The sequence below is a fragment of the Leclercia sp. W6 genome (assembly GCF_003336345.1).
Classification (GTDB): Bacteria; Pseudomonadota; Gammaproteobacteria; order Enterobacterales; family Enterobacteriaceae; genus Enterobacter.
Genome location: NZ_CP031104.1, coordinates 574,957 through 632,105, shown reverse-complemented (window position 1 = coordinate 632,105; position 57,149 = coordinate 574,957). Strand labels below are relative to the sequence as shown.

54 protein-coding genes, 5 tRNA genes and 1 other annotated feature (2 of these 60 only partly in view) are annotated in these 57,149 nt (G+C 51.8%); of the genes, 19 read left to right on the top strand and 40 right to left on the bottom strand.

Annotated features, from left to right (window positions below; translation table 11 throughout):
• The 4 genes in view from DVA43_RS03065 to drpB are tightly spaced (at most 49 nt apart) and all read right to left on the bottom strand, a layout consistent with a single transcriptional unit that may run on beyond the window.
• A protein-coding gene (locus tag DVA43_RS03065) for a very short patch repair endonuclease (RefSeq protein ID WP_114314549.1) crosses the window boundary here: on the bottom strand, positions 1-317 show its 5' portion. It extends 175 nt beyond the left edge of the window; 317 of the gene's 492 nt are visible here — the first part of the coding sequence; the start codon lies at positions 315-317; the stop codon falls past the left edge of the window.
• Entirely contained in the window at positions 298-1,731 is a 1,434-nt protein-coding gene (locus DVA43_RS03060; protein WP_168194638.1) for a DNA cytosine methyltransferase, read from the bottom strand. The genes DVA43_RS03065 and DVA43_RS03060 overlap by 20 nt, the downstream gene beginning before the upstream one ends.
• A gap of 49 nt (positions 1,732-1,780) precedes the next feature.
• A complete protein-coding gene (locus tag DVA43_RS03055; protein ID WP_114314548.1) occupies positions 1,781-2,476 on the bottom strand; it encodes a phosphohydrolase in 696 nt (231 codons plus the stop codon).
• A gap of 41 nt (positions 2,477-2,517) precedes the next feature.
• A complete protein-coding gene (drpB, locus tag DVA43_RS03050) occupies positions 2,518-2,790 on the bottom strand; it encodes a cell division protein DrpB (protein ID WP_114314547.1) in 273 nt (90 codons plus the stop codon).
• A 640-nt stretch (positions 2,791-3,430) separates the two neighbouring features.
• Here drpB and DVA43_RS03045 point away from each other — a divergent pair.
• The 3 genes from DVA43_RS03045 (at position 3,431) to dcuR (ending at position 6,974) form a co-directional block, all read left to right on the top strand.
• Positions 3,431-4,504: a porin gene (locus tag DVA43_RS03045; protein WP_114314546.1), complete on the top strand. Its 1,074-nt coding sequence runs from the start codon at positions 3,431-3,433 to the stop codon at positions 4,502-4,504.
• Positions 4,505-4,638: 134 nt separating this feature from the next.
• Positions 4,639-6,252: a sensor histidine kinase gene (locus DVA43_RS03040; protein ID WP_114314545.1), complete on the top strand. Its 1,614-nt coding sequence runs from the start codon at positions 4,639-4,641 to the stop codon at positions 6,250-6,252.
• Entirely contained in the window at positions 6,249-6,974 is a 726-nt protein-coding gene (gene dcuR, locus DVA43_RS03035) for a two-component system response regulator DcuR (protein WP_103822466.1), read from the top strand. Before DVA43_RS03040 ends, dcuR begins: the two co-directional genes overlap by 4 nt.
• 163 nt (positions 6,975-7,137) lie before the next feature.
• Here dcuR and DVA43_RS03030 read toward each other — a convergent pair.
• A tRNA-Ser gene (locus tag DVA43_RS03030) sits at positions 7,138-7,227 on the bottom strand.
• A gap of 92 nt (positions 7,228-7,319) precedes the next feature.
• Here DVA43_RS03030 and mtfA point away from each other — a divergent pair.
• Positions 7,320-8,117, top strand: a complete 798-nt coding sequence (gene mtfA / locus DVA43_RS03025) for a DgsA anti-repressor MtfA (protein ID WP_103822467.1) — start codon at positions 7,320-7,322, stop codon at positions 8,115-8,117.
• Between the two features lie 100 nt (positions 8,118-8,217).
• Positions 8,218-8,293 (top strand) — tRNA-Asn (locus DVA43_RS03020).
• 85 nt (positions 8,294-8,378) lie between these two features.
• On the opposite strand, the gene cbl is transcribed toward DVA43_RS03020, so the two are convergent.
• Together cbl and nac are read right to left on the bottom strand one after the other, a co-directional pair.
• On the bottom strand, positions 8,379-9,329 hold the full coding sequence (gene cbl, locus DVA43_RS03015; RefSeq protein ID WP_103180169.1) for an HTH-type transcriptional regulator Cbl: 951 nt from the start codon (positions 9,327-9,329) through the stop codon (positions 8,379-8,381).
• A gap of 96 nt (positions 9,330-9,425) precedes the next feature.
• Entirely contained in the window at positions 9,426-10,343 is a 918-nt protein-coding gene (nac, locus tag DVA43_RS03010; RefSeq protein WP_103180170.1) for a nitrogen assimilation transcriptional regulator NAC, read from the bottom strand.
• A 319-nt stretch (positions 10,344-10,662) separates the two neighbouring features.
• On the opposite strand from nac, the gene DVA43_RS03005 reads away from it, so the two are divergent.
• Positions 10,663-10,738: transfer RNA gene (locus DVA43_RS03005), tRNA-Asn, on the top strand.
• 81 nt (positions 10,739-10,819) lie between these two features.
• On the opposite strand, the gene DVA43_RS03000 is transcribed toward DVA43_RS03005, so the two are convergent.
• The 3 genes from DVA43_RS03000 to shiA all read right to left on the bottom strand — a co-directional run bounded on the left by DVA43_RS03000 (position 10,820) and on the right by shiA (position 15,463).
• Positions 10,820-12,607, bottom strand: a complete 1,788-nt coding sequence (locus tag DVA43_RS03000; protein WP_114314544.1) for an aminopeptidase P family protein — start codon at positions 12,605-12,607, stop codon at positions 10,820-10,822.
• Between the two features lie 18 nt (positions 12,608-12,625).
• A complete protein-coding gene (locus tag DVA43_RS02995) occupies positions 12,626-14,080 on the bottom strand; it encodes an AMP nucleosidase (protein ID WP_114314543.1) in 1,455 nt (484 codons plus the stop codon).
• A gap of 72 nt (positions 14,081-14,152) precedes the next feature.
• A complete protein-coding gene (gene shiA / locus DVA43_RS02990; RefSeq protein WP_114314542.1) occupies positions 14,153-15,463 on the bottom strand; it encodes a shikimate transporter in 1,311 nt (436 codons plus the stop codon).
• A 239-nt stretch (positions 15,464-15,702) separates the two neighbouring features.
• Between shiA and ldtA the strand changes: the two genes are divergently transcribed.
• On the top strand, positions 15,703-16,650 hold the full coding sequence (gene ldtA / locus DVA43_RS02985; RefSeq protein WP_114314541.1) for a L,D-transpeptidase: 948 nt from the start codon (positions 15,703-15,705) through the stop codon (positions 16,648-16,650).
• A gap of 48 nt (positions 16,651-16,698) precedes the next feature.
• Here ldtA and DVA43_RS02980 read toward each other — a convergent pair.
• Together DVA43_RS02980 and DVA43_RS02975 are read right to left on the bottom strand one after the other, a co-directional pair.
• A tRNA-Asn gene (locus DVA43_RS02980) sits at positions 16,699-16,774 on the bottom strand.
• Positions 16,775-16,854: 80 nt separating this feature from the next.
• A complete protein-coding gene (locus tag DVA43_RS02975; protein ID WP_231736657.1) occupies positions 16,855-18,297 on the bottom strand; it encodes an EmmdR/YeeO family multidrug/toxin efflux MATE transporter in 1,443 nt (480 codons plus the stop codon).
• Positions 18,298-18,523: 226 nt separating this feature from the next.
• Between DVA43_RS02975 and DVA43_RS02970 the strand changes: the two genes are divergently transcribed.
• Positions 18,524-18,599: transfer RNA gene (locus DVA43_RS02970), tRNA-Asn, on the top strand.
• Positions 18,600-18,710: 111 nt separating this feature from the next.
• Here the strand turns inward: DVA43_RS02970 and DVA43_RS02965 are convergent.
• The 4 genes from DVA43_RS02965 to dacD all read right to left on the bottom strand — a co-directional run bounded on the left by DVA43_RS02965 (position 18,711) and on the right by dacD (position 22,142).
• Entirely contained in the window at positions 18,711-19,046 is a 336-nt protein-coding gene (locus DVA43_RS02965) for a DUF496 family protein (protein ID WP_103180181.1), read from the bottom strand.
• A 167-nt stretch (positions 19,047-19,213) separates the two neighbouring features.
• A complete protein-coding gene (locus tag DVA43_RS02960) occupies positions 19,214-20,272 on the bottom strand; it encodes an FUSC family protein (protein ID WP_114314539.1) in 1,059 nt (352 codons plus the stop codon).
• Positions 20,273-20,374: 102 nt separating this feature from the next.
• Complete coding sequence (gene sbmC, locus DVA43_RS02955) at positions 20,375-20,848, bottom strand: DNA gyrase inhibitor SbmC (RefSeq protein WP_103822474.1); 474 nt, start codon at positions 20,846-20,848, stop codon at positions 20,375-20,377.
• 121 nt (positions 20,849-20,969) lie between these two features.
• On the bottom strand, positions 20,970-22,142 hold the full coding sequence (gene dacD / locus DVA43_RS02950) for a serine-type D-Ala-D-Ala carboxypeptidase DacD (RefSeq protein WP_103822475.1): 1,173 nt from the start codon (positions 22,140-22,142) through the stop codon (positions 20,970-20,972).
• A 192-nt stretch (positions 22,143-22,334) separates the two neighbouring features.
• Here dacD and sbcB point away from each other — a divergent pair, with 192 nt between their 5' ends.
• Positions 22,335-23,771, top strand: coding sequence for an exodeoxyribonuclease I (gene sbcB, locus DVA43_RS02940; RefSeq protein WP_371413845.1), 1,437 nt, complete (start codon positions 22,335-22,337; stop codon positions 23,769-23,771).
• A gap of 87 nt (positions 23,772-23,858) precedes the next feature.
• Here sbcB and DVA43_RS02935 read toward each other — a convergent pair whose 3' ends face one another.
• The 4 genes from DVA43_RS02935 to DVA43_RS02920 form a co-directional block, all read right to left on the bottom strand.
• Entirely contained in the window at positions 23,859-25,217 is a 1,359-nt protein-coding gene (locus DVA43_RS02935) for an APC family permease (protein WP_168194464.1), read from the bottom strand.
• Positions 25,207-25,269: a membrane protein YoeI gene (gene yoeI, locus DVA43_RS25295; RefSeq protein ID WP_138370007.1), complete on the bottom strand. Its 63-nt coding sequence runs from the start codon at positions 25,267-25,269 to the stop codon at positions 25,207-25,209. The genes DVA43_RS02935 and yoeI overlap by 11 nt, the downstream gene beginning before the upstream one ends.
• 218 nt (positions 25,270-25,487) lie before the next feature.
• Positions 25,488-26,417: a LysR family transcriptional regulator gene (locus DVA43_RS02925; RefSeq protein WP_114314537.1), complete on the bottom strand. Its 930-nt coding sequence runs from the start codon at positions 26,415-26,417 to the stop codon at positions 25,488-25,490.
• Positions 26,418-26,457: 40 nt separating this feature from the next.
• On the bottom strand, positions 26,458-27,282 hold the full coding sequence (locus DVA43_RS02920; RefSeq protein WP_114314536.1) for an SDR family oxidoreductase: 825 nt from the start codon (positions 27,280-27,282) through the stop codon (positions 26,458-26,460).
• Positions 27,283-27,456: 174 nt separating this feature from the next.
• On the opposite strand from DVA43_RS02920, the gene hisL reads away from it, so the two are divergent.
• From hisL to hisIE, 9 genes are all read left to right on the top strand, one after another.
• Positions 27,457-27,507 (top strand): his operon leader peptide, encoded by a 51-nt coding sequence (gene hisL, locus DVA43_RS02915; RefSeq protein WP_001364200.1) that lies wholly within the window; start codon positions 27,457-27,459, stop codon positions 27,505-27,507.
• Positions 27,483-27,606: a sequence feature (His leader region), on the top strand. (Overlaps the previous gene by 25 nt.)
• Before the next feature lie 45 nt (positions 27,607-27,651).
• Positions 27,652-28,551, top strand: a complete 900-nt coding sequence (gene hisG, locus DVA43_RS02910) for an ATP phosphoribosyltransferase (protein ID WP_103180189.1) — start codon at positions 27,652-27,654, stop codon at positions 28,549-28,551.
• Between the two features lie 5 nt (positions 28,552-28,556).
• Positions 28,557-29,861, top strand: a complete 1,305-nt coding sequence (gene hisD, locus DVA43_RS02905; RefSeq protein WP_114314535.1) for a histidinol dehydrogenase — start codon at positions 28,557-28,559, stop codon at positions 29,859-29,861.
• Positions 29,858-30,919 carry a histidinol-phosphate transaminase gene (gene hisC / locus DVA43_RS02900; RefSeq protein ID WP_114314534.1) on the top strand — a complete coding sequence of 354 codons (1,062 nt, stop codon included), beginning with the start codon at positions 29,858-29,860 and terminating at the stop codon, positions 30,917-30,919. The genes hisD and hisC overlap by 4 nt, the downstream gene beginning before the upstream one ends.
• Positions 30,916-31,983, top strand: a complete 1,068-nt coding sequence (hisB, locus tag DVA43_RS02895; RefSeq protein WP_114314533.1) for a bifunctional histidinol-phosphatase/imidazoleglycerol-phosphate dehydratase HisB — start codon at positions 30,916-30,918, stop codon at positions 31,981-31,983. Before hisC ends, hisB begins: the two co-directional genes overlap by 4 nt.
• Positions 31,983-32,573 (top strand): imidazole glycerol phosphate synthase subunit HisH, encoded by a 591-nt coding sequence (gene hisH / locus DVA43_RS02890; RefSeq protein ID WP_103180193.1) that lies wholly within the window; start codon positions 31,983-31,985, stop codon positions 32,571-32,573. The genes hisB and hisH overlap by 1 nt, the downstream gene beginning before the upstream one ends.
• Positions 32,573-33,310 carry a 1-(5-phosphoribosyl)-5-[(5-phosphoribosylamino)methylideneamino]imidazole-4-carboxamide isomerase gene (gene hisA / locus DVA43_RS02885; protein WP_114314532.1) on the top strand — a complete coding sequence of 246 codons (738 nt, stop codon included), beginning with the start codon at positions 32,573-32,575 and terminating at the stop codon, positions 33,308-33,310. Before hisH ends, hisA begins: the two co-directional genes overlap by 1 nt.
• Positions 33,292-34,068 carry an imidazole glycerol phosphate synthase subunit HisF gene (gene hisF / locus DVA43_RS02880; RefSeq protein ID WP_114314531.1) on the top strand — a complete coding sequence of 259 codons (777 nt, stop codon included), beginning with the start codon at positions 33,292-33,294 and terminating at the stop codon, positions 34,066-34,068. Before hisA ends, hisF begins: the two co-directional genes overlap by 19 nt.
• Positions 34,062-34,673, top strand: coding sequence for a bifunctional phosphoribosyl-AMP cyclohydrolase/phosphoribosyl-ATP diphosphatase HisIE (gene hisIE, locus DVA43_RS02875; RefSeq protein WP_114314530.1), 612 nt, complete (start codon positions 34,062-34,064; stop codon positions 34,671-34,673). Before hisF ends, hisIE begins: the two co-directional genes overlap by 7 nt.
• Positions 34,674-34,716: 43 nt before the next feature.
• Here hisIE and wzzB read toward each other — a convergent pair whose 3' ends face one another.
• Positions 34,717-35,694 (bottom strand): LPS O-antigen chain length determinant protein WzzB, encoded by a 978-nt coding sequence (gene wzzB, locus DVA43_RS02870; protein WP_114314529.1) that lies wholly within the window; start codon positions 35,692-35,694, stop codon positions 34,717-34,719.
• Positions 35,695-35,888: 194 nt separating this feature from the next.
• On the opposite strand from wzzB, the gene DVA43_RS02865 reads away from it, so the two are divergent.
• The gene (locus tag DVA43_RS02865; RefSeq protein WP_114314528.1) at positions 35,889-36,893 is read left to right on the top strand and encodes an NAD-dependent epimerase; all 1,005 of its coding nucleotides are present in this window, start codon (positions 35,889-35,891) and stop codon (positions 36,891-36,893) included.
• A 45-nt stretch (positions 36,894-36,938) separates the two neighbouring features.
• Here DVA43_RS02865 and ugd read toward each other — a convergent pair whose 3' ends face one another.
• The 19 genes from ugd to wzxC form a co-directional block, all read right to left on the bottom strand.
• On the bottom strand, positions 36,939-38,105 hold the full coding sequence (gene ugd / locus DVA43_RS02860; RefSeq protein ID WP_103822486.1) for a UDP-glucose 6-dehydrogenase: 1,167 nt from the start codon (positions 38,103-38,105) through the stop codon (positions 36,939-36,941).
• Between the two features lie 252 nt (positions 38,106-38,357).
• Positions 38,358-39,764 carry an NADP-dependent phosphogluconate dehydrogenase gene (gene gndA, locus DVA43_RS02855; protein ID WP_114314527.1) on the bottom strand — a complete coding sequence of 469 codons (1,407 nt, stop codon included), beginning with the start codon at positions 39,762-39,764 and terminating at the stop codon, positions 38,358-38,360.
• Positions 39,765-39,885: 121 nt separating this feature from the next.
• Positions 39,886-40,905, bottom strand: coding sequence for a UDP-glucose 4-epimerase GalE (galE, locus tag DVA43_RS02850; RefSeq protein WP_114314526.1), 1,020 nt, complete (start codon positions 40,903-40,905; stop codon positions 39,886-39,888).
• 97 nt (positions 40,906-41,002) lie between these two features.
• On the bottom strand, positions 41,003-42,130 hold the full coding sequence (locus DVA43_RS02845; RefSeq protein WP_114314525.1) for a glycosyltransferase family 4 protein: 1,128 nt from the start codon (positions 42,128-42,130) through the stop codon (positions 41,003-41,005).
• On the bottom strand, positions 42,127-43,233 hold the full coding sequence (locus tag DVA43_RS02840; RefSeq protein ID WP_114314524.1) for a glycosyltransferase: 1,107 nt from the start codon (positions 43,231-43,233) through the stop codon (positions 42,127-42,129). The genes DVA43_RS02845 and DVA43_RS02840 overlap by 4 nt, the downstream gene beginning before the upstream one ends.
• Complete coding sequence (locus DVA43_RS02835; protein ID WP_114314523.1) at positions 43,223-44,380, bottom strand: EpsG family protein; 1,158 nt, start codon at positions 44,378-44,380, stop codon at positions 43,223-43,225. The genes DVA43_RS02840 and DVA43_RS02835 overlap by 11 nt, the downstream gene beginning before the upstream one ends.
• Entirely contained in the window at positions 44,380-45,267 is an 888-nt protein-coding gene (locus DVA43_RS02830; RefSeq protein WP_114314522.1) for a glycosyltransferase, read from the bottom strand. The genes DVA43_RS02835 and DVA43_RS02830 overlap by 1 nt, the downstream gene beginning before the upstream one ends.
• A gap of 1 nt (position 45,268) precedes the next feature.
• Positions 45,269-46,255: a glycosyltransferase family 2 protein gene (locus DVA43_RS02825; protein WP_114314521.1), complete on the bottom strand. Its 987-nt coding sequence runs from the start codon at positions 46,253-46,255 to the stop codon at positions 45,269-45,271.
• Positions 46,242-47,525: an O-antigen translocase gene (locus DVA43_RS02820; RefSeq protein ID WP_114314520.1), complete on the bottom strand. Its 1,284-nt coding sequence runs from the start codon at positions 47,523-47,525 to the stop codon at positions 46,242-46,244. Before DVA43_RS02820 ends, DVA43_RS02825 begins: the two co-directional genes overlap by 14 nt.
• Entirely contained in the window at positions 47,513-48,622 is a 1,110-nt protein-coding gene (locus DVA43_RS02815; protein WP_114314519.1) for a DegT/DnrJ/EryC1/StrS aminotransferase family protein, read from the bottom strand. Before DVA43_RS02815 ends, DVA43_RS02820 begins: the two co-directional genes overlap by 13 nt.
• A 2-nt stretch (positions 48,623-48,624) precedes the next feature.
• Complete coding sequence (locus DVA43_RS02810) at positions 48,625-49,080, bottom strand: acyltransferase (protein WP_114314518.1); 456 nt, start codon at positions 49,078-49,080, stop codon at positions 48,625-48,627.
• On the bottom strand, positions 49,067-49,474 hold the full coding sequence (locus DVA43_RS02805; protein WP_114314517.1) for an FdtA/QdtA family cupin domain-containing protein: 408 nt from the start codon (positions 49,472-49,474) through the stop codon (positions 49,067-49,069). Before DVA43_RS02805 ends, DVA43_RS02810 begins: the two co-directional genes overlap by 14 nt.
• On the bottom strand, positions 49,464-50,339 hold the full coding sequence (gene rfbA / locus DVA43_RS02800; protein ID WP_114314516.1) for a glucose-1-phosphate thymidylyltransferase RfbA: 876 nt from the start codon (positions 50,337-50,339) through the stop codon (positions 49,464-49,466). Before rfbA ends, DVA43_RS02805 begins: the two co-directional genes overlap by 11 nt.
• A 1-nt stretch (position 50,340) precedes the next feature.
• Positions 50,341-51,414 carry a dTDP-glucose 4,6-dehydratase gene (rfbB, locus tag DVA43_RS02795; protein ID WP_114317060.1) on the bottom strand — a complete coding sequence of 358 codons (1,074 nt, stop codon included), beginning with the start codon at positions 51,412-51,414 and terminating at the stop codon, positions 50,341-50,343.
• A gap of 366 nt (positions 51,415-51,780) precedes the next feature.
• Positions 51,781-52,677, bottom strand: a complete 897-nt coding sequence (gene galF, locus DVA43_RS02790) for a GalU regulator GalF (RefSeq protein ID WP_103826470.1) — start codon at positions 52,675-52,677, stop codon at positions 51,781-51,783.
• 178 nt (positions 52,678-52,855) lie between these two features.
• The gene (gene wcaM, locus DVA43_RS02785) at positions 52,856-54,241 is read right to left on the bottom strand and encodes a colanic acid biosynthesis protein WcaM (RefSeq protein WP_114314515.1); all 1,386 of its coding nucleotides are present in this window, start codon (positions 54,239-54,241) and stop codon (positions 52,856-52,858) included.
• Positions 54,242-54,254: 13 nt separating this feature from the next.
• Positions 54,255-55,475, bottom strand: a complete 1,221-nt coding sequence (gene wcaL, locus DVA43_RS02780; RefSeq protein WP_114314514.1) for a colanic acid biosynthesis glycosyltransferase WcaL — start codon at positions 55,473-55,475, stop codon at positions 54,255-54,257.
• Positions 55,472-56,752, bottom strand: a complete 1,281-nt coding sequence (gene wcaK, locus DVA43_RS02775; protein WP_114314513.1) for a colanic acid biosynthesis pyruvyl transferase WcaK — start codon at positions 56,750-56,752, stop codon at positions 55,472-55,474. Before wcaK ends, wcaL begins: the two co-directional genes overlap by 4 nt.
• 50 nt (positions 56,753-56,802) lie before the next feature.
• A protein-coding gene (wzxC, locus tag DVA43_RS02770; RefSeq protein WP_114314512.1) for a colanic acid undecaprenyl disphosphate flippase WzxC crosses the window boundary here: on the bottom strand, positions 56,803-57,149 show its final stretch. It continues 1,132 nt past the right edge of the window; only the last 347 of its 1,479 coding nucleotides appear in the window; the start codon falls outside the window, past its right edge; its stop codon occupies positions 56,803-56,805.

The following is a 57,149-nucleotide window of genomic DNA, read 5'->3' as shown; positions in this document are numbered from 1 at the left end:
TCCTGCAGCAGGGTGATATCACGCGCGTCGCGCACGACGTTTTTGCCAATTTTGTCCAGCCAGAAATCGGTGCGGGTCGCCGGGACTTTAAACAGATAGCAGTCGTGACGATGCCAGAAACAGCCGTGGGTAAAGATCACACACTTATGGCTGTCGATGACAAAATCAGGCCGTCCGGCAAGGGCAGCATCCTGCACGCGAAACTCAAAACCGACTTCCGTAAGCAGGCCGGCCAGCCGTTTTTCGATAGCCGTATCCCGCGTGCCGATGGCGCGCATATTTTTACTGCGGGTGGCCTTATTGTGAACGTCCGCCATTCGCGGCCTCAGCCTTGCGTTTCTCAACTGCCTGCAAAATGCGCGACTCCAGCAACCGGGCGACGGCTGCAAAAGCTGGCACGACCACCGAATTACCAAACTGGCGATAGGCCTGAGTATCCGATACCGGAATGCGGAAGCCGTAGCCCTGAGGGGGTTCAAATCCCATCAGTCGCGCGCACTCCCGCGGCGTCAAACGGCGCGGACGGTGGCGCTGGTTTTCGGCATCATCGAAATCGCGCTCGCCAAGGGCCTTATCCCAGCCTCTGTCAATGAGGATCTCGGCGCCATCTTTGTAATAGCGTGCCGACAGCGTGCGGGCGACGCTGTGCGGGTTGGTGGGATCGACCATGCCAAAACCAAAACCGTTGCCCTTCGCCTGATGCTTTTTGGCATAACGATACAGATATTTCCACAGCACCGGGGTGAGAATGAATTTGGCGTCCACCATGGGCTCAAGCAGATCGGCAATGGTCGGGCGGCGGGTCGGCCACAGCCCCGGGAGATCCCGCAGCGTAAAATTACCGCGCAGGTTGAGATCGCGACGAAAGCCCACCAGCACTATGCGCTCGCGGTGCTGCGGCAGAAAATGTTTACCGTCAACGATCTTAGGATCGTCCGGACCGCTGTCAGCGGCATCTGCCACGTCATACCCCAGCTCATCCAGGGTCTGCATGATGATGCGGAACGTTTTGCCCCCGTCGTGGCTCTTCAGGTTTTTGACATTTTCCAGCACGAAGATGGCCGGGCGACGGGCATCGATAATGCGCGCCACGTCGAAGAAGAGCGTTCCCTGGGTATCACAGGCAAAACCGTGTGCACGGCCCAGCGCGTTCTTTTTCGACACCCCCGCCAGAGAAAACGGCTGGCACGGGAAGCCCGCGAGCAGCACGTCATGGGCGGGAATGTTGTCACGAATGTGCTGCGCCGCCTCTTCGTCCGTCACACCGCTCTGGTTGCTAAGCGTCACTTCACGAATATCTTCGTTGAACTGATGCGTGTCAGGATCGCAATACCAGTTGGCTTTATAGGTACGCACCGCGTGTTTGTTCCATTCGCTGGTAAACACGCACTGACCGCCAATCGCCTCAAAGCCGTGGCGAATACCGCCGATACCGGCGAAGAGATCGACAAAGCGGAAAGCATAGTGAGGATGACAGGCAGGCGGACGAGGCAGCAGGTTTCGCAACACGCTATATTCGCCGTCGCTGAGACGCCGCCCTGCCCGCTCACTGGTCACCAGCCGTTTAATGATTGCCGGGCTCCAGTGACTCTCGCCCTGAGCATTCAGCAGATGTGCCAGCGTTCTGGCATCGTAAATTTCCAGCAGCTGGCACAATAACGCCTGAACTGACGCCGTTGATTTTTCTGCCAGCAAAAGCGCGGACTCCATCACTGATACATTTTCCTGCATACATTTAACCGGGCCAAAAGGGGTTAACAGAGAGTAACACAGAAAGACTTTACAGACTTTCCCGGAAACGCTGTAACACCGCGCTGTCGGTGCCTTCGTAATCACCGCGTAGTTCGGCACTCAGCCGTGCCATAAACTGGATTAAAAAGTCAGCGCTCTGGCGCGCCAGCGCACGCCCGGCGGCGGTTTGCATCGTCTGCGGCAGGCGCAGCAATTTGGTCTGAAAATGGTCAAGCGCAAAGGCGCGGTCGTTCAGCTCGCGCTCATCGGCAAAGGGATCTTCCGGGTCGAAAAGAGGCACACCCAGCGCGCCAGAGACGGCAAACACACGTGCCAGGCCAATCGCACCCAGGGCTTCCAGCCTGTCAGCATCCTGCACGATTTTCGCTTCCAGCGTGTGCGGCGCAATGCCGGCACTGAAGCTGTGCGCTTCGATAGCATGGTGAACGGCGGCGTAATGCGCGGCAGGAAAATCGGCAAAGTCTTCACGCAGGATGGCGATCGTTTTGTCCGCTGCCAACTGCGACGAGCGGCCTCGCTGCGGATGATTTTTCGGCAGGCTGACAATATCGTGAAAATAACAGGCGGCCAGGATCGTCAGCGCATCGACCGGCTGGTCTGCCATGAGGCGTTTTGCGGTGTTCCAGACACGACGGAAATGGGAGATATCATGGGCAGTATCATCGCTGGCGTGATGCGCCGTCAGCCAGTTTTCAAAACGTTGCTGCCACTGCACAAGTTCCATAGCGCTTTCCATAAAGTGAAAAGCTGTACAATAGCAATTCTTTACCGATCTGACATTTCACGCGGCCGGGTATACCAGGCAATGCTACCGAGGATCGCCCCCACAACACTCAGCACCAGAAAGCCGCACAGGCCTCCCAGCCACTTGCCGGCTGTTGAGCCGGGATCGCATTGAATCATCGAACCTGATACCGAACTGACTTTACTGACGACCCACACATAGCGCGCCATCGCCCAGAGGAAGTAGCCGCAAAAGGCATAAAAGACCCACAGGGCAAGTTTGCCTCCCAGGCTGCGAACGTATTTCTTTGCCATGTTGTCCTCTCAGCGCAGCAAGACCACTACATTCACACCAATAATATAAAATGTGAAATAAATCACATTTTTCTATCTAATGCACTCTCCTGCACAGATTTTATGCTTTTAATTTGCGTTAAGTTGATCTTACGCAATTTTTAAGCCTGCCTGTTTATTGCGCTGCTTCGCTTATGCGCGAATGAGAGGATTCAGGAAAGCAATTATATTGCGCTATTTTTTCACTCTCTTTATCCAGATAAACCTGTTTTCTCACGCTTATAATTGTGCAATGATAAGGACGTTATGAGCTTTTTTGTCGTTTCATGATTAAACACCCTTAAATTACCCTTATCTTAGCCCGATAATATTATCGGGCTTTTTTTATTCCCTTCTCTCCTCCGCGCAAACATAAATCAATCCAATAAGTTTATACAACCAATAACTCACTGATATAAATATCAATAATCATCGCCTATATTTATTTAAAATTAATAAAATAAACATATAAAGACATTCATATTAATATTTTGAAATAATCTAAATAATTTAGTTACATTTATTTTTAAACAGCAAAAACCCGCCCTGAAATAGTATTACCCCTGTAACCCGGAGGGGGTTACGTATATTCATGAAGAAAATACATACAAAAGAATATATAATGAAAAGAAAAGTTCTGGCAGTTCTTGTCCCTGTTTTATTATGCGCTGGCGCGGCTAATGCGGCAGAGATCTACAACAAGGACGGCAATAAATTCGACCTGTACGGAAAAATGGTCGGCGAGCGTATCTGGGACAAGACCGATGATAGCAACAGCGAGAATGCCGATACCTCCTATGCCCGTTTCGGTATCAAAGGCGAAACGCAGATTAGCAACCAGCTGACCGGTTACGGCCAGTTTGAATACAACCTGAACGCCAGCACCCCGGAAGGCGAGCAGGATGAGAGCAGCCGTCTGGCGTTTGCAGGCCTGAAATTCGGTGACTATGGTTCGTTCGACTATGGCCGTAACTACGGCGTAGCGTACGATGCAGGTGCGTACACCGATATGCTGGTGGAATGGGGCGGTGACTCCTGGGTTCACACCGATAACTTTATGACTCAGCGTACCACTGGCGTGGCGACCTATCGCAACACCGACTTCTTCGGCGCCGTTGAGGGTCTGGATTTTGCCCTGCAGTACCAGGGTAAAAACAACGATCGTGATATGAAAAAATCCAACGGTGACGGCTACAGCACTTCGCTGGCCTACAACTTCGATGGCTTCGGCTTCGTAGGTGTATACGGTAAGTCTGACCGTACCAACAGGCAGGCTGCTGACGGCTACGGCGATACCGCAGAAATCTGGTCACTGGCAGCGAAGTATGATGCCAACAACCTCTATGCTGCGGTGATGTACGGTGAAACCCGTAACATGACCTGGGCGGGAGATGCCGGTTTCGCTAACAAAACCCGCAACGTCGAAGCCGTGGTGCAGTACCAGTTCGATTTCGGCCTGCGTCCTTCTCTGGGCTACGTCTACTCCCAGGGCAAAGACCTGTATGCACGTAACGGTCATGGCGGCGTAGATGCCGATCTGGTGAACTATGTTGAACTGGGTACCTGGTACTACTTCAACAAAAACATGAACGTTTATACTGCGTACAAATTCAACCTGCTGGATGAGGATGAAGCAGGCATTACTGGCGCACATGCTGACGACCAGTTCGCACTGGGTATCGTTTACCAGTTCTGATTGAGATCGCCAAACGCTCTTAAGCCCGCTGCAAAGCGGGCTTTTTGCTTTCTGTCGCCGCCAGATTTACATCGCTTTTACAAATCCCGCCCATCAGCGATAATGCCCCCCTTTCTCTCTTTGCCGGAGTTTCAATGCGCGATTTGCCGCCCCTTCCCCTCACGCACAAGCGCCCAATGAAACTGAACACGCTGGTCACGCTGATGGTGTACGGTGTAACGGGCGCAATATTACTGGTGATTTTTGTTCTCTATTTTGCGCAAATCACCCGCGCCACCCGTGATGGCGTGCGGGATACCGCCCTCGCGGTCGCCAGAACCCTGGCCGACAGCCCGGAGGTGATCCGCGGCTTATCCCTCCCGCCGGAGAGCAACATTATTCAGCCTGTCGCCATGGCAGTGATGCAGCGTAATAATCTGCTGTTTGCCGTCGTCACCAATATGCAGGGGATCCGCTATTCTCATCCCAACAGTGCCCTGCTCGGTAAAGCCTTTATTGGGGCCGATCTGCGGCCTGCGCTGGAAGATAAAGAGAATGTCGCCATCAATCACGGCGTACTCGACGAGGCGCTGCGCGTATTTACGCCTGTTTATAACGCACACCATCAGCAAATTGGTGTCGTTGCCGTGGGGATCTCACTGAATAAAGTGGAGCAGCAGATCGCCCGCAATCGCTGGGACGCCATCTGGCTGGTGCTGTTCAGCGCGCTGCTGGGGGCGCTCGGTGCCTGGGGGCTGGTGCGGATGCTTAAGCGCATTCTGTTTGGGCTGGAGCCTTATCAAATCTCAGCCCTGCTGGAGCAACGTCAGGCGATGCTGCACTCCCTGCGCGAAGGGGTGATCGCCGTAGATCAGCAGGGGCGTGTAACGATGGTCAACCATGCCGCCCGGCAGATCCTGAACATCAGCGCCAGCAGCAAGGCCCTGCACGAGGAACCGCTGCTGGCAAACCTGCGTGAGGTGCTGCGTAGCGGCATGGCTCGCCAGGACCAGGAGCTCAACTGCCACGGCCGGTTGTTGCTCTGCAATACCTTGCCCGTCAGGAGCGATAATCAGCTGATGGGCGCCATCACCACGTTTCGTGATAAGACGGAGATTAGCCAGCTCCTGCAACGGCTGGACGGTATGGTGAACTATCTGGATGCGCTGCGCAGCCACTCCCATGAGTTTATGAACAAGCTGCATGTGATACTTGGTCTGCTGCATATGAAGCACTATGCCAGACTGGAAGAGTATGTCCTGTCGACCGCCAACGCCTGGCAGACCGATGTCGGCACGCTACAGCGCAACATCAAATCGCCGGTGGTGGCAGGATTTCTGCTGGGTAAAATCAATCGCGCCAGAGAGATGGGGTTTCGCCTGACGCTCTCCGACGCCAGTCAGGTACCGGATAATCCCAATGCTCAGCAGGTCGCCGGGCTGATTACCGTGCTGGGTAATCTGATTGAAAATGCGCTTGATGCTATGACTGGCCAGCCCGAGGGCGAAATCGGTCTGCTGCTGCACTATCAGCAGGGCTGGCTTAGCGCCGAGGTGAGCGACGATGGTCCGGGTATCGCCCCGGCACATCTGCACGCCATTTTTAGCAAAGGGTTTTCTACTAAAGGGGAAAACCGAGGGGTGGGGTTATACCTGGCCCGTCAGCAGATCGAGAATCTGGGCGGAGAGATCGCCGTTGAATCGGAACCGGGCGTATTTACCCAGTTTTTTGTGCAACTCCCCTGGGAGAGTGAAAGGAATAGCGCGTGATACATGTTTTAATTGTCGATGACGATGCCATGGTGGCCGATCTTAACCGCCAGTACGTCAACCGGGTTGAGGGTTTTTGCTGCTGCGGCGTAGCCACTTCCCTGGCAGAAGCCGGGGCCATACTTCACTCCCCTGCCCGGCAGGTTGACCTGATCCTGCTGGATGTTTACATGCAGCACGACAATGGCCTGAGCCTGCTGCCGGTTATCCGGGCTTCCGGGCGCAAAACAGACGTCATTATGATCACCTCGGCCTCTGATGGTGCCACCATTCAGATGGCCATGCACTATGGCGTGGTGGACTACCTGATCAAACCGTTTCAGTTCCCGCGTTTCGAAGAGGCACTAAAGGGCTGGCGCGAAAAAAAGCAGCTGATGGAAGCGCATCAGTATTATGACCAGGCTGATGTTGACCGGCTTCTGCGTGGCGGTGCACCGGCGCTGGCAGACAGCCGTCGCCTGCCGAAAGGGTTAACCCCGCAGACGCTGCGTACGCTGTGCCTGTGGATTGATGCGCATCCGGGGACAGAGTTCTCCACCGACGAACTGGCTGGCGCAGTTAATATCTCGCGGGTATCCTGCCGCAAATACCTGATTTGGCTGGCGCAGGTCAATATTTTGCATACCAGCATCCATTACGGGGCGACCGGTCGGCCGGTCTATCGCTATCGCTTGCGGCCCGAGCAGATTGCCCTGCTCAGACAGTATTGCCACCAGGAGTAATACATGCACTTCAACCTCTTCGGATAAACATCCTGATTTAGCTCACATATATTGTCTTGAGGCAGTAAAGGGCTATTACTCCACATAAGTGGAATGATAAGGTAGCCAGCGTAAAAGATCTCTGACGAGAAAACGTGCGGAAAATGTGACGGAAGAGGCTGCATGGCGGAGAGAGGGGGATTTGAACCCCCGGTAGAGTTACCCCTACTCCGGTTTTCGAGACCGGTCCGTTCAGCCGCTCCGGCATCTCTCCGTTTTGATGTTGCCATCATGCCGGGTAATTTGGCATTTTAACAGACCATAACCGTTCAATTTTGTTCAAGTGACGAGTTTGCGAGCAAAGCGATGATTAAGTGGCCCTGGAAATCGAATGAATCCGCCCGAAGCGCGGCGCTGCCGTGGGAAGAGGCCCTGGCGATCCCCGTCCTGTCTACTTTATCAGATGAGGATAAATCGCGTCTGGTACAGCTTGCCATACGGTTCTTACAGCAAAAACGCCTGGTTCCCTTGCAGGGTTTTGAGCTCGACGATCGCAAGAGCACCCGCATTGCCCTGCTCTTTTGCCTGCCGGTACTGCAGCTGGGTATCGAGTGGCTGGACGGTTTTCATGAAGTTCTGATCTATCCGGCACCTTTTGTAGTGGATGACGAATGGGAGGATGAGATCGGGCTGGTGCACAATCAGCGGATGGTGCAGTCCGGTCAAAGCTGGCAGCAAGGGCCGATTATCCTCAACTGGCTGGATATTCAGGACTCGTTCGATGCGTCCGGTTTCAACCTCATCATTCATGAAGTGGCCCACAAACTGGATACCCGTAACGGCGATCGCGCCAGCGGCGTTCCCTTTATTCCCCTGCGTGAAGTGGCAGGCTGGGAGCACGACCTGCACGCCGCCATGAACAATATTCAGGATGAGATCGATCTGGTGGGCGAAAGCGCGGCCAGTATCGACGCCTATGCTGCCACCGATCCCGCCGAGTGCTTTGCGGTATTGTCGGAATATTTCTTCAGCGCACCCGAACTTTTCGCTCCACGCTTCCCGGCCCTGTGGCAGCGTTTTTGCCACTTTTACCAGCAGGACCCGCTACAGCGTTTACGTGAAAATGAAGGACCTGGCGAAGATTCCGCCGTGCAAGTACACTAAAACAGCAGGCTGTGTCATAATTAATCAATTGAATCAGTGCGTTGAATTTAGTGTTGACACAAAATAGCGAGGCCATTAATATGCGCCTCGTTCACACGATTCCTCTGTAGTTCAGTCGGTAGAACGGCGGACTGTTAATCCGTATGTCACTGGTTCGAGTCCAGTCAGAGGAGCCAAATTTAAGAAGCCCGCTTAAGGAAACTTAAGCGGGCTTTTTGCTATTTCGCACCGTTAAAACCCCGCAACGCAGGGTTAATCTGGCTATATCTGGTAGTCAATCGCCACCTCTTCCGGCTCCATGACCTGACGTTTGATCTCCTCTACCGACAGCCCGGCGTTGCAGAGTTCGATAAAGCGCCAGACATAGTTGCGCTGCAACTGCCCTCGCTTAAGCCCGAGCCACACGGTGTTGGCATCGAAAAGATGACGGGTATCAAGGCGCACCAGGCTCCCCTGCTCGTGCTCGCCGCCGGACTGTTCCGCCACCAGCCCGATACCCAGCCCGAGCTCGACGTAGGTTTTAATCACGTCGGAGTCCTGGGCGCTGAGCACCACATCCGGCGTCAGCCCTTTACGGTTGAATGCCTCATCAATGCGTGACCGCCCGGTGATACCCTGGCGATAGGTGATTAAGGGCCATTTTGCGATAGCCTCGAGCGTCAACGGAGAGACCTGCGTCAGCGGGTGATCGGGCGGCAGCAGCAGGCTGTGATGCCAGCGAAACCACGGGAACGCCGCCAACAGCGGATCGTTGCTTAAACGCTCGCTGGCGATGCCAATATCCGCCCCGCCGTTTTGCAACAGCATCTCTATCTCCTGGGGCGTACCCTGAATCAGCTCCAGGCGCACATCCGGGAACAGCTCCCGAAACGCCTTGATCACCGGGGGCAGACTGTAGCGAGCCTGAGTGTGGGTGGTCGCGATAGTCAACACGCCGGTGGCGTCGTTGGTAAAGAGATCTGCCAGACGGCGCACGTTGCTGGCTTCATTGAGAATACGTTCGGCAATGGTCAACAGCGCTTTGCCGGGCTCGGTCATTCCCAGCAGACGTTTGCCGCGACGAATGAAGATTTCAATGCCCAGCTCCTCTTCCAGCTCGCGGATATGGCGGCTGACGCCCGACTGAGAGGTATAGAGCATGTTGGCGACCTCGGTCAGGTTGTAATCCCGACGGGCCGCCTCACGGATAATTTTAAGCTGCTGGAAATTCACGGTTCACTCCGGCGAAACTGACATGACGCTATTGTTAAAGTGCGTTCGCCGTGTAAACAAATAATAAAAACCCGCAACTTATGCTTTTATGGAATATTAACTGACCAGTTGCAGCTCGCGGTTCTCCAGCGACGGGCGGCTTACCAGCGACATCAGGATCTCTTTCACCGCCTGCGCCTGCGGTGACAGCGAGCCGCGGGCCGAGACGTTAAGCGATAACGGCAGGCTCATGGACGGCGAGCTGATTCTCGCCATCCAGCCGTTAGCGGCACTGGAGAGTGATCGCGCAGCCGATTCAGGCAGCACCGTCACCCCCATTCCGCTGGCAATGGCCGCGGTCAGGGTTGAAATGGAGTCGATCTCGCCAATGATTTTCGCCGTCAGACGGCGCAGCGAGAAGGCTTCATCGACGCGCAAACGCACGGCGCTATAATCACGCGGTAAGAACAGATTCATCTCGGCCACCGCCGTTAAATCGACGCTCTGACCCGGGCAATCCCGCGTCCCTACCAGATAGAGATCTTCTTTCAGCACCGGCTGGCTGGTGATCCCCGCCACAGGAGAACGATCGTAGAGCACCGCCATATCCAGCTGTCCGCTGAGTAATTTGTCGTTCAGCGCCGCGCCGCTGTTTTCATGCAGGTAGACCAGTACTTCCGGCAGCTCTGCGCGCACCGCCTGCAATAACGGCATGGTCACAGACGAGGCCGCCGTACCCGGTGCCAGGCCAATCGAAACCTGGCCGGTCAGCGTCTGCCCGACATTGCCCACCGCCAGCTGCGCCTGTTCACACTGGCGCAAAATAGTGCGTGCATGGGTATAAAGGATCTTGCCTGCTTCGGTAGGGGTCACGCCGCGTTTCGTGCGGATCAACAGTTGCTGATCAAGTTCACCTTCCAGAGTGGCCACCTGCTGGCTCAGTGCCGGCTGTGCGATGTGTAACACTTCAGCGGCCTGGGTCAGGCTGCCGATATCGACGATTTTTACGAAGTATTTCAGTCGTCTTAAGTTCATGTTGCCCCCTGTACGAAATGCGTTGCCGGTTCCGGCGCGAATGTACAGAGGGTTTTGCAAGATGCTTGCCAGTTTTGAAAAGAGGTCCGATATGTCCGCTAAGCGGCTGAAAATAAGGAAATCCAATTGCTGCCGTCGCTTTTTAAAGTGAAACAGCGGTTTATGATCTGCCCCATTCGGGGTATATCCGCACCAAAAACGTGCAATCCGCTGGGGAAAACATCACTTTGCTGATTTTGTCAGCAAACGAGTCAAAGAGAGAAGATCACCCTTTGACAACGGTGACCCACGTCGATAATATGCGCCCCGTTCACACGATTCCTCTGTAGTTCAGTCGGTAGAACGGCGGACTGTTAATCCGTATGTCACTGGTTCGAGTCCAGTCAGAGGAGCCAAATTTGAAAAGCCTGCTTTTAAAGCAGGCTTTTTGCTTTTCCGGGACAGTCCAAAAAATGGCAACCCGAAGGCTGCCGTCATTACTTAATGATCCCCGGGCGGTGTAAGCGCACCGGCGCCGTGGCCGAGATCAGCCACGGACGCGCCTCACTGTTAACGTGCGGCGAGAGCGCCTCACGCACCAGCTGGTGGTACTCATCCAGCCATTTAATCTCTTTTTCGCTCAGCAGATGCAGATCCACCTGACTCAGGTCGATAGGGATCAGCGTCAGCGACGCAAAGCGGCAGAAGCCCGGTACGCTCTCCACCACCTCCACCTGATTTTCAATGCGGATCCCATACTCATCCGCCAGATAGTAGCCCGGCTCGATGGTGATGATATTTCCCGCCACCAGCGGCCAGGGGTTAACCTTCTTCGCAATACGCTGCGGATTTTCATGGATCAGCAGCTGATGACCCACGCCGTGCCCGGTGCCGTGATCAAAATCGAGCCCCAGCTCCCACAGCTCACGCCGCGCGAACGCATCGATCTGATGCCCGCAGGTCCCGGAGGGGAATTGCAGGGAAATAAGCGATAAAAAGCCTTTCAGCACGGCGGTATAGTGCAGACGACACTGGGCGCTCAGTGGGCCGAAAGCGAGCGTGCGCGTGGCGTCGGTCGTGCCGTTGTGATACTGCCCGCCGGAATCGTTCAGATAAAAGTGGTCGCGGGTAATGGCCGCATTCGTCTGTTCGCTGGAGTGGTAATGGCACATCGCCGCATTGCTACCAGAGGCGGAGATAGTGGCAAAACTCTGCTCGATAAAGCCCGGTCGCTGCTCACGGAAGAGAAGCTGCTGCGCCTGGGCTTCCAGCTCGGTAATGGGTTGACCAGAGGCTTCGCGACGGGGCACTTCGTGCGCCAGCCAGGCAAGAAAGTTGACCCATGCCACCCCGTCCTGATGGTGGCTGTCGCGGTAGCCCGCCAGCTCAATCGGGTTTTTGTGCGCTTTCATCGCGGTGATCGGGTCAGCGTGCCAGACGATCTCCCCCTGCGGCTCTACGGCAAAGCGCAGGGCGACAGGGGCGGAATCGGCATCCACCATCACACGCTTACCGGCGCACAGCTGCTGGCTTTGCGACAGAAAATCAGATTCAGACACCAGCGTCAGGCTCTCCAGCAGCAGGGCTGGAAGCGCGCGGGTTTTCTCAGGCGTGACAAACCACGTCACCGCGCCGTCGCGGCTCAGCAGGGCAAACGAGTTCGGTACCGGGCTCGTCGGGATATCGCTGCCGCGTACGTTCAACAGCCAGGCGATGTTATCTGGCTGGGTGATGGCCAGATAATCTGCGTGCTGTTCTGCCAGAATGGCGGCCACGCGCTGGCGCTTGTCGGCACTGCTTTCACCGCTGATCTCCACCGGCATTTCGCGGATGGCCCCGACAGGCGGGGCCGGACGATCCTGCCAGAGGGTATCAAACGGCGATGCATTCAGGGCGACAAGCTCACAGTGACTGGCAATGAGTGCTTCATACTGGGTATGGGTCATCAGCATCGCTTCAAAGGCGATACGCGCCCCGGGATTCATGTTCTGCTGCAACCAGTCTGCCAGCGGATCGTTGTGCAGATGCAGGATCTCAATCTCAGCCAGATTAACCTGTTCACGAGCCTGAACCTGATAACGCCCATCGACAAACAGCAGGGCGCGATCGCGCAGGATCAGGGCATGCCCCGCTGAGCCGTCAAAGCCGGTCAGCCAGGCGAGTACGTCATCGTGCGGGTGGCAATATTCGCTCTGAAAGGCATCGGTTCGCGGGACGATAATGCCATCCAGCGCCTGGGTTTCCAGCCACTGGCGCAGGGCAGAGAGCGGTGATGTGGTTTGCATAACTTTCCTTTTTTATGATCAGCGGAACGGCGGCTCGTTAAAGGTACGCAGTTTACGCGAGTGCAATTTATCCCCTTCGGCGCGCAGCAGGTCGATAGCGCGAATGCCAATCTGCAGATGCTCGGAGATCGCCCCCTCGTAAAAACGGTTTGCCTGGCCAGGAAGTTTAATTTCCCCGTGCAGCGGCTTATCGGAAACGCACAGCAGGGTGCCGTAGGGCACGCGGAAGCGGTAACCCTGAGCGGCGATGGTGGCGCTCTCCATATCAATCGCCACCGCGCGGCTCAGGTTAAAGCGCAGCGCCGAGGCTGAGTAGCGCAGCTCCCAGTTCCGGTCGTCAGTGGTAACAACCGTGCCGGTGCGCAACCGCTGCTTAACTTCTTCTCCCGGCATACCGCTCACCTCTTTGGTGGCGTCGTACAGCGCCCGCTGCACTTCGGCGATGCTTGGGATCGGAATATCCGGCGGCAACACCGCATCCAGCACATGGTCGTCACGCAGATAGGCGTGGGCCAGCACATAATCGCCAATCAGCTGGCTTTCACGCAGGCCGCCACAGTGACCAATCATCAGCCAGACGTCCGGGCGCAGCACCGCGAGGTGGTCGCAGATGGTTTTGGCGTTCGACGGGCCCACCCCAATGTTAATCAGAGTGATGCCCTGACCCTCGGCGGTGACCAGGTGCCAGGCGGGCATCTGATGTTTTTTCCACGCCAGATCGGAGATAGCCTGCTCCGGGGCTTCGGTTTCGGCGGTGATCCAGATCCCGCCCGCGCAGGAGAGGGCAATGTACGGGCTGTCGGGATCGAGGATCTGGCTGCAGCCCCAGCGGACAAACTCATCCACGTAGCGGGTGTAGTTGGTGAACAGGACAAACGGCTGGAAGTGTTCAGCGGGGGTACCGGTGTAGTGCCGCAGACGCGCCAGCGAAAAATCGACCCGGCGGGCATCAAAGTGCGACAGTGGGGAAAACTCTGCCGGGTGGTAGATCCCGTCAGCGGTCTCATCGCCGATCTGCGAAAGCTCGGTGGTCGGGAAGTGGCGCGTTAAGCCCGCGCTCATGGAGCGGTCCAGGGTCAGCTCTGAGCCATCGATAACGTACGGGTAGGGGATCTCATGGCGCGAGGGCTCCACTGTGATGTGGGCGCCGTAATCCTGATACAGCAGCGTCAGCTGCTCCTCCAGGTAAGGGCGGAACAGCGTTGGACGGGTGACAGTGGTGGAGTAGCAGCCAGCGTGGGTGAATCGCGCATAGGCGCGGGTCTTCGGCGTATTGGTGGCGCTGCCATCCCAGGTCACAGAAAGTGACGGATAAACAAAGAGGCCATTCATTCTGGCCTCTGCATCGGGGAGCGTTCCGTCTTTGATATAGTCGCTGATGGCGCTGCGCAGGGCGTTAACCGCCTGGTCGTACAGCGCATCCAGCATGTCCAGTGCCTGAGCCGGGGTCAGGCTGGAGTCCTTATTATTCATCTCTGTCTCCTTGTTCCACAGGTGTACGGCGTTACCCGATAGTATGTCACCTGTATGTGAAACAAAAGTAGATCAGGTAGCGGCCGGTTTCATCACCAGGCAGGTGGCGGCGGAGAGCAGGCACCCGGCCAGCAGGTAGATCGCCACGCTGTGCCAGTCACCGCCGGAGAAAGTTACCAGCGCGGCGGCAATAAACGGCGTAAAACCGCCCCCTACCACGCTCGCCACCTGATAGCCAACCCCAGCGCCACTGTAGCGGTAACTCGCGCCAAACATCTCAGTAAACATCGGCTGCTGGACACACACCACCATGTCATGGGCGATATTCGCCAGCAAAATGGCGAACACCACAATCCAGATAACGGACTGGGCTTCGAGGGCCATAAAGAACGGGAAGGTGCTCAATGCGCCCGTTAACGCCCCGGTGATATAGACCCGACGGCGGCCAAACCGGTCCGCCAGCCAGGCGAAGCAGGGAATAGTGAGACAACTGATGCCGCCCACCAGCAGGCCGATATTTAAAAACAGCTCCCGGGGCAGGCCGAGGTTTTGGGTGGAGTAGCTGAGCGCAAAAGCCGTGACGATATACATGGTCAGCAGCTCGCACAGGCGCAGGGCGATAATTTTCAAAAACGCTCCCGGATGACGGATCAGCGCGTCCATCACCGGCAGGCGACGCTTCTCTGCAGGTTGTTGCCGCTGCTGCTCGAACTCGGCAGACTCATCCATCCTGTTACGCACCCACAATGCCCCCAGCACCAGCACAATGCTGAACAGGAACGGGATGCGCCAGCCCCAGCTCAGGAACTGTTCGTCGGTGGTGAGCGTGCTGATCAGCGATACCAGCCCGGTAGAGAGCAACAGACCTACGCCATAACCCACCTGTACGCCGCTACTATAGAAGGCTTTTTTCCGCGCCGGGGCGCTTTCGACAGACAGCAGCGCCGCGCCGCCCCATTCGCCGCCGACGGCAAAGCCCTGCACAGCGCGCAGGGTCACCAGCAGAACCGGCGCCCACCAGCCAATAACGGCAAAAGAGGGGAGGAGACCAATCAGCGCCGTGGCGATGCCCATCATCCAGACCGTCAGCATCAGCATTCGCTTGCGGCCCAGCTTGTCGCCGAAATGACCGAAGATCACCCCGCCCAACGGACGGAATAAAAAACCGACGCCAAAGGTGGCAAAGGCGGCGAGCGTGCCCATCGCCGGACTAATCTGCGGGAAAAATTCACGGTTAAAAACCAGCGCGGCGGTAATGCCGTAGAGCAAAAAATCGTACCAGTCGACTACCGCACCGGCAAAACTGCCGAGGGCCGCGCGGCGCGCGCGATGCAGCGATGGTATAGCCCCGTCGGGGGACGAGGAGGCGAGGGTGGTATCCATAGTGATCCTGTCTGACGTTATTTTTTTATAGGTATTAGAAAGAATATCGCTCACGTTGCGGTCGCCCTAAAAACGGCGACGGATATGAGACTACCGCGACAGCGGACGAGTGAAAACGATTTTATCCCCGCGTGAGGTAAACGGTTGATATTCATCGAAATGATGGTTTGTTAACTGGCTATAAACGCAGCAACAAGGCTATGCTTGTCAGATACGCGGAGCGACAGAGGAAGGGAATAATGCGTCGTATGATGAAGTTAGGCTTTATTGCTGCTTTATTGGTCAGTCAGAGTGCGCTGGCGGTGAGTTATCCGTTGCCGCCTGAAGGGAGTCGTCTGGTGGGGGCCTCGCAGGTGATCACCGTTCCACATGACAACAAACTGCCGCTGGAGGCGTTTGCGGCCCAGTACGGGCAGGGGCTCAGTAATATGCTGGAGGCGAATCCGGGCGTTGATCCGTTTTTGCCTCAACCCGGTACACAGCTGGTAGTGCCGCAACAGCTCATCCTCCCCGCAACCGTGCGTGAGGGGATTGTGGTTAACGTGGCGGAGATGCGCCTCTATTATTACCCGCCAGGGGGCAGCACCGTTGAGATCTTCCCTATCGGTATCGGCGAAGCCGGGCGCGAGACGCCGCGTAACTGGGTAACCGCCGTCGAGCGCAAGCAGGACGGGCCCACCTGGACGCCAACCCCAAACACCCGTCGGGCCTACGCCAAAGAAGGCAAGACTCTGCCCGCGTTTGTGCCCGCCGGGCCGGACAACCCGATGGGGCTGTATGCGCTCTATATCGGCAGGCTGTACGCAATTCATGGCACCAATTCAAACTTTGGTATCGGGCTGCGCGTGAGCCAGGGCTGCATTCGTCTGCGCAACGACGATATCAAATACCTCTTCGACAATGTCCCGGTCGGAACGCGCGTGCAGCTTATCGATCAGCCGGTTAAAGTCACCACCGAGCCGGACGGCAGTCGTTGGGTCGAAGTGCATGAGCCGCTGTCGCGTAATCGCGCGGAATTTGAGTCTACCAACAGAGTCCCGCTGCCCATGACGGCAGGACTGCGCGCGCAGCTCAACGGTGCGGATGTGGATGCCGTGAAGGTTGACGGGGCGCTGGAGCGTCGGTCGGGGATGCCGGTGAACGTGAGCGGAGCGGTGCATACGCCGCTGGTGACTATTTCTCAGTAACGACTCAGAAAAGCAAAAAGCCTGCTTTTAAAGCAGGCTTTTTAAATTTGGCTCCTCTGACTGGACTCGAACCAGTGACATACGGATTAACAGTCCGCCGTTCTACCGACTGAACTACAGAGGAATCGTGTGAACGGGGCGAATATTAGCGATGCCACCTGGCGTTGTCAAAGACAGATTGCAGATTTTGCATCGTTTGCCGATTTATTCCCCACTTTGCGCATTCACTATCCGTTCTGCGGGGATCGCCGCCACATTTTCACGCACAGGCCGCGGATATTTCCACAGCCAGCGTCCGCTGACCATTCGCCAGTAGAACAGTGCGCCACGTACTGTCCAGTCGAGGAACATCCCCAGCCAGACACCTACCACACCCATTCCCAGCATAATCCCCAGGGTATACCCCGCTACCACGCGGCAGCCCCACATCCCGAGCATAGAAACCCACATGGCGAAGCGGGCATCCCGCGCCCCTTTCAGCCCGGCAGGCAGCACCCACGACGCCGCCCAGATCGGCATAAAGGCGGCGTTCAGCCAGATGAGGATCACCACCACATCTTTTACATCCTGTTCATGGGTATAGAACGACGCCATCAGGCTGGCGAACGGCGCCGTGCCCCAGGCAATGGCCGTGAGCCCGATTGTCGAGAGCCAGAAAACATGGCGCAGCTGGCGCTCCGCCTGACCTATCTGCCCCTTCCCGAGCCGTTTACCGGTGATAATGGTGGAGGCGGAACCCAGCGCGTTACCCGGCAGGTTGATCAGTGCCGCAATGGAAAAAGCGATAAAGTTACCGGCGATCACGTCGGTACCCATTCCGGCCACAAACATCTGGGTCAACAGCTTGCCGCCGTTGAACAACACCGATTCAATGCTGGCGGGTACGCCGATCCCCATCACTTCCCAGATAATGGCGAAGTTAAGCGGCTTGAAATAACTTTTGAGGCTGATGCGCAGCGACGGGTTAAAACCAACCGCCAGCACCACAATAATGGCGATGGCGCCAATGTAGCGGGAGATGGTCAGACCAAGACCGGCTCCGATAAAACCGAGCCCGTCCCAGGAAAAAAGCCCGTAAATCAGCACGCTGCTGATTAAAATGTTGAGAATGTTCATTCCGCCGTTTATCAGCAGCGGAATTTTGGTATTCCCTGCCCCACGCAGCGCCCCGCTGCCAATCAGCGCAATCGCCGCGGCCGGGTAGCTGAGCACCGTCATTTCGAGATACGACAGCGCCAGGGCTTTTACCTCACCGGTCGCTTCTCCAGCCACCACATCGATAATCTCTTCGCCGAAATAGTGGATCACCGCCGCCAGCACAATGGAGAACAGGGTCATGATCACCAGCGACTGCCTGGCGGCAGCCCGGGCCCGGCGCGGATCGCGCTTACCCAGGCTAAAGGCCACCACCACCGTGGTACCCAGGTCTATCGCCGCGAAGAAAGAAATAATGACCATATTGAAGCTGTCGGCCAGCCCCACGCCCGCCATCGCCTCTTTACCGAGCCAGCTGACCAGGAAGGTGCTGAGCACGCCCATCAGCAGTACACAGGTATTTTCCAGAAAGATAGGCACGGCAAGGGGGGTGATTTCGCGCCAGAAGAGAACTTTGTAGCTCTTACGTTTGCTATACCAGCGCGTGCGCATCACGGCCTGGCGTAAAGCGGAGGTGACGTTCAAAATGGACCTTAGAGAGAAAGTTGAAACTACATTTCAAATAATGAGGGAGAAATGCAGATCCTGCAAAGTATTTCCCACAAAAATATGTAGGTAATTACGACAAACTGGTGACAGAATCGGCAGTTGATCGAATCGGACTAAGATCAGGTTTGACAAAAGTTTTTTCGCCGCTAAGATAACGCTCCACAACGATTCCTCTGTAGTTCAGTCGGTAGAACGGCGGACTGTTAATCCGTATGTCACTGGTTCGAGTCCAGTCAGAGGAGCCAAATTTAAAAAGCCTGCTTTCGAGCAGGCTTTTTGCTTTTCTGATGCCGGTAAAAACCGGAGCCAAAAAAAAGCCCCCCGACTGGTCGGAGGGCTTAGCTGTTAGGCGGTGATTACTCGCCTTTGGCTTCCGCGTGCTTCATCTCGCCCATCACTTTCAGTTTTTTGGAGATTTCGCGACGCTCTTTAGAGATCTCAGCGTTTTTGATGATGTAGTCGTCTACGCGGTCTTCGTAGTCGCTTTTCATGCTGGCAATGATGCCCTGGATAGCTTCAACGCTCATGCCTGGTTTGATGTAATCGCTCAGGTTGTCCAGCAGCAGAACGCGCTTCTGGTTGTCACGGATCTTCTTCTCAACGTCCTGGATTTCACGTTGCAGTTTGTTCTTGCGGCGGAACAGGCGGACGAACTCCAGAACATCCTGGAACGAAGGCTTAGTTGTTTCCATTTTTACACCCCTGATAATGTGAGATTCGGATTCGTTTAAACAACCGCGATAGCATTAACCTTACTGACAGCGATTGCTGATGACAATAATTTTTCCTTTGTCCCTATCATAACCTCAATTTCTGCTGAATCGAAGCAGCAGACAACACAACCCTGCATAGCCGCTTTTTATTTGCGCAATGCCCGGCAGATAAGATGCGATAATAATTCCAGCTGGCGAGCAAGTTCCATGCTCAACCATACATAGCCGTGTATGGGCGTTTCCGCCACGTTTTCATTGTGATGATCGTTGATCAACTGACGCAGCTCGGCAACGATTTCGTTCAGCCGCTCGGTGTTCGCCAGGATGGGCTGCGGATTGCCTTCATAAAGCGCATGGGCAATGGTGAGCAGCGTTTGCTGCGTCATCTGCTGCGTCTCTTTTAAGGTCCGGGCATTCAGCATCACAAAATGGCTGGCCCGGGAGGACCAGTGGGCGTTGATCTGTAGCTCGAGCATGCAGACCAGGTTGCGGCTCACGGTCTGGATCGCTTCAAAGATCGCTTTCTGAATATGGGTCTCATTGCTGGCCGGGGTGATCAGACCGCGCATTTTTACCACGTCATTGAGGATGGTTTGCAGGTGTTTTTCCAGCCGTGGTCGTTCCACCAGGTTGGGAGAAAAGCCCGCCTGATAGACCCGGTTAAAGGCGGTAACGTAGTTCGCCATCTGGATACGCCAGTGCAAAAAGGCCCGCTGCGGCCAGATACCGGTAAAGAGCATCGCCAGCAGCGATCCCAGAATTACATCACCGCTTCGCCACAGGGCAGTCTGCATGTCCCCGGTCGGCGCGCCAATTACCACCGCGAGGGTGATGCCGATCAGCAGCGCCTGATAGGGGCGTTTGCCCAGTGCCAGCCAGCCGCAGAGAAACATGGCCGCCGCACACCACACCAGCATCAGCGGCAGAGAGATTAGCTCCAGCTTCAGGGCAATTAACCCCAGCGCCGATCCCAGAATGGTGCCGCCAATGCGCTCGTACGCGCGCGGAACAACGTTCCCCCAGAAGGAGATCGGCCCCATGATGACCACCAGGGTGATCAGCGGCCATGTCCCTTCCGGCACGGCCAGCAGACGCACCAGTAAAAAAGTGAGGATAAACGCCAGCGCGATACGGCATCCATGTACGATGCGGTAATGACGATACAGTCGAATTTCAAAAGGCGTTAGAGATTTGTCGGGGCGCACACGCTCTCCAGCTTTACGGCAAACCCTGATTGTACTGCGTTTTCTGCCGGAGTAGTGCTCCCCGGCAGAAAAACCCTGTTAAAAGTGGGCATTAGTGGGCCGTTACGCAATACGGCTCTGTACCGGAATAAACATCTCGATATCCCAGTAACCGTCGGCGTTACCGTCATTCAGATAACGTTCAAAGCAGGCTTTTGGCGCGATCTGGTAATCGACATCCTCAAGCAGACTGTCGAAAAACAGGTTCCAGGGCGTGGCGAAATCATGGTTTTCTACGCGGGCCGTTGCCACCGCATAGTCGCCTGCGGCCACTTCGGTGAGGATCACCCCTTCACTGTTGGGAGGAATAACAAAATCGTCCGGCACGGTGATGACCGTGTCGCAGCGTAATTTTTCGGCAGGCACTTCGTCAGGGTTATCATAATAGACCGCCACCCACTCCAGCGGCTGGATCTGACGCCCCTGCACCCACATCATCAGTTGTTCAAAACCCTGCTTAACGGTTTGCTCCCACGGGCCAACCATATGAAAACCAGCAATTTTGCGTTTGTTCTGGTGCGTGATGCTGTAGTCCATGCTGCCTCCGGTTATTTACTGTATATACATACACTGTAATGCAGAAAAAAGCGGTTTAACAATAATGACCTGTCTATTATGCGAGCAGGCTCGCACAGTCGCCAGCCTGCTCCTCCATGCGCTACGCCTTATGGTGCAGATAGTCGCTTAGCCGCGAGAACATCCCGCCTTTACCGACGCTCTCCAGCGTCACCAGCGGCCAATGGGCTACCACTCTATCGCGATCGTACAGTTCGATCTCCCCGACCCGCTGATGGGCGGCAATCGGTGCTTCGAGCTCTTTCTTATCCAGGACATACTTCGCCTTGATGTTCGGCAGCTCAGCCTTAGGCAGCGCCAGCCAGAAGTCCTGATCGGTGCCTAACGAAATACGCTCCTTATCACCGTACCAGATGCGCTCGTTGCCCACCTGTTTACCGTTACGCAGGATCTGCACGGTATCGAAATTCTGTTGGCCCCACTGGAGCAGTTTGCGCGCCTGATCCTCGCGGCCTTTTGGGCTTTCAGCCCCCATGACGACGGCAATCAGACGGCGCTCGCCGTCGACAGCAGAGGCGATCAGGTTAAAACCGGCGCCGGAGGTGTGTCCGGTTTTCAGACCATCCACATTGAGCGACTTGTCCCACAGCAGACCGTTACGGTTCTTTTGAGTGATACCGTTCCAGGTCAGGCTCTTTTCACTGTACATATGATAAAACGCAGGCTCACCGTGGATGATGGCGCGGGAGAGCACCGCCAGATCGTAAGCGGAGCTGTGCTGGCCCGGTGCATCAAGACCGTGTACCGTTTCAAAATGGGTGTCGCGCAAATTCAGCTTTTTGACGTAATTATTCATCATATTGACGAACTGCGGCTGCCCACCCGCCACGTAATCAGCCAGCGCCACGCAGGCGTCGTTCCCGGAATCGACAATCAGGCCGCGGCTGAGGTCGCGCACGGAGACCCGTTCACCCGCTTTCAGGAACATCAGCGAGGAGCCGTCAAAAACCGGATTGCCCTTGGCCCAGGCATCCTGACCGACCGTGACCATATCGTCCGGGGTGATGCGATGGCTGTCGATCGCGCGATCGACCACATAGCCGGTCATCAGCTTGGTCAGGCTGGCCGGATTACGCTGCTGATGTTCGTTGCCCGCCGTTAAAATTTGCCCCGTCGTATAGTCCATCAGCACCCAGGAACCCGCCTGGATAGCTGGCGGCTGCGGCGCATAATTAATCGGGTCGGCAGCCAGCGCGGATGAAATGCTCAAAGTGAGTAAAGAAACAGCAATAAACAGACGGCGTTTCAACGGTATATCCTCAGGTCATTTAAAATCGTTGCCCTTTTTACGGAAGTTTCCCGCTGGATACCTGGAATAATTGCAAAAAAATGTGACAGCACGCGGGTTTTTACCGGATGCCAGGTCGCAAATTTGCAGGTGGACAGCGCTTTTTCTTCGGCGTGCCTGGCCGGATGGTTTACCATAGCAGTGTCACTCATAAACAGGATGGTATTACTGGTGTCTGACTCCGCCGCGCGCCCTACATTTTTATTCCACGATTACGAAACCTTCGGCACCAGCCCGTCGCTGGATCGCCCCGCTCAGTTTGCTGCCATCCGCACCGATGCAGATTTCAACGTTATCGGCGAGCCGGAGGTGTTTTATTGCAAACCGGCCGATGACTATTTACCCCAGCCCGGCGCAGTGATGGTCACCGGCATTACCCCGCAGGAAGCCCGGGAGAAAGGGGTAAATGAGGCAGAGTTTGCCCGTCGCATTCACGACCTGTTCACCGTGCCCAACACCTGCGTGGTGGGCTACAACAACGTGCGCTTCGATGACGAAGTGACCCGCCATATTTTTTACCGTAACTTCTACGATCCTTACGCCTGGAGCTGGCAAAACCGTAATTCGCGCTGGGATCTGCTCGACGTGATGCGCGCCTGCTACGCCCTGCGTCCGGAGGGGATTAACTGGCCGGAAAACGACGACGGGCTGCCCAGCTTCCGCCTGGAACATCTGACCCGCGCGAACGGCATTGAACACAGTAACGCCCATGATGCCATGGCGGATGTGTACGCTACCATTGCGATGGCGAAGCTGGTTAAGACCCGACAGCCGAAGCTGTTTGAGTACCTGCTCAGCCATCGCAGTAAGCAAAAGCTCACCACTCTGATTGATGTGCCGCAGATGAAACCACTGATGCACATCTCCGGGATGTTTGGCGCCTGGCGAGGGAACACCAGTTGGGTCGCCCCGCTGGCCTGGCATCCGGAAAACCGCAACGCGGTGATTATGGTGGACCTGGCAGGCGATATTACCCCGCTGCTGACGCTTGACAGCGATCAGCTTCGCGAGCGGCTGTACACGCCGAAAGAGGCGCTGGGCGACGATGCCGCCGTACCGCTGAAGCTGGTGCATATCAATAAGTGTCCGGTGCTGGCGCCTGCCAACACCCTGCGCCCGATCGATGCCGAGCGGCTGGGAATCGATCGTCAACACTGCCTGGCTAACCTGAAGCTGCTGCGGGAAAACCCGCAGGTGCGCGAAAAAGCGGTGGCGATTTTCGCCGAAGCGGAGCCGTTTATTCCTTCTGAGAACGTCGATGCCCAGCTCTATAACGGCTTTTTCAGCGATGCGGACCGCAATGCCATGAATATCGTTTTGCAGACCGATCCCCGCAACCTGCCCGCACTGGATATTACCTTTGTGGATGAGCGCATCCGGAAGCTGATGTTTAACTATCGCGCGCGTAACTTCCCCGGCACGCTGGATGAGGCCGAGCAGGAGCGCTGGTTGCAGCATCGCCGCAACGTCTTTACGCCGGAATATTTACAGGCTTATGCCCAGGAGCTGGAGATGCTCTACGGTGAGTACGAAGGCAATGCGGAGAAGCAGGCACTGTTGAAAGCGCTGTACCAGTATGCGCAGGAGATTGTGTAAGTTCAGGGCATAAAAAAACCGGAGGCGATGTACTCCGGTTTTTTTTGCTTTGCCCGGCAGCGTTACGCTTGCCGGGCCTGGAAGTTGTTACGCGACGTCTTCGTACTGCGGTACAGGGTTGCGGAAGCTTTTAGTCACGCATGCCAGGTAAACCAGGCCGATACCACCCCAGATCAGACCCAGAATCATGGAGCTCTCTTCCAGGTTGATCCACAGCGCACCCACGGTCAGCGCGCCACATACCGGCAGCAGCAGGTAGTTGAAGTGGTCTTTCAGCGTTTTGTTGCGCTTCTCACGGATCCAAAACTGCGAGATCACGGAGAGGTTAACAAAGGTAAAGGCCACCAACGCACCGAAGTTAATCAGGGCAGTCGCGGTAACCAGGTCGAAGTTAATCGCCAGCAGCGCAATCGCACCGACCAGCAGCACGTTCCATGCCGGGGTACGCCATTTCGGATGAACATAACCGAAGAAGCGCGTCGGGAATACGCCGTCGCGGCCCATGACATACATCAGACGAGAAACGCCTGCGTGCGCCGCCATGCCGGATGCCAGTACGGTAACGCTGGAGAAGATCAGCACGCCCCACTGGAAGGTTTTACCCGCAACATACAGCATGATTTCTGGCTGTGACGCATCCGGATCTTTGAAGCGAGAGATATCCGGGAAGTACAGCTGCAGGAAGTAAGACGCACCGATAAAGATGATGCCGCCCAGCAGCGCTGTCAGGAAGATAGCACGCGGGATGACACGCTCTGCGTCTTTTGTCTCTTCAGACAGAGAAGAGATACCGTCGAAGCCCAGGAACGAGAAGCAGAGGATCGTCGCACCGGTGATCATTGGCACAACGTGCGCGCCTTCAGACCAGAACGGACGTGAGCTTACCAGCGTACCCGCACCTTCACCGTGAGAAACACCGTAGATGATCAGACCGACGATTACCGCAACAATACCCATCTGCAGGATAACGATCAGGGTGTTGAAGTTAGCCACGGTCTTGATGCTGCGCAGGTTAGAGATGGTCATGAAGGCCACCAGCGCCACAACGAAGATCCACGACGGCACGGAAGGCACCAGCGCTTCGAAGTAAATTTTTGCCAGCAGAATGTTGATCATCGGCATGAACAGGTAGTCCAGCAGAGATGACCAGCCCACCATAAAGCCAACAGCAGGGCTAATGGATTTCTGAGCATAGGTGTACGCAGAGCCTGCAGACGGGAAGCGGCGAACCAGCTTACCGTAGCTCAGCGCGGTAAAGAGGATTGCGACCAGCGCAAAGGCATACGCCGTTGCAACGTGACCGTCAGTGAGGCCTGATACGATACCGAATGTATCAAACAGCGTCATCGGCTGCATATAGGCAAGGCCCATCATAACAACCGGAATCAACGTAAGCGTTTTACGTAATTCCACGCGAGAGGTTTTTGGAGTTGCATTATGCGACATAGTTATTCTCCTTTACGGTGAATACCGCCACGTAAGCGAATGATTGCCCCATTTCTTTCTTCCTCAGCGACAACAACTGTCGGATTTTAGTAAGTATCTATCCGGTACGAAGCCCGGCCTCTTGGATTTAAATGATTTTCTTACATGCAAAAAAAAATAACCGACGCCTTTTATATCGTCGATTATTTATATGTTTGCAGCGGCGCATTTTGCCCTGGTTTGGGACGAAAAGGCAAGAGTGCAAAGGCTATCTGACACAAAAAATTCACACTAATCGCTTGATTTCTCGGCTTCGCTTTGGGCGTAAACGGCAGCAATAGCACTATTTGCTAAAATTTCCTGGCGCCACCAGGCGCTGGCGAGGCCGGCAGTCTGTTCATTCCAGCCTATCCACACGGAATCATAACTGGATTGCGCCATCACCTGCTTCTCAATTAACGCCCCGCTTTCGATAAAACGCTGAGCTAAATAACGCGGAAGGTACCCGCAGCCTAAGCCGCTAATTTGCAGTTCCAGTTTGGTTTTAAAATCGAAAACGGTAATGGCTTCCTGATCGTCGAGCAGTTGCGATGACGCGGTGCAGCCAGGCAGAGCGCTATCGCCCACAACAATGGCACGGTAGCTTTTAATGACCCGACGGTTAATCGGCTCGGGCTCCTGGGCTAAAGGATGGTGCGGGGCAATAACGAAGACCTGTTCGAGCTGTCCCAGGCAGGCAAAACCAAATTCGCTGAGCTGGGGCGGCTCATGTAATGCGCCGACGACAATATCCGCCCGCCCCTGCACCAGCGCCTCCCATGAGCCCGCAAGGACGCCGTTGATAAACTTAAGCCGGGTGACGCTGTGTCGCTGATAGAAGGCTTCAATCAGCGGCGACAGCAGTGAAAAGGGAAACGTATCGTCTACGCTGATTATCAGCTCATTTTCCCAACCCTGATGCAGTTTGACGGCCTGCTTTTCCAGCTCGCGTACTGAATGCAGTACTTCCCGCCCCTTTTCCAGCAGCATTTTTCCGGTGCGGGTAAAGCGCGCCCGGTGGCCGGTACGGTCAAGGATTTGAATATTAAGGTCGCTTTCCAGCTTGTGAACGGTATAGCTGAGGGCGGAGGGCGTTTTAAAGAGCTTCGCCGACGCCGCAGCAAAGCTCCCCTCTTTTTCCAGTGCATCAAGGATTATAAGGACATCCAGCAGCGGTTTCATGCTCACCCCCTTGTGGTGCGCTTACGCTCCGCCAGCGGCGTTACTCCATTGGCATAACCAGCGGATCGGGAAAGAGATACTCAAATCCCAGTTCATGACAGATGCGGTTCCCATCAATCAATTTGCCCTTCCCCTCTCCGGGGGCATCGTGAAAGTGCGGTGGCGCCAGGCCAAGCTGACGGGCCATCGCCGGATAGAATGTACTGCGTGTTGGATGAGAGGGCGCACATATATTATAGATGTGCCCGCCCTTCGGGGCCTGTAATAACAGGGTAATTGCACCGATCACGTCTTCAAGATGCACCAGATTGACGCCATGTTGCCCGTCCGGCGCTGATTTACCGGCAAAAAAACGCCCCGGATGACGGCCAGGCCCGACTAACCCTGCAAGGCGTAATATATCCACCTGAGTGCCGGGTAAATTATGCAGCCAGTCCTCCAGCTCTTTTAAAACACGCCCGCTGGAGGTTACCGGCTGGCGCGGCATATTTTCTTTGACGGCGCCTTCGACATCGCCATATACCGAGGTTGAGCTGGTGAAAACAATACGCGAAATATGGTGTGCCAGCGCGCTGTCGACAATTTCCTGCACCGCTTGCAGATAATAGGTTTCACCCGGACCGGTGCGACGTGCCGGCAGCGTTAATACCAGCGCATCCACATTCATCAGAGCGTCCAGGTCATCGGCGTCGCATACCAGTTCCGGCTCAAGGCGCAACTCAACGCTCTCAATACCGCACATCCGCGCCGCCTCGACGCCATCTGCGGTGGTTTTGCTGCCAGTGACGTGCCAGCCCCGCGCCTGTAACGACATAGCCAGCGGCATTCCAAGCCATCCCAGACCGACAATTGCGACCTTTTTCATGCGTTTTCTCCTGACTATTACGCCTCTGCTGTAAGGCTACGCCAGCCACGCTGAACTGACAATTGATAGCGCTAATATGAAATCATTTAATGATTAAAAAAAGCCCTTGCTTTGTATAGCGCAAGTGGTTTAGGTTAAACGACATCACATGAATAAGCATTCATCGAGAATTTTATGACACGCGTTCAATTTAAACACCACCATCATCACCATCATCCTGACTAGTCTTTCAGGCGATGTGTGCTGGAAGACAGTTAGATCTTCCAGTGGTGCATGAACGCAAGAAAAAGCCCCCGGAAGATCATCTTCCGGGGGCTTTTTTTTGGACCGTATTCAGGCAAGTTACAACAGGATCATGAGGAACCGACAATGTTAGATAATTCACGTTTACGCATAGCTATGCAGAAATCAGGTCGTCTTAGCGACGATTCACGCGAACTGCTGGCGCGCTGCGGCATTAAAATTAACCTGCATACCCAGCGTTTGATTGCGCTGGCAGAGAATATGCCGATTGATATTCTGCGCGTGCGTGACGACGACATTCCGGGCCTGGTGATGGACGGCGTGGTGGATCTGGGCATCATTGGCGAAAACGTGCTGGAAGAAGAGCTGCTGACCCGCCGCGCCCAGGGCGAAGATCCGCGCTACTTCACGCTGCGCCGTCTGGATTTTGGCGGCTGCCGCCTGTCGCTGGCCACCGCGGCTGACGAACCGTGGGACGGCCCGGCTTCACTGAATGGCAAGCGAATTGCCACCTCCTACCCTCACCTGCTGAAGCGCTACCTCGATCAGAAGGGCGTGCAGTTTAAATCCTGTCTGCTGAACGGCTCTGTTGAAGTTGCGCCGCGTGCCGGTCTGGCTGATGCAATTTGCGATCTGGTTTCCACGGGCGCCACCCTGGAAGCGAACGGCCTGCGCGAAGTGGAAGTGATCTACCGCTCCAAAGCCTGTCTGATCCAGCGCGACGGCGAAATGCCTGAAGCCAAGCAGCAGCTGATTGACCGTCTGCTGACCCGTATTCAGGGGGTGATCCAGGCCCGCGAATCTAAGTACATCATGATGCATGCACCTACTGAACGCCTGGATGAAGTGATTGCCCTGCTGCCAGGCGCTGAACGCCCAACCATTCTGCCGCTGGCAGGGGATCAGCAGCGCGTGGCGATGCACATGGTCAGCAGCGAAACCCTGTTCTGGGAAACCATGGAAAAACTGAAAGCGCTGGGCGCCAGTTCAATCCTGGTGTTGCCGATTGAGAAGATGATGGAGTAACAACCATGAGCTTTAACACCGTGATCGACTGGAACACCTGTAGCGCAGAACAGCAGCGCGACCTGCTGATGCGCCCGGCCATCTCCGCGTCAGAGAGCATTACCCGCACCGTGGCGGAGATTCTGGACAATGTGAAAACCCGTGGCGACGATGCCCTGCGGGAGTACAGCGCGAAATTCGATAAAACCGAGGTGAGCGCGCTGAAGGTCAGCGAGCAGGAGATTACCGAGGCCGCAGCGCGTCTGAGCGATGAGTTAAAGCAGGCGATGGCTGTCGCAGTGCAGAACATTGATACCTTCCACGCGGCGCAAAAGCTGCAAACTGTCGATGTGGAAACCTTGCCCGGCGTGCGCTGCCAGCAGGTGACCCGTCCGGTCGACTCGGTGGGCTTGTATATTCCGGGTGGCTCTGCCCCGCTCTTTTCTACCGTGTTGATGCTGGCGACCCCTGCCCGTATCGCCGGTTGTCGTAAAGTGGTGCTCTGCTCTCCGCCACCGATTGCCGATGAAATTCTTTATGCCGCGCAGCTGTGCGGCGTGCAGGAGATTTTCAACGTCGGCGGGGCGCAAGCTATCGCGGCGCTGGCGCTGGGGACGGAGTCCGTTCCGCGCGTGGATAAAATCTTCGGGCCGGGCAACGCCTTTGTCACCGAAGCCAAGCGTCAGGTCAGCCAGCGGCTGGACGGCGCAGCCATCGACATGCCGGCCGGTCCGTCGGAGGTATTGGTGATTGCCGACAGCGGCGCGACCCCGGATTTTGTCGCTTCCGATCTGCTCTCCCAGGCAGAGCACGGCCCGGATTCGCAGGTGATCCTGCTGACGCCGGATGCAGATATGGCAAAACGCGTGGGTGAAGCCGTTGAACGTCAGCTTGCGGATCTGCCCCGGGCAGAGACTGCCCGCCAGGCGCTCTCCGCCAGCCGTCTGATTGTCGCCCGGGATCTGGACCAGTGCATCGCCATTTCTAATCTCTATGGCCCGGAGCACCTGATCATTCAGACCCGCAACGCCCGTGAGCTGGTCGACAGCATCACCAGCGCCGGTTCGGTATTTCTTGGCGACTGGTCCCCGGAATCCGCAGGGGATTACGCTTCCGGAACGAACCACGTGCTGCCGACATACGGTTATACCGCTACCTGCTCCAGCCTGGGGCTGGCGGATTTCCAGAAGCGCATGACTGTACAGGAACTCTCCCGCGAGGGCTTTGCCTCCCTCGCCGCGACCATCGAAACGCTGGCCGCCGCTGAACGCCTGACCGCCCACAAAAATGCCGTGACGCTGCGCGTTGCCGCCCTGAAGGAGCAAGCATGAGTATTGAAGAGTTAGCCCGCGACAACGTTCGCGCCCTGACCCCGTATCAGTCTGCCCGCCGCCTAGGGGGCAATGGCGATGTCTGGTTGAATGCCAATGAATTTCCGACGCCTGTCGCCTTTGAGCTGACCCAGCAGACGCTAAACCGCTACCCGGAGTGTCAGCCGAAAGCGGTGATTGAAAACTATGCGGCCTACGCTGGTGTAAAACCGGAGCAGGTGCTGGTGAGCCGCGGTGCGGATGAAGGCATCGAACTGCTGATCCGCGCCTTCTGCGAGCCGGGTAAAGACGCAGTGCTCTACTGCCCGCCGACCTACGGCATGTACAGCGTCAGCGCAGAAACCTTCAACGTTGAGCTGCGTAAAGTGCCAACACTGGAAAACTGGCAGCTTGATTTGCAGGGCATTGCCGATAATCTCGACGGCGTGAAGGTGGTGTTTGTCTGCAGCCCGAATAACCCCACCGGCCAGCTGATTAACCCGCAGGATATCCGTGCGCTGCTGGAGATGACCCGCGGCAAAGCCCTGGTGGTCGCCGATGAAGCCTATATCGAGTTTTGCCCACAGGCGACGCTCGCCGGCTGGCTGGCAGAGTATCCGCACCTGGTGATCCTGCGAACCCTCTCAAAAGCGTTTGCTCTGGCCGGGCTGCGCTGCGGCTTTACGCTGGCAAATAAAGAGGTGATCGATCTGCTGATGAAGGTGATTGCGCCTTATCCGCTCTCGACCCCGGTGGCCGATATCGCCGCCCAGGCGCTTACCCCGGCGGGTATTACCGCTATGCGTGGTCGCGTGGCGCAGATTATTGCCGAGCGCGAGTATCTTGTCAGCGCCCTGAAAAAGATCCCCTGCGTTGAACAGGTTTTCGATTCGGAAACCAACTATATTCTGGCGCGCTTCACCGCCTCAAGTGCAGTATTTAAATCTTTGTGGGATCAGGGCATTATCCTTAGAGACCAGAACAAACAACCCTCTTTGAGTGGCTGCTTACGCATTACCGTGGGTACCCGTGAAGAGAGCCAGCGCGTTATCGACGCCCTGAATGCGGAGAAAGTATGAGCCAGAAGTACCTCTTTATCGATCGTGACGGCACCATTATTTCAGAACCACCCTCGGATTTTCAGGTCGATCGTTTCGACAAGTTGGCGTTTGAAGCCGATGTCATTCCGGTGCTGCTTAAGCTGCAAAAAGCCGGTTTTAAGCTGGTAATGATCACCAACCAGGACGGTCTGGGCACCGACAGCTTCCCGCAGGCCGATTTTGACGGCCCGCACGATCTGATGATGCAGATCCTGACCTCACAGGGCGTCGCCTTTGATGAAGTGCTGATTTGCCCGCATTTACCCGCTGATAATTGCGACTGCCGTAAGCCGAAAGTGAAGCTGGTCGAGCAGTATCTGGCCGAAGCGGCGCTGGATAAAGCCAACAGCTACGTGATTGGCGATCGCGCTACCGACATCGAACTGGCTGCTAACATGGGCATTACGGGCCTGCGCTATCACCGTGACACCCTGAGCTGGGCGACGATTGGCGAGCAGCTGACCAAACGCGACCGCTTCTCTCACGTTGAGCGTAATACCAAAGAGACGCAGATCGACGTGAAGGTGTGGCTGGATCGCGAAGGCGGCAGCAAGATCCACACCGGTGTGGGCTTTTTCGATCATATGCTGGATCAGATCGCTACCCACGGCGGATTCCGTATGGAGATCGGCGTGAAAGGCGATCTCTATATTGACGATCACCACACTGTGGAAGATACCGGACTGGCGCTGGGCGAAGCGCTAAAGCTGGCGCTGGGTGACAAGCGCGGGATTAACCGTTTCGGCTTTGTGCTGCCAATGGATGAGTGCCTGGCGCGCTGCGCGCTGGATATCTCTGGCCGTCCGCACCTGGAATATAAAGCTGACTTTACCTACCAGCGTGTAGGCGACCTGAGCACCGAGATGGTTGAGCACTTCTTCCGCTCCCTCTCCTACGCCATGGGCCTGACGCTGCACCTGAAAACCAAAGGTAAGAACGATCACCACCGCGTGGAGAGCCTCTTTAAGGCCTTTGGCCGCACCCTGCGCCAGGCCATTCGCGTGGAAGGCGATACCCTGCCGTCGTCGAAAGGAGTGCTGTAATGAATGTGGTGATCCTCGATACCGGTTGCGCCAACCTTAACTCCGTAAAATCAGCAATTGCCCGCCACGGCTACGAGCCGCTGGTCAGCCGCGATCCGGATGTGGTACTGCGCGCCAGCAAACTCTTTTTACCGGGCGTCGGTACGGCACAGGCGGCGATGGATCAGATCCACCAGCGTGAACTGGTCGAGCTGATTAAAGCCTGTACCCAGCCGGTGCTGGGAATTTGTCTGGGCATGCAGCTGCTGGGACGCCGCAGTGAAGAGTCGAATGGGGTGGACCTGCTGGGCATTATTGATGAAGACGTGCCGAAAATGACCGATCACGGTTTACCTCTGCCGCACATGGGCTGGAATCGCGTCTATCCGAAAGCGGGGGATCGCCTGTTCCGTGGTATTGAGGACGGGGCGTACTTCTATTTCGTGCACAGCTACGCAATGCCGGTGAACACACACACAATCGCTCAGTGTCATTACGGTGAGCCCTTCACCGCCGCGGTGCAGAAAGATAATTTCTACGGCGTGCAGTTCCACCCGGAGCGCTCCGGTGCCGCAGGCGCGCAGCTGCTGAAAAACTTCCTGGAGATGTAATGATTATTCCTGCTTTAGATTTAATTGACGGCACGGTTGTCCGTCTGCACCAGGGCGATTACGGTCAGCAACGCGACTATGGCAACGATCCGCTGCCACGCCTTCAGGACTATGCCGCGCAGGGCGCTGAGGTTCTGCACCTGGTTGACCTCACCGGGGCGAAAGATCCGGCCAAACGCCAGATCCCGCTGCTGAAAAAACTGGTCGCGGGCGTTAATGTCCCGGTGCAGGTTGGCGGCGGTGTGCGTACCGAAGAAGACGTGGCGGCGCTGCTTGATGCGGGCGTTGCGCGCGTGGTGGTAGGCTCAACCGCGGTGAAAGATCCCGAGACGGTAAAGGGCTGGTTCAGACGCTTTGGCGCCGACGCGCTGGTGCTGGCGCTGGATGTGCGTATTGATGAACAGGGTCAGAAACAGGTTGCGGTCAGCGGCTGGCAGGAGAACTCTGGCGTGACGCTGGAGGCGCTGGTCGATCTCTACCTGCCGGTAGGTCTGAAGCATGTCCTGTGTACCGATATCTCCCGCGACGGCACCCTGGCGGGCTCTAACGTGTCGCTGTATGAAGAGGTGTGCGCCCGTTATCCGCAGGTGGCGTTCCAGTCTTCGGGCGGCATTGGTGATTTAAGTGATATCGCGGCTCTGCGCGGTACGGGTGTTCGTGGGGTTATCGTTGGTCGCGCCCTGCTGGAAGAAAAATTTACTGTAACGGAGGCGATTCAATGCTGGCAAAACGGATAATTCCTTGTCTCGACGTGCGTGATGGTCAGGTCGTGAAGGGCGTACAGTTCCGCAACCACGAGATCATCGGTGATATCGTCCCCCTGGCAAAACGCTATGCGGAAGAAGGGGCTGACGAGCTGGTCTTTTATGATATTACCGCATCCAGCGATGGCCGCGTGGTGGATAAAAGCTGGGTGGCGCGCGTGGCAGAAGTGATCGACATTCCTTTCTGCGTGGCAGGTGGGATTAAATCGGCGGACGATGCGGCCAAAATTCTCTCCTTTGGCGCCGATAAGATCTCCATTAACTCCCCTGCCCTGGCCGATCCCGAACTGATTACCCGTCTGGCGGATCGTTTTGGCGTGCAGTGCATCGTGGTCGGCATCGACACCTGGTTTGATGAAGCCACCGGCAAATACCACGTTAACCAGTACACCGGTGATGAGAGCCGTACCCGCGTTACCCAGTGGGAGACTTTGGACTGGGTGCAGGAAGTGCAGAAGCGCGGCGCGGGGGAGATCGTACTGAACATGATGAACCAGGACGGCGTGCGCAACGGCTACGACCTGGCGCAACTGAAAAAAGTACGCGAGGTATGCCATGTCCCGCTGATTGCCTCGGGTGGCGCAGGCACGATGGAGCACTTCCTGGAAGCCTTCCGCGATGCCGACGTTGACGGCGCGCTGGCGGCCTCGGTGTTCCACAAGCAGATTATCAATATTGGTGAGTTAAAAACGTTCCTGGCGAATCAGGGCGTGGAGATTAGGGTATGTTAACAGAGCAACAACGTGCGCAGCTAGACTGGGAAAAAACCGACGGCCTGATGCCGGTGGTGGTGCAGCACGCGGTGTCCGGTGAAGTACTGATGCTGGGCTATATGAATCAGGACGCCCTGGCGAAGACCCTCGACAGCGGCAAAGTGACTTTCTTCTCACGCACCAAACAGCGCCTGTGGACCAAAGGCGAAACGTCCGGTCATTTCCTGAATGTGGTCAGTATCACCCCAGACTGCGATAACGATACCCTGCTGGTGCTGGTTAACCCTATCGGGCCTACGTGCCACCTGGGCACCAGCAGCTGCTTTGGCGACGCCAGCCACCAGTGGCTATTCCTCTATCAGCTGGAACAGCTATTGGCTGCACGCAAAACGGCCGACCCGCAAAGCTCCTATACCGCGAAGCTCTATGCCAGCGGCACCAAGCGCATCGCGCAGAAAGTGGGTGAAGAAGGCGTTGAAACGGCCCTGGCCGCCACCGTGAACGACCGGGCTGAGCTGACCAATGAAGCCTCTGATCTGATGTATCACCTGCTGGTGCTGCTCCAGGATCAGGATCTGGACTTAACGACAGTGATTGAAAATCTGCGCCAGCGACACAAATAAAAAAAACCGGGGAAACCCGGTTTTTTTAGCTGTTGAATCTGTATCAGGCTCTGGCGTTATAGTTACGCAGCGCGTTGCGGCCTAAGACAACGCCGGAGCCAATAATCCCGCCCAGCAGCACCGCAAGAACCAGTACGATTGAACGTTTCGGGCTATCGCGATAAACAGGCAAGTCTGGCTTCATCACGTAGCGATAAGCATGGATAGACGTCGGATCGATTTTCAGCTTCTGAATATCCAGCAATTTTTGCTTGTTCTGGTAGTAGCTGTCGGATAGCGTAAGTGGACGCGAAGATTCATGCGCAATCATGGATTGTAGCGCTTCGGTACCTAGCAAGAACATGGTTTCCTGCGTGACATCCTGAGTCTGCTGAATTTTTGGGGTGGTAATGTTCGCAGCCTCGGCGTATTTCAGCGCTTCATTAATCTGTCGGATTCGCAGGTCTTTTTGCTCCTGAGCAATCGTCTCTTGGTTACTCAGCACATCCTTAAGGGTGACAATCTGCTGTTTGATGTTGTCGTTTAGGTCAACTTCGATCTCTTTTTGAATCTGCTCATCAATCTGTTGGATATACTGTGCCACCTGCTTTTGCGCAGTTTCTGCTGAACCATTTACGTAGCTGATGCTTAAGGGCAGAGGCTGCCCTTTTACTGTCTGTTCAATTGTCAATTTTTCAGGAACGAGCTTGTTTTTCAAGGTCTGAGACAATGCTGAAAACGAGGCGTTATAGCGGCTGATAACGCTTTCCTGGATATCGGTTAATTTAGGGGCATTTACACCATACAGGATATTTAATGCATTGCTGTAGCTGCCAATTTGAGCCGCATCCGGCTGGGTAATAATCGCAGTAGAGGTCCACTTCTCTTTAGCAAAAACCAGATAGATACCAGCAATAACAATTGCGATGGCGATAAAAACAGCAATGATCCATTTTCCCCGCCATAACTGAACGAACAGATCAATCAAATCAATCTGCTCTGAGTCACTGCTTCGTGTGACCACGTTATTGTTGTTAGTCATATAGTCCTTAGAATGCAAATAAGCGCAAAGTATAAAGTCTGGGATATAGTTTATCGATTGTTTTCGGATTATCTATAGGAATCCGATGAGGCATATCGAAAATATGATGTTTGGTAACCCTGCGCATCGCGTTATCATACCTCAAATCCGGTACTTAACGCACCGGGCACGATAAGTAACAGATGAGGACAGTTATGAAATTTCTGGTCACTGGCGCAGCAGGCTTTATCGGCGCACATGTCAGCAAGCGGCTTCTGGATGCCGGGCATCAGGTTGTAGGTATCGACAACCTCAATGACTATTACGATGTGAACCTGAAGCAGGCGCGTCTTGATCTTCTCACGTCCGCGAACTTCACCTTCCATAAGCTCGATTTGGCTGACCGCGAAGGTATGGCTACCCTGTTCGCCGATGAAAAATTTGATCGAGTGATCCATCTGGCCGCCCAGGCGGGTGTTCGTTACTCCCTGGAGAACCCCCATGCTTATGCCGAAGCCAATCTGGTAGGCCACCTCAATGTGCTTGAAGGCTGCCGTCACAATAAAGTACAGCACTTACTTTACGCATCTTCCAGCTCCGTTTACGGACTGAATCGTAAGATGCCGTTCTCTACCGACGACTCCGTAGATCACCCGGTTTCGCTGTATGCCGCGACCAAAAAAGCCAACGAATTGATGTCGCACACCTACTCCCATCTTTATGGGTTACCAACTACCGGTCTGCGCTTCTTTACCGTTTATGGGCCGTGGGGTCGGCCGGATATGGCGCTGTTTAAGTTCACCAAAGCCATGGTAGAAGGCAAGAGTATCGACGTGTACAACTTCGGTAAGATGAAGCGTGACTTTACCTACATTGACGATATCGCCGAGGCGATTGTTCGCCTGCAGGATGTGATCCCGCAGGCAGACAGTGAATGGACGGTTGAGTCTGGCTCTCCGGCCACCAGTTCCGCGCCGTATCGCGTTTATAACATCGGTAACAGCTCGCCCGTTGAGCTGATGGATTACATTACAGCGCTGGAAGAGGCCTTAGGCATTGAAGCTGACAAAAATATGATGCCGATTCAGCCGGGCGACGTACTGGAAACCAGTGCGGATACCACCGCCCTGTATGAGGTGATCGGCTTTAAACCGCAAACGTCGGTGAAAGATGGCGTGAAAAACTTCGTTGACTGGTACCGCGAGTTTTACAAAATGTAATAAAAAGCCCGGCGATAATGCCGGGCTTTTTCTTTAACCGCAGTATCAGTCGCTACCAAACAGATCGCGGGTATAGACCTTATCCGCCACGTCAGAGAGCTCTTCAGCCATCCGGTTAGAGATGATCACATCCGCTTCTTTCTTGAAAGCATCCAGGTCACGAACCACACGTGAATGGAAGAATTCATCCTCTTTCATCACTGGTTCATAAATAATAACCTGTACGCCCTTAGCCTTAATACGCTTCATGATCCCCTGGATGGAGGAGGCACGGAAGTTATCCGAGCCGCTTTTCATGATCAGACGGTACACGCCCACCACTTTCGGGTGACGCGCCAGAATGGAGTCGGCGATAAAGTCTTTACGCGTCCGGTTGGCATCCACAATGGCAGAGATTAGATTGTTCGGCACGGATTGATAGTTAGCCAGCAGCTGCTTGGTGTCTTTCGGCAGGCAATAGCCGCCATAACCAAAGGACGGGTTGTTATAATGGTTGCCGATACGCGGATCGAGGCACACACCTTCGATGATCTGACGGGTGTTCAGCCCGAGGCTCTCTGCGTAGCTGTCCAGCTCGTTAAAATAGGCAACACGCATTGCCAGATAGGTATTAGCAAAGAGTTTAATGGCTTCCGCTTCTGTCGCGTCCGTGAACAGAACGTCAATGTTCTTTTTAATTGCGCCTTCCTGCAGCAGCGCAGCAAAACGTTCCGCACGCTCTGAGCGCTCACCAATGACGATACGGGACGGGTGCAGGTTATCGTACAATGCCCTGCCCTCACGCAGAAACTCTGGTGAGAAAATGACATTATCGATACCCAGCTCTTCTTTGATCGACTGAGTGAAACCAACAGGAATAGTCGATTTGATGATCATCACGGCATTCGGATTGATTGCTGTAACATCCTTGATCACCGCTTCGACGCTTGAAGTATTAAAGTAGTTCGTCTTCGGATCGTAGTCGGTTGGCGTGGCAATGATGACAAAATCGGCCCCGCTGTAGGCATCAACTTTGTCCGTAGTGGCCCGGAAATTCAACGGCTTGTTGGTCAGGTACTCCTGGATCTCTTTATCCACGATAGGAGAGATCTTCTGGTTCAGCATATCAACTTTGGCCTGCACGATATCCAGTGCGACCACTTCATGGTGTTGCGCGATAAGGATCCCGTTTGAGAGACCCACATAACCTGTTCCGGAGATTGTTATTTTCATCGAGTTAACTTCTTTAGATTAAGTGTCCGGGAGCGACTACCGCCCCACCGCAATAAGCAACTTTTGGGGTTTTTACCGCGTATGTCGAGTTGATGTCAAGGCGAATGGCTGGCTACAGAAAGGCATAAATACAGTGGTTTATGCTGCAGTCTGGCATGTCGGTTGAATCAGACGAGGCAATGCAGGGTATTACGCATAAAAAAAGCCCGGTGATGTTCACCGGGCTTCGCTACATGACTGAGTTAAATCAGATTAATCCAGCCACTCGGTGTGGAATACACCTTCTTTATCAGTGCGTTTATAGGTGTGTGCACCGAAGTAGTCACGTTGCGCCTGAATCAGGTTGGCAGGCAGCACGGCGGCACGGTAGCTGTCGTAATAAGCAACGGCTGCAGAGAAGGTTGGAACCGGAATACCGTTCTGTACTGCATAAGCGACGACATCACGCAGCGCCTGCTGGTAATCATCGGCGATCTGCTTGAAGTATGGCGCCAACAGCAGGTTAGCGATGCTCGCGTTTTCAGCGTAAGCATCGGTAATTTTCTGCAGGAACTGAGCACGGATGATGCAACCGGCACGGAAGATCTTCGCGATTTCGCCGTAGTTCAGATCCCAGTTGTTCTCGTCAGACGCAGCGCGCAGCTGAGAGAAGCCCTGAGCATAAGAGACGATTTTACCCAGGTACAGCGCACGGCGGACTTTCTCAATAAATTCTGCTTTATCACCAGCAAGTTTCGGCTGTGGACCAGTCAGCACTTTAGATGCTGCTACACGCTGCTCTTTCAGAGAAGAGATATAACGTGCGAAGACCGATTCGGTGATCAGGGACAGCGGCTCGCCCAGATCCAGGGAGCTCTGGCTGGTCCATTTACCGGTACCTTTGTTTGCCGCTTCATCAAGGATCACATCGACGAGGTATTTACCGTCTTCATCTTTCTTGGTGAAAATGTCTTTGGTGATGTCGATCAGGTAGCTGCTCAGTTCACCATTGTTCCAGTCGGTGAAGGTTTGCGCCAGCTCGTCGTTAGTGAGATTCAGGCCGCCTTTCAGAAGAGAATAGGCTTCAGCAATCAGCTGCATATCACCGTATTCAATACCATTGTGAACCATTTTAACGTAATGACCCGCACCATCCGGACCGATGTAGGTCACACACGGTTCACCATCTTCGGCAACGGCAGCAATCTTAGTCAGAATTGGTGCAACCAGCTCGTAAGCATCTTTCTGACCGCCAGGCATGATAGATGGACCCTTCAACGCGCCCTCTTCACCGCCGGATACACCGGTACCGATGAAGTTGAAGCCTTCAGCAGAGAGCTCACGGTTACGACGAATGGTGTCGTGGAAGAAGGTGTTGCCGCCATCAATGATGATGTCGCCTTTTTCCAGATACGGTTTCAGGGAGTCGATGGCAGCATCAGTGCCAGCGCCAGCTTTCACCATTAACAGGATACGACGAGGCGTTTCCAGGGATTCAACAAACTCCTGAACCGTATAGAACGGAACGAGTTTTTTGCCTGGGTTCTCGGCAATCACTTCTTCAGTTTTATCACGGGAGCGGTTGAAAACGGAGACGGTATAACCACGGCTTTCGATGTTCAGCGCCAGGTTGCGCCCCATCACTGCCATACCGACGACGCCGATCTGTTGTTTGGACATTACATACTCCTGTCAGGTGTGGTATCTGCGAATCATAACGCAGTTCAATGTTGGACTTATGTTAACTCAGGATGCAGAAATCCAATAATGTTTACTGGTGTCGTAAGATGCTCTTTTATTATCAGTTGCTTTTGAAACCGTTCGGATTCTTCTTCTGCCAGTTCCACGCGTCTCTCATCATTTCAGGCAGATCCCGCTTCGCTTCCCAGCCAAGCTCCACTCGCGCTTTTGAGGGATCTGACCAACATTCAGCAATGTCACCCGGACGCCTGTCACTCAACACATAGGGTACTGATACGGAGGTGGCATGCCTGAAGGCTTCCAGGAGTTCGAGTACAGAATATCCTTTTCCTGTTCCAAGATTATAAACATTGAAATTAGGCGCTCCGGGACGGCGTTTTAATGCAGCAACATGTCCTTCAGCAAGATCCATAACATGGATAAAGTCACGTACACCGGTACCGTCTTTTGTCGGATAATCACTTCCGTAAACAGAAAGATGATCACGTTTACCTATCGCGACCTGGCAAATATAAGGCATCAGGTTATTGGGAATGCCATTAGGATCTTCACCCATTTCCCCTGAAGGGTGTGCACCAACAGGATTGAAATAGCGCAGCACGGTAATATTTAAACCCGAACATGCAAAAGATAAATCAGAAAGTATTTTTTCGACCATTAATTTGGACGTACCGTAAGGATTTGTTGTTCCTCCGGTTCGGCAAGATTCGGTTAAAGGGATAGTCTCTGGCTCTCCGTAAACCGTTGCGGATGAACTGAAAATTAAATGGTTAACGCCAGCATTTATCATTTCATCAAATAAGCATAAGCTGCCTGCAATATTGACCTGATAATATTTAAGTGGTTTTGAGACAGATTCACCAACTGATTTTAAACCAGCAAAATGGATCACGTCAGTGATGTCATTCTCGGAAAATATCTTTTGCAGCAATGCTCTATCTAATATATCACCTTTATAAAATAAAGGTTCAACACCAGTGATTAATTTTATTCTTTTTAATGATTCAAAAGAAGAGTTTGATAAATCATCAATAATGATAACCTCTTCTCCTTTTTCAAGGAGAGCAACAACTGTGTGCGACCCTATGTAACCCAGTCCACCTGTAACAAGAATAGCCATATAATTCTTAACCTTATCTCATGATGGTATAATTATCAGTTGAAATAATTTCATATGCGCGATATTTCATATACAGTAGTAATCTAGTGAAGCAACATCAATTATTACTCAATAAAATACTTATCAACTTATCGGTTGCTACGTTTTCATCAAATTTTTCTTCAGCCATACGTCGGCTTTCTTTACCCATCGATATAACCTGTTGCGGATTCACAATGAAATTTATCATTGCTTCTGCCAGCGATTCAACGTTCCAGGGTGGAATCATAAAACCATTTAAGCCATGATTTATGGTTTCCCGGCAACCCGGGACATCGGTAGTAATAACAGGCCGACCAATAGACATTGCTTCCTGCGTACTACGAGGAATACCTTCACGATAAGAAGGCAGAACAAAAACACTTAATTCAGTCAAATACCCTTTCACATCAGATATTTGTCCTAAAAAATCAACATGACCTTCTTTTTTCCAGACGTTAAGTTGTTCCCGGGTAATGCCTCCCGGGTTATCATCGATTGCACCAGCGATGCTGAATTTAACTTCTGGATATTTTTCTTTAACGATTTTTGCTGCCTCAACAAACTCTCGCACGCCCTTTTCAACTAAAAGACGTGATACCATTCCAAAATGAAGGGAAGTTTTATCAGGCAAGCTGTAAGAGTACTCGTTGAGATTGACACCAATACCACCAATAATTTCGAAATCCGATATTGCAATCTTATTATGTATGATTAAGTCACAATAATCGTCAGGATTAAGAAAAAGTACCTTTTTGGATCGAGGTAAAGTCAATTTATAGAGAAACGTCTGGATATGTTTTAAGATTCGCTTTTTAAAAGAATCTTTTTTCTTATGAGCAGTGTAACAAAAACCTAGGCCTTCTAGCAAATTATAAATATACTTAACACCAGCCAATTTGGCTGCAAGCGTACCAAAAATCACTGGCTTTGGGAAAAAACAAAAAACAACGTCAGGATTGATTTGCTTTATTTTTTTGGATAGTGAGACAGTATTAACCATATCAGACAGGGGATTCATGCCTGAACGTGAAAAAATATATTGCTCTGGTGTAGCGCCGAGCTGGGAAATTTGTAAGAACTTTTCTCTGTCATTATCCATGGTAAGAATATGAACACTGATATCCTTTGATACTAGTTGTTCTATCAATTTTTTTCGGAAAAGAATAATGGTGCTAGCTTGGTTGCCAATGAGCAATATTTTCATTTAACTACCTGTTTTGATTTGTAAATGCTCAACCAGCGATCCACTACGGAAGTGATAGAGAAATTTTTGATGATATGGTCGCGGTTTTGATTTCCGATAAGATTCTTTTGCGCTTCGCTTAACGCGCTCATTTCAAGTATTTTAGTTGCTAAAGCTTGAGAATCAGAAATCGGTACAACATACTTAGCGTCGCCAACAACTTCTTTAACTCCACCGGCATCTGTACATACAGCAATAGATTTACAGGCCATAGCTTCTGCAACAACTAATCCAAAACCTTCCCACCGTGAAGATAATACAAACAGGTCGCACGCTGAATAATAATCACTGACAGAATTAATACTTCCCAAGAGCGTTACGCGCGAACTTAAATTTAGACTAGTTATAAGTTTTTCAATATTATTACGCTGATCACCTTCACCGATAATAACCATTTTGAAATAATCAGGCAATTGATGAAATGCAGTAATGAGATTGGGGTAATCTTTAGCTTCGGTTAATCGACCAACTGCAAGAATTACTTTTTCATTTTCTTTAATATTAAGTTGATGTCTGAAAGTAACTCTACTCTCGCTGTTAAAATTAAATTTGTCAATATCAATACCGTTATAGACTACATCTGAATTAAATTTTGAAAAGGCTTTTCTTTGAATGAAAGCTTCAAGTGCTTCTTTGCTAACATTCGTACTAATATCGGATAATTTATCAGTAAGGCGGTATATTAGCATGCGTAATGCTCCGCCTTCATTTTTACTGTGCGCAGTGCAAATGAGTTTATAATCTTTTTTGAACAGTAACCCAACCATTCTCATTAAAATATTTGCATGAAACATATGGCTATGCACTATTGATGGCTGATAATCCTTGATTATATTACGGCATTCAAAAAGTGTTTTAAAAAAAGAAAGAGGCGTTTTATTTAAGTTCAGATTAATAACTTTGATATTTTTCTCTTCTGGCCGTACTACGATTTCCCCGCCAAGAGTTAAGATCATAACTTCGTAGCCGCGTTGATAAAATTTATCAGCAAGAATGCATAATTGTCTTTCAGCACCACCGAGTCCCAATCCAGTGATTACAAAGAGCAACCTTTTATTGAACATTGTTTGATTCTCCGCCTAGCGCCTTATCCAGTACCACATTCGCTATTCTTCCTATTTCTCGCTCATCAAAAACTGCCGCAGTATAATAATTTAGATTAATAAATGAAACCGGAGCTGAGGTATTGCGAAAATAGGAGAAGAAACAGAACACTAAAAAGGTAAAGAAATATAAATTAAGAAATAAAGTGTTGTAACTTTTGACTTCAAATATACGCCTGTAGGATTCTTTGGCATAAAGAGTAAAAACAAAAATAGCGATAAAGATGAAGTAAAATGTTACCCTTGCCAAGAAAGTTATAGCTCCGCTATACAAATAAATCACGGCTCCAACAAAAATAATGCGGTTGAGCAATAGTAGCTCTTGCTTTTTTTCAATCTGGTAAGAATAGTAAATATAAAAAACAACATATAAAAAAGTCAAAATATTTAGCCAACCAAATTGGATGGAAATAGGGTTTTGCTCGATATAGAAGAGAATTTTTTTAAAGGCAAAATTGAACTGAGCAAGAAAAGCAACTAAACCGGCTCCAAAAATCAATAAGAAAGCGAACAGTGATATTGATGAAACAGTAACAGCGATAAATATTTTCCTATTCTTGATTTTACATAATAATATGGCAGGTATAATTATGAGCGCTGATACGTGCATTGAGGCCGCGATTATCGTACCAATAATAAGCCGTGGCAAGGAATGTGACTTGCAATAATTTATTATTATTGCGAATATTATTACACAGGCAATAAATTGACGCAGTTGCTCTAATATTAATGTGTAACCGAATACCATTAATAAGGCAGAAATAAAAAGTGGTTCGTTAATTTTAACCTTCGTCAGGTTATAACCCAACATGGTAAATACGAACATATAAAATAACAATATCGCAATACCAAAGTTATTCCCTGAAAGAAACAACAATAATTTAAAGAAGATAACAAACCCAGGTTCAAAGGCTAAATATAAATCATCATCATTCAAAAACCTGCTGTAATAAATACTCCAGTCCACTCCATTGATGTAAAAAGCTGTAAAAGAAATTATCAGCACGCCCCAAATGGTTGACCTGATGACTTGTTTTGATCCTGTGTTAAATCGCCCCCAGATCAATGAAAACAATAATAATGGGATAACGTTAATCAGTATAAACATTATCTACGAACCTTCTCATAGAGAGCAATGATGACATTCATCGGATTTAATACTTTTAGATATTTAAAATAACGAATATTATTAAATGATAAATATAAATTCAATTTATTATGTAAATATGCAACATAGTGTTTATCGCTTAGCCTCATCTCATTCAGGAAAACTAAATCCTTATACAAATACACGTTTATGTTGGAATTTCGTGAGGTAGCTTGCGCGTTGTGTACTCGATAAAGAACACTTGTAAAATCTAAAAAATCAGTTTTGATATTATTATCAATAAGTTTTAACCAATGTGGAAGATCTTCAAGCAAACGATAACGCTCATCAAATTCAGTAAAATATTTACGATTAATAAAAGCTCCGGGGGCCATATTATTGAAATGGATATTCGCTAAACCCTGTTTGAATTTAGATGGGCGCATTTTGCTAATATCTCTAGTCCACGACAATGGGTATTTACTGGATAATACGATATCGTTTCCAAAAGTTTCAAAATAGGTAAAGAACGCACCATAATTCTGACCCGACGGAATGCCATTTAATTCTTGAATGAATTTTTCCACAGCATCATTTAATAATATATCGTCAGAACCAATACATTTAATCCATTTGCCTTTAGCATGCTTAAGTCCATTATTAAAATTAGCAGGTATTCCTCTATTCTCTTGGCTCCTCACGAAAATACACTCAATATCTGGGTGAGTTTCTTTTTTATCATTAAGCCAGCTTTCGATTATTTCAACGCTATTATCTTTTGAACAATCATCAGCAATGATTATTTGGATAAATTTATAACTTTGATTAATACACGACTCTAAAGTTTCTTCAATATATTTTTCTGCGTTGTAACTCGCAACGATAATAGTAACTAAAATATTATCCATATTAGAACATAATACTCAATAAAGTTAATTGTAATTTGCTTTTTTTTGAGAGCAGGACAGTTCTGCTTTTTTTATCTTTAGACAAGCGACTTATTGACTTATGAAGCAAGGAATGCCATTGCCCACGGTCTCTATCGGATAACAACTTACGCCATTTAAAATAGCGAACTGAGACGCCCCACATGGTACTGATAATCAAAGCATACGCATCATTTATTAATAAATTATAATTAGGGGCACCCTTATTCTTCTCAATATAGTCCAATATATAGAAGGCGTTATGCAAAACTTTATAATAATTGTGATTTATTCTTCGTGTTGTAGAATTTACGTTATTGACGAAGTAATAGTTCCCATCAGAAAGATATATTTTATTAGCTAAATCAAAGGAGATACGTGAAATAACCTCATCATTGTTAAGATAATTCATGCCATCTTTATTGATGTCGTTGTAAGTTTCGTAAGCCCGTAAAAACATTTCTCTGTTATAAATACCAAAAGCATGTACTCCCCATGCTCTAATGCAATTTGCAAAAACATCTTTTCCCTTTAACTTTTTGTTCGCTGTATAACAGACAAAACTCCCAGTAATTTCATTATCATCCGGATTGACATAGTTCAAATGAAATAAGGAAATATCAATAGTAGGGTCATTAATGATTGGAGTAAAGGCATTTTCCAGGGAATCATTGGCCAATCTGTCATCGCTATCGATTACGGCAATAAATTTCGATCGACTAACACGGATAGCATTTTCACGAGCCCGAGCCGCCCCTTTGTTCTCTTGCCTAAGCAAATGTAATATGAATTGCTTTGGCTTGTATGATGCAACTAGCGCTGCTGTATTATCGACTGAACCATCATCTACTACTATTACACGAAACCCGTTAAGCGACTGTTGATCGAGCTTATTTAAAATGGTAAGGATATTTTTTTCTTCATTATACGCCGGTATAATGACGCTCAAATCTTCACTATCTATCCTCATTATTTAATTCCACTTTATATTTCACATGCCAAAAATAGATGGCAGCAGTTGCAACAAGATAAATTAAATATGTTGAACAATAAGCCATACTTACTCCTTCAAAACCATTATTTATAATAAATAGCTTGGTCAAGAGAGGATAGAGAATTGAGAAAGATATTTCTAAAGTTGCGTTGATTGCAAAGTAACCTTTCGCTAGTAAAATTGTTGCAAATAACCAACTACAGATTCTGAAAAAGTCCCCTATGTTTTGATAGAAAAAAAGCCCACTAGCACGCTGGAAATCCTTTGTAAATAGGAAACTGATAATAAAATCTTTTAAATAAAAAATTGTCAATGCCATCATAAGTGATAAAGGCACGACTAATCGAGCACCCGTTTTTAAAATACTTAAATGCTCAGAAACTGTTTTAGCTGCTGCTGTTTTGGGAAAATAGTAAACCGTCATCGCAGTAGTTAACACTGCAAGGTAGGCTTCCGAAATTTTACTAACTGCCTGCCAGTACCCTGAGTATTCCAGAGAGAAATCATTTGTTAATATAGTTCGCACAACAATTAGAGAAATAGGCCCTGTTAAAGCGCCGATAATTCCCATAGCGAAATATTTACTCATTTCACTGACTTGCTGTTTTGGCGCTGTGCCATACCAGTATTTAAACTGAAACCAAGGTTTTTTTAGTATAATTATGATAAGCCAAAACCCGGCAATGGCATTATTTAAAGCAGCAGCAATCAAAGCACCTTTTAGTCCTAAAAAATATACCAGACCTGTCATAGAGATCACAGATGAGGCAATTGCCAAAATATTAGCCAGAAAAAAACGATTATAATCACTTAACCCGTTCAATACTCCTAAGAATATACTATTAATAATATTTAGTGGCAAAACCATTAACGCCAATATTATCAGCCAGTAGAATTCTCTATTATGAAAAAGGTATTCAGCCAAAAAACCTGAAGAGAGGATCCCCAGGCACATAATGAAACAGCAAGCAACTGTTGATAGCTTTATAGCGGCTCGCCAGTATGGCTGAGCCTTCTCATAATTATCTTTGTGCTCAGCTGAGTAGCGGTTAATTCCCTGTGAAACTTGTGATGAGATAAAACCATTAATAAAGGTTACAAAATTCTGTAATTGCCCCAAGTTAGATATTCCCGCAGGGCCCGTATAAATTGCAACAACTTTAGAAATAAGAAGCCCACATGCTAGTCTAAAACAGGTAATAACCCCACTCAGTATTGTTACTTTTGCAAAACTCAAAGTACCCATCCATTAATTGTACTAATAACATGATCAACATCGGAATCGGTCATGGTTGGATCCATAGGGATGGATAGTACACTGCTATGCAGTGTTTCAGAAATTGGCAAAGTTAAATGCTTCATTTCTTCATATGCCATTTGCAGATGTGGTGGAATAGGATAATGAATAAGGGTTTGAACCTGATTTTTATCTAGATAGTCTTTCAAAGCTTGTCTCTGGCTCGTTTTGATAACAAAAAGGTGCCACACATGTTCTAGATTCTGTTCTTCGCTAATTTCTGGAAGAGTTATAAGCGAATTATTGATAGTTGTCAGGTACTTACGTGCAATTTCACGGCGCCGTGATGTTTCTTTATCCAGATACTTTAACTTCACAGAGAGCATAGCAGCCTGAATTTCGTCAAGACGGCTATTAATCCCTTTATATTTATTCTGATATTTAACGTGTGAACCATAATTTCTGAGCGCTAACAGCACCTGAGCTAACTCGTCGTCATTTGTTGTTATCGCACCCGCATCGCCAAGGGCACCCAGATTCTTGCCGGGATAGAAACTGAAGCCAGCAGCATCCCCCCATGAGCCACATTTTTTACTATCAATTTCCGCGCCATGAGACTGAGCGCAATCTTCAAGCACCAACAAATCATTTGCTGAGGCAATCTCCATAACCTCTTTCATTGGTGTGATTCGCCCATACAAATGTACAGGTAAAATAGCTTTGGTTTTAGAGGTGATCGCTTTATTAATTCCCTCAACACTCAAATTGAATGTCGCAGGATCAGGCTCAACTAGTACAGGGGTTAAATCATTCTGGGTGATTGCTAAAATTGATGCAATATAAGTATTCGCAGGAACGATAACCTCATCACCAGCCTTTAGTTTACCCATCTCTTTCCAGGCGCGAAGCACTAATATCAGCGCATCCAAGCCATTTGCCACGCCAATCGCATGTTTTACTCCACACCATTTTGCATATTCTTTTTCAAAATTTTGAAGTTCAGAACCCATGATGTACCAACCGGAGTCGATAACTCGCGCACATGCTTCTTTTAGCTCTCTTTCATAACAATTATTAATTTTTTTTAAATTCAGAAAGTCAACCATTATTACTTCTCCCCTAAAATTCTTGCTGGATTGCCTACGACTGTTGTATTTGCTGGCACATCCTTAGTTACTACAGCGCCTGCACCTACCATTGCCCCTTCCCCAATAACTACCCCAGGAAGAATTGTTGCATTTGCGCCAATTGAAGCACCTTTTTTCACAATGATTCGCGAAAATTGCTCTGGATAAACTTTCGACCTTGGTTTTTTATCATTTGTAAACGCAACGCATGGACCGATAAACACATCATCTTCAAGCGTAACTCCATCCCAGATATATACACCAGATTTTACTGTTACGCGATTTCCTATTAGCACATCATTCTCAATAAAAGTATGTGCACAAATATTACAATCATCGCCAATAACAGCGCCTGGCAGTATTACCGAAAATTGCCAGACATTAGTATTTTCGCCAATGTTGCTGGATTGTACATCACTCAGTTTATGCAGATTCATGCTTTAATGACTCCAGAAAAGCGTCATAGTTTCTGATATAGTCGCTTTCATCATATACATCGCTGGCGAGAACCAGAAGGATGCAGTCGTCAGAGTAGTTGTACATTTCGTGCCAAATTGCGGGCTCAATAAGTAATCCTTGCGCAGGATCATTTAAAAGAACATCAACTTTCTCAACACCATCATCTAAATGAAAATAGCAAGAGCCTCTGACCACTATCGCAAGCTGTCTTAGTTCTTTATGTGCATGAAAACCTCTTCGCACATTTTCTTTAGTTCCAAACATGTAATAGACCCGTTTAATTTCAAACGGTACGTTTTTGATCTGTTCAAGGGCAACAAGCATACCACGCTCATCACCATGCTTCTGGAACGGTAATATTTCAATTTTCATATTTTTTCACTAAATTAATAAGATATTGCCCGTAACTGTTTTTTTCTATTTTTTTTCCGAGAGAAAACACATCATTATTTGTTAACCAACCATTCCTCCAGGCAATTTCTTCAGGGCAAGCAACCATCATTCCCTGTCGCTTTTGCACTGTTTCTACAAAGCTGCCAGCTTCAATTAAACTATCGTGCGTGCCCGTATCAAGCCATGCAAATCCTCGACCTAATAATTCAACGGTTAACAAGTTGCTTCTGAGGTAGACTTCATTGACCGACGTAATTTCAATTTCCCCCCGGGCGGAAGGTTTTATCGTTTTAGCAATATCTACAACGCTATTATCATAGAAATATAAACCTGTCACAGCCCAGTTGGATTTAGGGTGAACTGGTTTTTCTTCAATACTTAACGCTTTAAAGTTACAGTCAAACTCAACCACACCAAAGCGTTCAGGATCCATGACCTGGTACCCAAAAACGGTTGCCCCCGAGGTCCGCTCAGCAGCACTTCGTAATTTCGGTGTAAAACCTTGACCAAAGAAGATGTTATCTCCTAACACCAGGCAGACTGAATCATTGCCAATGAATTTCTCCCCAATAATAAAAGCTTGTGCCAGCCCATCAGGAGATGGTTGAACGGCAAAAGATAAGTTAATGCCGAACTGGCTGCCATCTCCTAGTAGTCTGACAAATCCTTGCTGATCTTCGGGGGTGGTAATAATTAAAATATCTCTTATGCCCGCAAGCATCAGAACTGATAACGGGTAGTAAATCATCGGTTTGTCATAAACAGGTAGTAACTGTTTAGATATTCCCATCGTGATAGGATAAAGTCTTGTACCTGACCCACCTGCAAGAATGATACCTTTCATCTTATTCCAGTCCTAAACGTTCACGTTGATAGCTACCGTCCTGCACACGACGACACCATTCAGTATTATTTAAATACCACTCTACCGTTTTACGGATGCCGCTCTCAAAGGTCTCTTGCGGCTTCCAGCCCAACGTCTGGCTAATCTTATCGGCATCGATTGCATAACGACGGTCATGACCCGGACGGTCAGTCACGTAGGTGATCTGATCGCGATACGAGCCCTCTTTCGGCACAATCTCGTCCAGCAGATCGCAGATGGTATGCACCACATCCAGGTTCTGCTTCTCGTTATGACCACCGATGTTGTACGTTTCGCCCGGTTTACCCTGGGTCACCACGGTGTAAAGCGCGCGAGCGTGATCCTCAACATAGAGCCAGTCGCGGATCTGATCGCCCTTGCCATAAATCGGCAGCGCTTTCCCCTCCAGCGCGTTGAGGATCACCAGCGGGATCAGTTTTTCCGGGAAGTGATAAGGACCGTAGTTATTGGAGCAGTTGGTCACAATAGTCGGGAAACCGTAGGTACGTAACCATGCGCGAACGAGGTGATCGCTGGATGCCTTAGAAGCCGAATAAGGGCTGCTCGGTGCGTATGCCGTCGTTTCAGTGAATAGCGGCAGTGCTGTCGAGGCTGGATGCTCGTCCGGGTGCGGCAGATCGCCGTAAACTTCATCCGTGGAGATGTGATGGAAGCGGAAGGCTTTTTTCGCCTTTTCGCCAAGCGTAGACCAGTATGCACGGCCCGCCTCCAGCAGCACGTAGGTACCGACAATATTGGTCTCGATAAACGCAGCCGGTCCGGTAATGGAGCGATCAACGTGGCTTTCTGCCGCCAGATGCATCACCGCATCAGGCTTATGCTCGGCAAAAATACGGTCCATCGCCGTTTTATCGCAAATGTCCGCATGCTCAAAAGCGTAACGAGGGCTGTTACTCACGTCAGCAAGAGATTCCAGGTTACCGGCGTAGGTCAATTTATCGACATTAACCACTGAATCCTGGGTATTTTGAATAATATGTCGTACAACCGCAGAGCCGATGAAACCCGCACCGCCAGTAACAAGAATTTTCACGCGTTCTTTTCCGTTAATTGATATCAGGATGGTCACATTCTGTAGCTGCTATTACAGCCTGAACAGAAATCAGACACGCTACCGCCCCTGGCTTAACAGCTACCAGTGCACTGAACGTGGTCATTATGAGCTATTTCGCCGCCAGACCCCAGCATAATGGCAACAGGGTGGCGCGCAAATCAATTAATAATTGTCGTCTTAAATGCTGGCAGAAACAAGGGAAAAATAGGGCTAATAAAACAAAAAGACAGCAGTTAACTCACTGAAAATTAGGAATTTATTTAAAAAAAGAAACGGCAGTGTCATTCACATGGCCTATGAAAGCCCGGAATGATCCACTGCCGTTCAGATTACGACGAACAACGGTTAATTGTTATTTAAGAGCTTCGTCATGCTTTCGCGGAACTTCTGCCCTTCTTTCAGGTTACGCAGGCCATACTGAACAAAGGCTTGCATGTATCCCAGTTTCTTACCGCAGTCGTAGCTGTCGCCGGTCATCAGCATAGCGTCCACAGACTGCTTTTTCGCCAGCTCAGCGATAGCATCCGTCAGCTGAATACGATCCCAGGCGCCTGGCTCGGTACGCTCCAGTTCAGCCCAGATTTCTGCGTTCAGCACATAGCGGCCCACGGCCATCAGATCGGAATCAAGCGTCTGCGGTTGATCCGGCTTCTCGATAAATTCAACGATACGGCTGACTTTACCCTCAGTATCCAATGGCTCTTTGGTCTGAATAACGGAGTATTCAGACAGATCGCCTTTCATGCGCTTCGCCAGCACCTGGCTACGGCCCGTCTCGTTGAAACGCGCCACCATTGCCGCCAGGTTGTAGCGCAGCGGATCGGCAGAGGCGTTGTCCAGAATGATATCGGGCAGGACGACCACGAACGGGTTATCCCCCACTACAGGACGCGCGCACAGAATAGAGTGGCCCAGCCCCAGCGGCTGCGCCTGGCGAACGTTCATAATGGTCACGCCCGGTGGGCAGATGGACTGCACTTCCGCCAACAGCTGACGCTTAACGCGCTGCTCCAGAAGGGCTTCAAGTTCGTAGGAGGTGTCGAAGTGGTTTTCTACCGCATTCTTGGAGGAGTGCGTAACCAGAACGATTTCTTTGATCCCTGCAGCAACAATCTCGTCGACGATGTACTGAATCATCGGCTTGTCAACGATCGGCAGCATCTCTTTAGGAATGGCTTTTGTGGCCGGGAGCATATGCATGCCGAGACCGGCTACCGGAATGACTGCTTTCAAATTAATCATATTTCTTCCACCTTAAAATGGTTGCCGAATTATAGCCCTTTAGCCTGGTTTCGCCAGCACGAATTGCTACAAATCTGGAGATGATGTTACGCAATTACAGCGTAAATTCCAGCAGATGCAATCCGAATACTCGCCCTTTAATTCCAGGAATCCTCGCAAAATGTTGTCTGGTTAATATTTAGCGCTTCGGCAGGTTAAAATTCAGCCGTTCCGTATTGATCGTATGATGGTCAATTCGGTCGATATCGACCGAACTTTGTCCTTTTTCATTAACCGCGTTAATGTTCGCCAGCGAAAGCAGCGTCTCGTCTCGCGCCATAAATTTCCCACGCACATCTTTACGCAGATCGAAATTCAGCTTAAGGGCTGGGCCCCTGTCTGCATCCTGCATCACGTTGATATTGCGCATAAAAAGATGCTGAGGTTTATTATGGAACTCCAGAGAGGCGCGCTTCATTTCAAGGTTGGTGAGGGCCACGAACGAGGTTTTATTGCCGGAGGAGATCTGTATTCCGCGCAACTTTCGTGCAAGTTTCTGGTTATCCAGATGAATATTGTTGAGGCGAAAATTCTGCGGTATCGATAAATAGTCGCCTTTAATCACGCCGTAGCCAATTAACATCCCGGCGCTATCGGTCATCTCAACATTATCGATGACAAAATTATCGCAGCCATATATCGCAACCGTTGCGTTATCAATACCAGCTTTCTTACTGAAGTCCGGGGTGATATTGCGGGCCTTAACATTACGAATGATAAAGTGTTTGCCGTTTTCAACATGCACCAGCTGGCGACAATTGCTCCCGGTAATATTGGCCACCACGAAGTTCTTTACCGTCTGGTCTTCAGGGTAGTTGTTGTCGTAGGTACTGCCCGCCAGACCGATGCCGATACCCCAGTTAATTTTCCCGTTGGTGCAGTCGATATGGTCGATCACGTGGTCTGAGATGAGGATGTTTTTGTCATTAATCGCCACGTTCCATTCGATGGCGTCACCCTGCAGGTAGCTGAAATGACAGTTGGTAATCTTTACGCCATCCATCTGGTTATGAAACCCCTGGCGCAGGATCGCATAGTTGGCTTTAGTGACCCGCAGGTTGTCGATCAGCAGATTACGCATCACCCGCTTTTGTTTACCGCCAATGTAAATCTGGGTCACCGGGCCATATCCGCTCATCGCCAGGCCCTGGATCACGCAGTCAGAACCGCGCACGTCGAGGGTAATGTTTTCGCTGCGTCCCTTCCCCTCTCCGATTACCTTGCTGCCATCCTGCAATACCAGCCGCCCGCGGCCATTGCCGGTCATCGCACCGAGAATACGCAGGGTTTTGCCCTCCGGAATAAAAATGGCGGCGTTGATGTTTTCGCAGGTGACGTCCGCAGGTACCACGACGGTATCACCCTCGGTAAAGGCCTTCTTAAATGCGGCAATGCCGTCACGAAGGTCATACCGGCTGATCTCCACCGTGACAGCGTTTTTGGCGGCCCGAACGCCGACCAGCGGCGCGGCCGCCAGCACGGAACAGGCGGTGACAAACGCGCGTCGCGTCATCTCTTTCGGCATATCGCCTCCCTTTTTAAAGCGTCTGTAGCAGAGTGGCTAACTGCCGGTTGATCAGGTGTTGATTAAAATCGGTCTCCACTTTCCGCCGCGCATTGTGCAGCACGGGCGAGAGCGCATGGTCATCCAGCGCGGCGAAGCGCTCCAGCTGCGTGGCCAGTGCCTCCGGGTTATTCTCCTCCACCAGCCAGCCGGAATGGCCTGGTTCGATCAGTTCCGGAATACCGCTATGCACCGTGGAAACGACCGGTATGCCTACTGCCATGGCTTCCATCAGCGCCACCGGGATCCCTTCCATATCGCCATCCGTGCCGGTGACTGACGGGAGCAAAAAGAGGTCGGCAGCATCCAGCATGGCTTTAACCTCATGGCTGGGCTTGAACCCCGGCATCTCGACATACGCCTCCAGCTCATACTGTTCGATCAGGGTACGCAGACGACGTTCCCAGGGGCCAATACCGAGAATGCGATAGTGAAAATCCACTCCGCGCGCTTTCAGCTGGCGGCAGGCTTCGATCGCCACGTGCAGCCCTTTTTTCTCGGTCAAACGCGCCACGGAGATGATCTGCAGCGGGCTTCCCGGTGCCTTGACAGGACGTTGGGTAAAGCGCTGCATATCCACGCCCATGCGTGAGACGGTAATTTTCTCGGGCGGGCAGCCCATATTTTTGAGACGTCCGGCCCAGAGATCGCTTATCGGCAGCATCATATCGCCGCGCTGAAACAGGCGTTGATACTCAGGGGTATAGTGCGCCAATACCTCCCGGCTGGAGATATCGATCCCGTGAAAGACGGTAGCGATTTTCCCCTCAATAACGCCCAACTCGCGCAGCTTGGCCGCCGTGACGCCTGCCGGGCCGAAGTGGGCGATAAACACATCCGCACGCCAGGGACGCAGCGTCTGGCCGCAAATGGCGGAGAGGATCAGGTTGCGCGACTCGGCGCCATAGCGGGAGACGTTCAGCGCCTTCCATGTGCCGGGACGGTGCAGCCCGCGCAGAGTCTGGCGGGCGCGGTAGCGCAGTTTCGCAAGCCGGCCCTGCGGCTCATCCTGTAACCAGCGGGTTTTGCTGGCCAGGTCGTACTGCGTCCATGCGGCGTGGGTATTTTGCGTGTCGCCCTTTTGCAGGGCGACGATCTCCACGTCATAACCCATATCAATAAACGCGGTGATCTGGTTCAGCACAAAGGTTTCGGACGAGAGCGGGAATTTCAGTAAGAAGAAACCAACCTTCATTTGCCCTCCCCGACCCGATCCAGCACCGATTTCACCATTTTGATGCCGTTTTCACGTTCAGCTTTCACCGCTACCGCCAGGCGTTCGTTGATGGCGGGCAGCTGGCCCAGGGTGTCACCCACCATCGCGCCAAGGGAGCCATCCAGCAGATGGCGAATATCCACCGCCATCTCAGGCATACCCAGCTGCTGCATGATCCCGGCGGACTTGTGTTCGTAGTTAATGGCGATTGCTGGCGTACCGAAGTTCATCGAAATGATCGCCGAATGCAGACGTGTGCCTACGGTCAGATCGCACGCCCCCAGCAGCTTGCCCATCTCCAGATCGTTAAGTTCGTCCATCACTACGTGGTAGCGGGACGGATCGCTGACGTGCTGGCGCAGGTTGAGCGCCACCATGCGGTCATCTTTGTTATAGCTGTCGATCCCGGTACAGGTGGAGAGCGCCAGCACCTGATAGCCGCTGTCCAGCACCCGGTTAACCACCTCGGCAAAGGCTTTCTCATAGGCCGCCTGAGTGGTGCCCAGACGCTTATCAAACGGGGCCAGCTCACGCAGAGTGATGGCGACAGTCTTCTGCTGCGCCGCCACGTTCAGCCAATGCTGCACGGCATAGCTGGGGGTGAAATTCGCTTCCTGATGATCCACCAGCCAGGCGGTATCCACTCCTTGCTCTACCTTGCTTGTGTCGATCTCGCTGCGCTGCATCAGATTCAGGCTCACCGACTCGCGCAGGATCAGCGCGTCACAGTGACCAAATACGTAGTTCGCCAGCTGGTTGAACTGGGGATCCTGGAACGGTCCGACGCTGTGGCCGACCATAAACAGCGGCTTTTTCGCCATAAAGGTGCAGAGCGCATGCTCGAACTGCGGCACGCCGTAGAGATCAACGAAGAAGGATCCCCCCACCTGGATGATGGCATCGTAGCCGGAGAGCAGGCGGACAAAATCGGTAAAGCCCTGGGCGATGGCGATGTTGCGCAGCTTACCGGTGTCGGTCACCCGTGACAGCAGGACCTGATGCTGATAGCGACGGCGCAGCACCTTTTTCACGCGGCCCATCATGCCCGCGGCGCTGTTATGCTGCTTCATCTGGCTGTAGAGCGGATCGCCCATCACCGGGCGGTTCAGCAGCCAGGAGGAGCTGACCGGGTAACGGCTCATCACATCCACTTCTGTCTCCGGAGACAGGGCGTAAATCGCATCAAGCAGGCCGCGCAGAATGGCGCTGTCACCACGGTTGCCACAGGTATGGTTGCCCAGAATCAATAATTTCATAATAACCTCTTAAAAAATTCCCCTCCCCAGCGGAGAGGGGGAGGAAATAATTAACCTGCGCGAAGCAGCGTTTTCATCTTTTCGTTGCGGCAGAACTGGCGCTTGATCTCCACCACCAGCGCGTTCCGCGACAGCACAATCATCACCGCGAAGGCCAGGGCGCCCGCGGCGACCTGCACCGCCAGCAACGCCGCCAGCGGCAGATGGCCTTTCAGGGCCAGCCCTAAGCCATAGCTCACCGCCAGCGTTGGCAGTGAGAGGTAAAACGGCAGCCACAGGCTCAGGATGTACTGGCGATAGCTGGAGCCCAGCACTGGCTTAATCATCACGAAGTAGCTCAGGATGGTGTTGACGATCTGCACCAGCAGGAAGCCCAGCGTGACGCCCATCGCGCCGG

Bases quoted from the DNA above. Each gene is read 5' to 3' on its own strand.
- DVA43_RS02935 (WP_168194464.1), bottom strand. From the start codon at position 25,217: ATGTCGCATAATGCAACTCCAAAAACCTCTCGCGTGGAATTACGTAAA.
- hisG (WP_103180189.1), top strand. From the start codon at position 27,652: ATGTTAGATAATTCACGTTTACGCATAGCTATGCAGAAATCAGGTCGT.
- DVA43_RS02840 (WP_114314524.1), bottom strand. From the start codon at position 43,233: ATGTTCAATAAAAGGTTGCTCTTTGTAATCACTGGATTGGGACTCGGT.
- wcaL (WP_114314514.1), bottom strand. From the start codon at position 55,475: ATGAAGGTTGGTTTCTTCTTACTGAAATTCCCGCTCTCGTCCGAAACC.
- DVA43_RS03000 (WP_114314544.1), bottom strand. From the start codon at position 12,607: ATGCAAACCACATCACCGCTCTCTGCCCTGCGCCAGTGGCTGGAAACC.
- DVA43_RS03040 (WP_114314545.1), top strand. From the start codon at position 4,639: ATGCGCGATTTGCCGCCCCTTCCCCTCACGCACAAGCGCCCAATGAAA.
- gndA (WP_114314527.1), bottom strand. From the start codon at position 39,764: ATGTCCAAACAACAGATCGGCGTCGTCGGTATGGCAGTGATGGGGCGC.
- wcaM (WP_114314515.1), bottom strand. From the start codon at position 54,241: ATGCCGAAAGAGATGACGCGACGCGCGTTTGTCACCGCCTGTTCCGTG.
- rfbA (WP_114314516.1), bottom strand. From the start codon at position 50,339: ATGAAAGGTATCATTCTTGCAGGTGGGTCAGGTACAAGACTTTATCCT.
- DVA43_RS02995 (WP_114314543.1), bottom strand. From the start codon at position 14,080: ATGAATAATAAGGACTCCAGCCTGACCCCGGCTCAGGCACTGGACATG.
- DVA43_RS03055 (WP_114314548.1), bottom strand. From the start codon at position 2,476: ATGGAACTTGTGCAGTGGCAGCAACGTTTTGAAAACTGGCTGACGGCG.
- sbcB (WP_371413845.1), top strand. From the start codon at position 22,335: ATGGTATTACTGGTGTCTGACTCCGCCGCGCGCCCTACATTTTTATTC.
- shiA (WP_114314542.1), bottom strand. From the start codon at position 15,463: ATGGATACCACCCTCGCCTCCTCGTCCCCCGACGGGGCTATACCATCG.
- DVA43_RS02815 (WP_114314519.1), bottom strand. From the start codon at position 48,622: ATGGTTGACTTTCTGAATTTAAAAAAAATTAATAATTGTTATGAAAGA.
- hisIE (WP_114314530.1), top strand. From the start codon at position 34,062: ATGTTAACAGAGCAACAACGTGCGCAGCTAGACTGGGAAAAAACCGAC.
- galE (WP_114314526.1), bottom strand. From the start codon at position 40,905: ATGGCTATTCTTGTTACAGGTGGACTGGGTTACATAGGGTCGCACACA.
- DVA43_RS02805 (WP_114314517.1), bottom strand. From the start codon at position 49,474: ATGAAAATTGAAATATTACCGTTCCAGAAGCATGGTGATGAGCGTGGT.
- galF (WP_103826470.1), bottom strand. From the start codon at position 52,677: ATGATTAATTTGAAAGCAGTCATTCCGGTAGCCGGTCTCGGCATGCAT.
- DVA43_RS02925 (WP_114314537.1), bottom strand. From the start codon at position 26,417: ATGAAACCGCTGCTGGATGTCCTTATAATCCTTGATGCACTGGAAAAA.
- ugd (WP_103822486.1), bottom strand. From the start codon at position 38,105: ATGAAAATAACAATCTCCGGAACAGGTTATGTGGGTCTCTCAAACGGG.
- hisH (WP_103180193.1), top strand. From the start codon at position 31,983: ATGAATGTGGTGATCCTCGATACCGGTTGCGCCAACCTTAACTCCGTA.
- sbmC (WP_103822474.1), bottom strand. From the start codon at position 20,848: ATGGACTACAGCATCACGCACCAGAACAAACGCAAAATTGCTGGTTTT.
- hisA (WP_114314532.1), top strand. From the start codon at position 32,573: ATGATTATTCCTGCTTTAGATTTAATTGACGGCACGGTTGTCCGTCTG.
- hisF (WP_114314531.1), top strand. From the start codon at position 33,292: ATGCTGGCAAAACGGATAATTCCTTGTCTCGACGTGCGTGATGGTCAG.
- DVA43_RS02835 (WP_114314523.1), bottom strand. From the start codon at position 44,380: ATGTTTATACTGATTAACGTTATCCCATTATTATTGTTTTCATTGATC.
- hisC (WP_114314534.1), top strand. From the start codon at position 29,858: ATGAGTATTGAAGAGTTAGCCCGCGACAACGTTCGCGCCCTGACCCCG.
- DVA43_RS02820 (WP_114314520.1), bottom strand. From the start codon at position 47,525: ATGGGTACTTTGAGTTTTGCAAAAGTAACAATACTGAGTGGGGTTATT.
- DVA43_RS02810 (WP_114314518.1), bottom strand. From the start codon at position 49,080: ATGAATCTGCATAAACTGAGTGATGTACAATCCAGCAACATTGGCGAA.
- DVA43_RS02825 (WP_114314521.1), bottom strand. From the start codon at position 46,255: ATGAGGATAGATAGTGAAGATTTGAGCGTCATTATACCGGCGTATAAT.
- nac (WP_103180170.1), bottom strand. From the start codon at position 10,343: ATGAACTTAAGACGACTGAAATACTTCGTAAAAATCGTCGATATCGGC.
- DVA43_RS02975 (WP_231736657.1), bottom strand. From the start codon at position 18,297: ATGCGCACGCGCTGGTATAGCAAACGTAAGAGCTACAAAGTTCTCTTC.
- DVA43_RS02865 (WP_114314528.1), top strand. From the start codon at position 35,889: ATGAAATTTCTGGTCACTGGCGCAGCAGGCTTTATCGGCGCACATGTC.
- DVA43_RS03045 (WP_114314546.1), top strand. From the start codon at position 3,431: ATGAAAAGAAAAGTTCTGGCAGTTCTTGTCCCTGTTTTATTATGCGCT.
- ldtA (WP_114314541.1), top strand. From the start codon at position 15,703: ATGCGTCGTATGATGAAGTTAGGCTTTATTGCTGCTTTATTGGTCAGT.
- hisB (WP_114314533.1), top strand. From the start codon at position 30,916: ATGAGCCAGAAGTACCTCTTTATCGATCGTGACGGCACCATTATTTCA.
- hisD (WP_114314535.1), top strand. From the start codon at position 28,557: ATGAGCTTTAACACCGTGATCGACTGGAACACCTGTAGCGCAGAACAG.
- DVA43_RS02920 (WP_114314536.1), bottom strand. From the start codon at position 27,282: ATGAAAAAGGTCGCAATTGTCGGTCTGGGATGGCTTGGAATGCCGCTG.
- drpB (WP_114314547.1), bottom strand. From the start codon at position 2,790: ATGGCAAAGAAATACGTTCGCAGCCTGGGAGGCAAACTTGCCCTGTGG.
- wzzB (WP_114314529.1), bottom strand. From the start codon at position 35,694: ATGACTAACAACAATAACGTGGTCACACGAAGCAGTGACTCAGAGCAG.
- DVA43_RS02845 (WP_114314525.1), bottom strand. From the start codon at position 42,130: ATGAAAATATTGCTCATTGGCAACCAAGCTAGCACCATTATTCTTTTC.
- DVA43_RS03060 (WP_168194638.1), bottom strand. From the start codon at position 1,731: ATGCAGGAAAATGTATCAGTGATGGAGTCCGCGCTTTTGCTGGCAGAA.
- wcaK (WP_114314513.1), bottom strand. From the start codon at position 56,752: ATGAAATTATTGATTCTGGGCAACCATACCTGTGGCAACCGTGGTGAC.
- mtfA (WP_103822467.1), top strand. From the start codon at position 7,320: ATGATTAAGTGGCCCTGGAAATCGAATGAATCCGCCCGAAGCGCGGCG.
- DVA43_RS02965 (WP_103180181.1), bottom strand. From the start codon at position 19,046: ATGGAAACAACTAAGCCTTCGTTCCAGGATGTTCTGGAGTTCGTCCGC.
- DVA43_RS02830 (WP_114314522.1), bottom strand. From the start codon at position 45,267: ATGGATAATATTTTAGTTACTATTATCGTTGCGAGTTACAACGCAGAA.